At 49.1% G+C, this 57671-nt stretch carries 52 protein-coding genes, 1 pseudogene and 1 riboswitch (1 of these 54 running past the window's edge); of the genes and pseudogenes, 5 read left to right on the forward strand and 48 right to left on the reverse strand.

Annotated features, from left to right (window positions below; all coding sequences use genetic code 11):
* On the forward strand, positions 1-206 hold a 206-nt coding region (locus SGI97_08570), incomplete at its 5' end, for a hypothetical protein (GenBank protein MDZ4723939.1).
* A gap of 610 nt (positions 207-816) precedes the next feature.
* Here the strand turns inward: SGI97_08570 and SGI97_08575 are convergent.
* The 21 genes and pseudogenes from SGI97_08575 to SGI97_08675 all read right to left on the reverse strand — a co-directional run bounded on the left by SGI97_08575 (position 817) and on the right by SGI97_08675 (position 23003).
* Entirely contained in the window at positions 817-1227 is a 411-nt protein-coding gene (locus SGI97_08575) for a hypothetical protein (protein ID MDZ4723940.1), read from the reverse strand.
* A 162-nt stretch (positions 1228-1389) separates the two neighbouring features.
* Positions 1390-3441, reverse strand: coding sequence for a TonB-dependent receptor (locus SGI97_08580; protein MDZ4723941.1), 2052 nt, complete (start codon positions 3439-3441; stop codon positions 1390-1392).
* A gap of 71 nt (positions 3442-3512) precedes the next feature.
* A riboswitch (cobalamin riboswitch) is annotated at positions 3513-3702 on the reverse strand.
* Between the two features lie 50 nt (positions 3703-3752).
* Complete coding sequence (locus SGI97_08585) at positions 3753-4607, reverse strand: retropepsin-like aspartic protease (protein ID MDZ4723942.1); 855 nt, start codon at positions 4605-4607, stop codon at positions 3753-3755.
* Between the two features lie 331 nt (positions 4608-4938).
* The gene (locus SGI97_08590) at positions 4939-5625 is read right to left on the reverse strand and encodes a heme exporter protein CcmB (GenBank protein MDZ4723943.1); all 687 of its coding nucleotides are present in this window, start codon (positions 5623-5625) and stop codon (positions 4939-4941) included.
* Positions 5594-6208: an ABC transporter ATP-binding protein gene (locus SGI97_08595; GenBank protein ID MDZ4723944.1), complete on the reverse strand. Its 615-nt coding sequence runs from the start codon at positions 6206-6208 to the stop codon at positions 5594-5596. The genes SGI97_08590 and SGI97_08595 overlap by 32 nt, the downstream gene beginning before the upstream one ends.
* A gap of 104 nt (positions 6209-6312) precedes the next feature.
* Positions 6313-7035 (reverse strand): DUF1573 domain-containing protein, encoded by a 723-nt coding sequence (locus SGI97_08600; GenBank protein ID MDZ4723945.1) that lies wholly within the window; start codon positions 7033-7035, stop codon positions 6313-6315.
* A gap of 118 nt (positions 7036-7153) precedes the next feature.
* A complete protein-coding gene (lepB, locus tag SGI97_08605; protein MDZ4723946.1) occupies positions 7154-7921 on the reverse strand; it encodes a signal peptidase I in 768 nt (255 codons plus the stop codon).
* A gap of 82 nt (positions 7922-8003) precedes the next feature.
* Positions 8004-9071, reverse strand: coding sequence for an RIP metalloprotease RseP (gene rseP, locus SGI97_08610; GenBank protein ID MDZ4723947.1), 1068 nt, complete (start codon positions 9069-9071; stop codon positions 8004-8006).
* Positions 9065-10231 (reverse strand): 1-deoxy-D-xylulose-5-phosphate reductoisomerase, encoded by a 1167-nt coding sequence (gene dxr / locus SGI97_08615; GenBank protein MDZ4723948.1) that lies wholly within the window; start codon positions 10229-10231, stop codon positions 9065-9067. The genes rseP and dxr overlap by 7 nt, the downstream gene beginning before the upstream one ends.
* 136 nt (positions 10232-10367) lie before the next feature.
* Entirely contained in the window at positions 10368-11069 is a 702-nt protein-coding gene (locus tag SGI97_08620) for a peptidylprolyl isomerase (protein ID MDZ4723949.1), read from the reverse strand.
* A gap of 703 nt (positions 11070-11772) precedes the next feature.
* On the reverse strand, positions 11773-12699 hold the full coding sequence (locus tag SGI97_08625) for a hypothetical protein (GenBank protein MDZ4723950.1): 927 nt from the start codon (positions 12697-12699) through the stop codon (positions 11773-11775).
* Between the two features lie 3 nt (positions 12700-12702).
* Positions 12703-13401, reverse strand: coding sequence for a hypothetical protein (locus SGI97_08630; protein MDZ4723951.1), 699 nt, complete (start codon positions 13399-13401; stop codon positions 12703-12705).
* 72 nt (positions 13402-13473) lie between these two features.
* Entirely contained in the window at positions 13474-13860 is a 387-nt protein-coding gene (locus tag SGI97_08635; GenBank protein MDZ4723952.1) for a hypothetical protein, read from the reverse strand.
* A 68-nt stretch (positions 13861-13928) separates the two neighbouring features.
* On the reverse strand, positions 13929-14855 hold the full coding sequence (mdh, locus tag SGI97_08640; protein MDZ4723953.1) for a malate dehydrogenase: 927 nt from the start codon (positions 14853-14855) through the stop codon (positions 13929-13931).
* Positions 14856-14903: 48 nt separating this feature from the next.
* Complete coding sequence (gene ndk / locus SGI97_08645) at positions 14904-15302, reverse strand: nucleoside-diphosphate kinase (GenBank protein ID MDZ4723954.1); 399 nt, start codon at positions 15300-15302, stop codon at positions 14904-14906.
* Between the two features lie 252 nt (positions 15303-15554).
* Positions 15555-16418, reverse strand: a pseudogene (sucD, locus tag SGI97_08650) (succinate--CoA ligase subunit alpha).
* 37 nt (positions 16419-16455) lie between these two features.
* A complete protein-coding gene (gene sucC, locus SGI97_08655) occupies positions 16456-17595 on the reverse strand; it encodes an ADP-forming succinate--CoA ligase subunit beta (protein MDZ4723955.1) in 1140 nt (379 codons plus the stop codon).
* Positions 17592-18989, reverse strand: a complete 1398-nt coding sequence (locus SGI97_08660) for an HDIG domain-containing protein (GenBank protein ID MDZ4723956.1) — start codon at positions 18987-18989, stop codon at positions 17592-17594. Before SGI97_08660 ends, sucC begins: the two co-directional genes overlap by 4 nt.
* On the reverse strand, positions 18986-19948 hold the full coding sequence (gene arcC, locus SGI97_08665; protein MDZ4723957.1) for a carbamate kinase: 963 nt from the start codon (positions 19946-19948) through the stop codon (positions 18986-18988). The genes SGI97_08660 and arcC overlap by 4 nt, the downstream gene beginning before the upstream one ends.
* 39 nt (positions 19949-19987) lie before the next feature.
* Entirely contained in the window at positions 19988-21343 is a 1356-nt protein-coding gene (locus tag SGI97_08670) for a cyclic 2,3-diphosphoglycerate synthase (GenBank protein MDZ4723958.1), read from the reverse strand.
* Positions 21344-21509: 166 nt separating this feature from the next.
* Positions 21510-23003: an aldehyde dehydrogenase family protein gene (locus SGI97_08675; GenBank protein MDZ4723959.1), complete on the reverse strand. Its 1494-nt coding sequence runs from the start codon at positions 23001-23003 to the stop codon at positions 21510-21512.
* Positions 23004-23349: 346 nt separating this feature from the next.
* Between SGI97_08675 and SGI97_08680 the strand changes: the two genes are divergently transcribed.
* Positions 23350-23967 (forward strand): hypothetical protein, encoded by a 618-nt coding sequence (locus SGI97_08680; GenBank protein MDZ4723960.1) that lies wholly within the window; start codon positions 23350-23352, stop codon positions 23965-23967.
* A gap of 9 nt (positions 23968-23976) precedes the next feature.
* Here SGI97_08680 and tgt read toward each other — a convergent pair whose 3' ends face one another.
* The 19 genes from tgt to SGI97_08775 all read right to left on the reverse strand — a co-directional run bounded on the left by tgt (position 23977) and on the right by SGI97_08775 (position 45064).
* Positions 23977-25101, reverse strand: coding sequence for a tRNA guanosine(34) transglycosylase Tgt (gene tgt, locus SGI97_08685; protein MDZ4723961.1), 1125 nt, complete (start codon positions 25099-25101; stop codon positions 23977-23979).
* Between the two features lie 33 nt (positions 25102-25134).
* Positions 25135-26496 (reverse strand): DNA repair protein RadA, encoded by a 1362-nt coding sequence (gene radA / locus SGI97_08690; protein ID MDZ4723962.1) that lies wholly within the window; start codon positions 26494-26496, stop codon positions 25135-25137.
* Complete coding sequence (locus tag SGI97_08695; GenBank protein ID MDZ4723963.1) at positions 26496-27275, reverse strand: ABC transporter ATP-binding protein; 780 nt, start codon at positions 27273-27275, stop codon at positions 26496-26498. The genes radA and SGI97_08695 overlap by 1 nt, the downstream gene beginning before the upstream one ends.
* Before the next feature lie 19 nt (positions 27276-27294).
* Positions 27295-28080, reverse strand: a complete 786-nt coding sequence (locus tag SGI97_08700) for an ABC transporter permease (protein ID MDZ4723964.1) — start codon at positions 28078-28080, stop codon at positions 27295-27297.
* A gap of 3 nt (positions 28081-28083) precedes the next feature.
* Positions 28084-29514, reverse strand: a complete 1431-nt coding sequence (gene dnaB / locus SGI97_08705) for a replicative DNA helicase (GenBank protein MDZ4723965.1) — start codon at positions 29512-29514, stop codon at positions 28084-28086.
* A gap of 20 nt (positions 29515-29534) precedes the next feature.
* Positions 29535-30374 carry a uracil-DNA glycosylase gene (locus SGI97_08710; protein ID MDZ4723966.1) on the reverse strand — a complete coding sequence of 280 codons (840 nt, stop codon included), beginning with the start codon at positions 30372-30374 and terminating at the stop codon, positions 29535-29537.
* Between the two features lie 53 nt (positions 30375-30427).
* On the reverse strand, positions 30428-31633 hold the full coding sequence (coaBC, locus tag SGI97_08715) for a bifunctional phosphopantothenoylcysteine decarboxylase/phosphopantothenate--cysteine ligase CoaBC (GenBank protein ID MDZ4723967.1): 1206 nt from the start codon (positions 31631-31633) through the stop codon (positions 30428-30430).
* Between the two features lies 1 nt (position 31634).
* A complete protein-coding gene (locus tag SGI97_08720) occupies positions 31635-32111 on the reverse strand; it encodes a DUF494 family protein (GenBank protein ID MDZ4723968.1) in 477 nt (158 codons plus the stop codon).
* An 86-nt stretch (positions 32112-32197) separates the two neighbouring features.
* Complete coding sequence (locus SGI97_08725) at positions 32198-32845, reverse strand: YceI family protein (protein ID MDZ4723969.1); 648 nt, start codon at positions 32843-32845, stop codon at positions 32198-32200.
* Between the two features lie 16 nt (positions 32846-32861).
* Complete coding sequence (locus SGI97_08730; GenBank protein ID MDZ4723970.1) at positions 32862-33296, reverse strand: hypothetical protein; 435 nt, start codon at positions 33294-33296, stop codon at positions 32862-32864.
* Positions 33297-33315: 19 nt separating this feature from the next.
* Positions 33316-34347: a hypothetical protein gene (locus tag SGI97_08735; protein ID MDZ4723971.1), complete on the reverse strand. Its 1032-nt coding sequence runs from the start codon at positions 34345-34347 to the stop codon at positions 33316-33318.
* A gap of 191 nt (positions 34348-34538) precedes the next feature.
* A complete protein-coding gene (gene purH / locus SGI97_08740) occupies positions 34539-36137 on the reverse strand; it encodes a bifunctional phosphoribosylaminoimidazolecarboxamide formyltransferase/IMP cyclohydrolase (protein ID MDZ4723972.1) in 1599 nt (532 codons plus the stop codon).
* Complete coding sequence (locus SGI97_08745) at positions 36130-37647, reverse strand: phosphoribosylaminoimidazolesuccinocarboxamide synthase (protein MDZ4723973.1); 1518 nt, start codon at positions 37645-37647, stop codon at positions 36130-36132. Before SGI97_08745 ends, purH begins: the two co-directional genes overlap by 8 nt.
* A gap of 8 nt (positions 37648-37655) precedes the next feature.
* Complete coding sequence (gatB, locus tag SGI97_08750; GenBank protein MDZ4723974.1) at positions 37656-39104, reverse strand: Asp-tRNA(Asn)/Glu-tRNA(Gln) amidotransferase subunit GatB; 1449 nt, start codon at positions 39102-39104, stop codon at positions 37656-37658.
* 69 nt (positions 39105-39173) lie between these two features.
* Entirely contained in the window at positions 39174-40610 is a 1437-nt protein-coding gene (gene gatA, locus SGI97_08755) for an Asp-tRNA(Asn)/Glu-tRNA(Gln) amidotransferase subunit GatA (protein ID MDZ4723975.1), read from the reverse strand.
* 76 nt (positions 40611-40686) lie between these two features.
* Positions 40687-41832 carry an acyl-CoA dehydrogenase family protein gene (locus SGI97_08760; GenBank protein ID MDZ4723976.1) on the reverse strand — a complete coding sequence of 382 codons (1146 nt, stop codon included), beginning with the start codon at positions 41830-41832 and terminating at the stop codon, positions 40687-40689.
* 2 nt (positions 41833-41834) lie between these two features.
* Entirely contained in the window at positions 41835-42977 is a 1143-nt protein-coding gene (locus SGI97_08765) for an acyl-CoA dehydrogenase family protein (protein MDZ4723977.1), read from the reverse strand.
* A gap of 14 nt (positions 42978-42991) precedes the next feature.
* Entirely contained in the window at positions 42992-43843 is an 852-nt protein-coding gene (locus SGI97_08770; protein MDZ4723978.1) for a 3-hydroxybutyryl-CoA dehydrogenase, read from the reverse strand.
* 30 nt (positions 43844-43873) lie between these two features.
* Positions 43874-45064, reverse strand: a complete 1191-nt coding sequence (locus SGI97_08775; protein MDZ4723979.1) for an acetyl-CoA C-acetyltransferase — start codon at positions 45062-45064, stop codon at positions 43874-43876.
* A gap of 317 nt (positions 45065-45381) precedes the next feature.
* Between SGI97_08775 and SGI97_08780 the strand changes: the two genes are divergently transcribed.
* Both SGI97_08780 and SGI97_08785 read left to right on the forward strand, forming a co-directional pair.
* Positions 45382-45993, forward strand: coding sequence for an outer membrane beta-barrel protein (locus tag SGI97_08780; GenBank protein ID MDZ4723980.1), 612 nt, complete (start codon positions 45382-45384; stop codon positions 45991-45993).
* Between the two features lie 104 nt (positions 45994-46097).
* On the forward strand, positions 46098-46679 hold the full coding sequence (locus SGI97_08785) for a hypothetical protein (protein ID MDZ4723981.1): 582 nt from the start codon (positions 46098-46100) through the stop codon (positions 46677-46679).
* On the opposite strand, the gene SGI97_08790 is transcribed toward SGI97_08785, so the two are convergent.
* Genes SGI97_08790 through SGI97_08810 form a run of 5 tightly spaced genes read right to left on the reverse strand, consistent with a single transcriptional unit; the run spans position 46680 to position 52920 of the window.
* Positions 46680-47171 (reverse strand): biotin/lipoyl-containing protein, encoded by a 492-nt coding sequence (locus SGI97_08790; protein ID MDZ4723982.1) that lies wholly within the window; start codon positions 47169-47171, stop codon positions 46680-46682.
* On the reverse strand, positions 47161-48684 hold the full coding sequence (locus tag SGI97_08795; protein ID MDZ4723983.1) for an acetyl-CoA carboxylase biotin carboxylase subunit: 1524 nt from the start codon (positions 48682-48684) through the stop codon (positions 47161-47163). The genes SGI97_08790 and SGI97_08795 overlap by 11 nt, the downstream gene beginning before the upstream one ends.
* Positions 48685-48707: 23 nt before the next feature.
* The gene (locus SGI97_08800) at positions 48708-49496 is read right to left on the reverse strand and encodes an enoyl-CoA hydratase-related protein (protein MDZ4723984.1); all 789 of its coding nucleotides are present in this window, start codon (positions 49494-49496) and stop codon (positions 48708-48710) included.
* 9 nt (positions 49497-49505) lie between these two features.
* Complete coding sequence (locus tag SGI97_08805) at positions 49506-51113, reverse strand: carboxyl transferase domain-containing protein (GenBank protein ID MDZ4723985.1); 1608 nt, start codon at positions 51111-51113, stop codon at positions 49506-49508.
* A 13-nt stretch (positions 51114-51126) separates the two neighbouring features.
* On the reverse strand, positions 51127-52920 hold the full coding sequence (locus SGI97_08810) for an acyclic terpene utilization AtuA family protein (protein ID MDZ4723986.1): 1794 nt from the start codon (positions 52918-52920) through the stop codon (positions 51127-51129).
* A gap of 152 nt (positions 52921-53072) precedes the next feature.
* Here SGI97_08810 and SGI97_08815 point away from each other — a divergent pair, with 152 nt between their 5' ends.
* Positions 53073-53657: a hypothetical protein gene (locus SGI97_08815; GenBank protein ID MDZ4723987.1), complete on the forward strand. Its 585-nt coding sequence runs from the start codon at positions 53073-53075 to the stop codon at positions 53655-53657.
* Between the two features lie 515 nt (positions 53658-54172).
* Here SGI97_08815 and SGI97_08820 read toward each other — a convergent pair.
* From SGI97_08820 to SGI97_08830, 3 genes are all read right to left on the reverse strand, one after another.
* Positions 54173-55084: a DnaJ C-terminal domain-containing protein gene (locus SGI97_08820; GenBank protein MDZ4723988.1), complete on the reverse strand. Its 912-nt coding sequence runs from the start codon at positions 55082-55084 to the stop codon at positions 54173-54175.
* A gap of 110 nt (positions 55085-55194) precedes the next feature.
* Positions 55195-55647, reverse strand: coding sequence for an Hsp20/alpha crystallin family protein (locus tag SGI97_08825; protein ID MDZ4723989.1), 453 nt, complete (start codon positions 55645-55647; stop codon positions 55195-55197).
* A gap of 247 nt (positions 55648-55894) precedes the next feature.
* Positions 55895-57671, reverse strand: the 3' portion of a protein-coding gene (locus SGI97_08830; protein ID MDZ4723990.1) for a HEAT repeat domain-containing protein. The gene runs 431 nt beyond the window's last position; 1777 of the gene's 2208 nt are visible here — the last part of the coding sequence; its start codon lies beyond the right edge, outside the window; it ends in the stop codon at positions 55895-55897.

Genomic DNA, 57671 nt, shown 5'->3' on the forward strand with positions numbered 1-57671 from the left:
GCTCCTCGCAACGAATCATTGTAGTGTCATTCCAGTCCGCCACGCCTGCCCGCTGTGGCGGGGCGGAGAATCCATCTTCTATTCATTCGGGTATGCCACTGCTCATAGTGGGTTCTAATATGTGGTGCAGGCCAGAGATTTTCGAATCCGCCACAGCGGACGGCCTGCACGAAGACGAAGATGGTTCCCAGCGTGCGCTGGGATGACATTGTGAGGGATTGACATTGTGACGGGAATGATTATGTGGTGTCTGGCGTCTAATCTTGTACCACACTGCTTGCGGTGTGATCTTTATCTTGGCGAATATCGGACGTCAGTCCGCCGCGGCGGGACTGACCTACCAAATATTGTTAGTGTGGTGTCGGGCGCCCCATGCTGGGGATGCTATCCCTCGCCCGACACAAAGAAGACAGTCAGGCTTCCGCCTTCGGCGGACTGGAATGACATTGTGACGGGTTATCCGATATTCGTAGGTCAGTGACCCTTTGGGTCCTGACGTCTTCTTCTTTCGTTCGGGGCCCGCACCAAGTGACCATCAGATTATCCACGACAGGCGAACTTCGGAAGCCTCAGTGCTCACTCCTCGCTTTTCGCTCGAAGTGACCAAGACCCGACGGAACAGAAAAGAAGACAGTCAGGCGGGGGCGCCTGACTGCACGGTGGTATCCCGCTCCGCCGACGGTGGAAATCTTTTCGGCGGGTTCGCGGACGGGCCCGCCCTGCCACAGACTCCCCGCAACGACAGAGAAGAAAATCATCCACTCGCTGGCAGGCACAGGCGGACTTCAAAAGTCACAGCGCTCATCCCACCTGGCATCAAGGAGTCTTCACCTCAGGTAACCAATTTGCCTTGAGATAGGCCACGGCTTCGGCAAAAGTTCTAAACGTGTTGGAGACTTCTTGGGTACGGCCCTTTCGAAACATCTCATTGAGCTGCCTGAACGTGCTTGTGTTGTTCAGTACATAGAGGGACATCTGACAATTGTTTTCCTGCGACCAGATCATGTGTTTGCCAATGATACCGGTAACCTCATCGTACGACGTCTTCCAGTTGCTTAAATCAACGACTTTTGCCCAGGGACGATTAATAAGTTCCAGGCTGGACGACTTAAATTCTTCGTGATAGGCCCGGGCCGTTTCAGCCTTCCACATGCCGAATATTTTTACGTACACGACAGCTTTGTCGGCGTCGACATCTATAGTATAGTCAAAAGAGAAAGCGCTCATAATTAAATCTCACGTCACAACCATTTGGGTAAATGTAAACAATGTAAAGTATTTTTAACACGGGTAATATATGACAACAATGGTCAGAATGCATTAAAAAAAGGAAGATATATCTCAATCTTCCCTGTTTATCCGGTCATGGAGAATTGTTTTCTGATAAACCTAAAATAGCGTATAGCGCATCCTGACAAGAAATCTCCGTCCCGGTGTGGGATAATCTCCATCGGATAAAACGTAGCCGAATTGATCGGGCCGTTTTTTGTCAGTAAGATCATCTCCGGAAATATCAAAGCAAACTTTATTATGTATAGTTAGATTAATGGAGGCGCCAAGTTCATACACGTCCTGAATATATTTATGAGAGCCGTCGAAGAGCCTGATCGATCTTTCATCGGTGTATGTCAAATCAGCATTGACATTCAAAAGTTCAGTAATCACATTACTGACACCGAGCTTCCACTTTACATCCGGCACATAATTAGCCTTTTGATAGCCAGTTTCGTTTTTCACGGTCTGTTCAGCCGTCTGGAAAACTCCGCCGGCATTTATTTCAGTTCGTTTATTTGGAGTCCATCTCACTGACAGGTCTATCCCCGAGGAGCGGAAACGGTCTACGTTGAGGGGGACAGAACGGAATATCAGCGGGTCATAGCTGTATTGTATCAATGATTGGATCGCTTGATAAAACCCCGTCGTCGATATCCGCAGTGATGGATCCAGCAATTCATTGTCGAATGTCAAAATCGTGGTGTGCGAGACTTCCGCTTGCAGTCCGCTATTGCCGGCTGTATAGGCATCATCAACAAACTGATCGGCGATGCTCGGCAGTCGAAAAGCATATCCATGAGCCGCTTTGAGGAAGAGTCCTTTTGTGACGGTATAGATCAAGCCGGCATTATACGATGGCTGGGGACGGCGTCCGTCGACAAACTGACCCCGCCCGCTCAGGTCCAGGGTAATATCATCCCGTAACTCATAGCTGCCGCTTCCCCAGAGGTCAAATTGATCCTGACTTTTTGACCAAAACTGATACGTCTCAAATACGTACGGATTGAAATCCGACAATGGCCGCGATGTTGTTGTCGTGAGTGTAGCGTTCTCGCTTGTGGCGGCGAGCGAACCCGAGAGCCAATCGGTACCAAGGGCAAGCGACAGATTGTTGAATTGCCGCGCCGCTCGAGCGCTGAAGCCGGACGATAGTTTGTCATACAAACTCAATCCGCGAACATCTGCCGAATCGGTATCAAAGGCGCTATCCCCCGGTTCAGGCGTTTCATAGCTGTACGAATAATTGTATAAAGACCGGAAATCCAACCGCTTCTTCTCCCAGAACAAATCAATCTGCGCCTCGCCAATTGCGGGATTGGAATAGCGGTAATGAATATCGGTCGAGCCGTGTTCGTTTATCTGATGATCGAATAAACTGCTTGCCTCGCGGCTTCCGTAGATCGGGATAAAAGCTATGTCAGGCACCGGCCCCGGTGTGCCCAGGCTGTCTTGGAAATATCGCGCAGCGAAAGACATTTGGTGATGACCATTGTGTGAGAGATACTCTGTCCGTAGTCCGGCAATTTTTCTCTGGACCCCTGAGTTCGGCCTGCTGTTGTCGGCCAAAGAATATTCTCCGAAAGCGCTTACACCGACAACGCCAAGCCGTTTCGCGGCATCAATCCGATAATTTCGCAGACCAAAACTGCCTAACCCGCCACTTAACTCAAAGCGATCAACCAGCGCGCTTTTGGGAATAAGATGCACCACTCCGCCTATGGCGTCCGCGCCATAAAATGCCGACTGCGGCCCTTTGAGCAGTTCTATACGCCCGAACTCCTCGCTGCTAAAATCCGAGAGATTGAAGCCTCCCAGTGAATAGTCTTTAACCACTCGTCCATCATAGAGCAAAAGCAGATGCCGATTGAATGTCCCCCAACTTGAAAGCGTGGACACCGAGCCGAATCCGCTCGTTTGACGGATATCAATCCCGCCTATTCCATCGAGAGCCGGAGCCAAATCCGAATGTCTGGCAAGATGTCCCTCACTTACGGAAGTAACAGGCCAGAGGGATTTCTCGGGCGGTCGACCGAAGCGGTTTGCTGTGACTATTATGGAATCAGAAAGTGGTCGTGGATTCGTTGAATCCACTCCTGTCGTGTCCGCCAAAGATCCCTGAGCGCTTTGGAGCAGGACAAATGACGCTAAGAATAAAATGCGCCGCATGATGACCTCCATTGAGAGGCCGACGACGCAAATCTGGTCGCATGTCAAACAGCCCGCGCTGTCGGCATCGAGTGAGAGTTATTGATCCCGGCAGGTTTCCTGACTTGGGCGTCAAACCTCAACGAGCGCCTTCCCTGCCGCTATGGCAAGTGACATAATGCTCCCTGAGTAAGCCTATACAGTAGCGGGGCTGTGACGGATTCACACCGTCTTCCCTATTATCCGTCCAGAATGGACGGCACCGAAATATGTTGAAATGAAATTGCGGGAGATCGAAGATTAAGTCAAGCGGATTTTAGTCCGCAAATAACTTAATGATGGACGTAAATGGTCTTGCCGACGCAATCGATGGTGACCACATGCCCTTTAAGAAACGACGCGCCAAGGATTCCGGCAAGTTTGAGGTGTGACGATTGGAAGTTTTTGAGATCTGACACGACGACAGGCACATCGGTCGAAGCGGCATTCTTGCCAAGCGAGATTGATGAAACTGACTGCAGAGATTCGTCGTCATTTTTTAAGCCCAATTTAATCGCTGTCTCAGGTGAGATGAGGGTATATGATGAACAGAGGTCGACCATCATCTTGCCGGAGCAAGAATCATTGAGCCGGACATCCACAAGAATAAGATGATTGTGTTCTGTGAACGGAATTGCTGTATGACGCGAGTCATGGGTAAACGACGGTTTGCCCATGTGGAGGGCAATAGTGTTCTGGGTGTAATCAACCGTTATGCAATATTTTCTCAAGAGGTCATACCCGATCAAACCATCGGGGTGGTCTCCATCGCTAACATTCGCAAGGGCGTCAATATCAATCGCAAGGGCTGAAAGGTCGATGAGTCGTTCACTGCCGATGTCCAAAGACTGGATTTCCATTGGGGAGGCCGAGGTTCGTCCCGCAACTGAGACTATTGTACGAGGCGTTGGAGAATCGAAGTACGGAAGATTATTTCTCTCCGCAAAACCTTTGTCGATATAGAGCTGGTCGGCTCCGGTATCAAGACCAAAGCGGCCCGTCACCAGACCGTTGAGGATGACATCGACTTCGACAAGTCCCCGCGCATAGCTAAATGGGATAGCTTCGGGGAAAGTTTGTGACGCAGTCATCAATAGACAAGTGAGTAAATAAATAATGGAAACGGGACGGCGAGTAAGTTTTTCCATATTGATCAGTCGGTCAAAGACGGAGAGGGAAATATTTTATAGCGGTCGGATGTCGATCTGAGATACCCCTAACAAGGACATGTCGGGTTCGTCGATCAACCAGGGAGTTAGTCTTTCTTTTTCTCCAAGCGCTTTACCTGTTTATCAAGTCGCCACACAAATGCAAATAAGCCAAACCAGATAACCAGGGTTACAACAAGAGCTACATAGTTATCATCCATTATAATTAATTCCTGGAGTTAGATGTTCCTTAAATTGGGCAAATGGCCAAGAAAACCGCATGAGTATACATGCCGAAATATAACCAGTTCAAGCAATACTACAATGAAATTCATTCCTGCCAGACGAACCTGAACAGCATGATTGATGAAGTGACCATTACAACTATGAAAGAGAACAATACCTGCAGTTCACCGGCTACAAAGGCGAAGCCTTGATTGTCAAGGATCTTCCCCGTCGAGGCAACCAATGCCCAAAGAGGCACGATAAGTAGAGGAAATGCAATTACCGCAAAAAGGGCTCCGCGAGTTGCGGCTCGTGCGATGATAGCGGCCACAAGCGTCGTCGCCGCGCACAACGCCAAGATTCCAGCGAGCAATATGAGAACTAAGAGTCCGGGATTGCCAGTCGAGGCATCTGTGAAGATGAAAAATAGCGGAGTAACCACAAAACCTATTGTGGTCATAAGCAAAAGATTAAAACTGAGTTTACCAAGATACACGGCAAGCGGGTCGGCCACCAGCCTTAAGCCTAGCGCGGTGCCAGCTTCTTCCTCACGCACAAAGGACTGTGACATCCCGGCGATACAAGAGAAGAAAAGAATTATCCAATAAAGTGCCGCGAGTAATTTGGGCGGAAGTTCCGCCTGACCCACCGAAAACGACACCACAACCAACGTTGTCACGCCGAACATGAGAATTGTGCTCAGAGCAGAACGTGACCGCAATTCGAGCCGCACATCTTTTGCGAAAATGCTGAAAGCCCGGCTAAGTAAGCCGGATTTGTTTTGTGGCGGCACGTTCGTCCTCTTGTTCATTTGAAGCAATCACGACAATTCGTGTCTGCTTACTCTGTTCGATTATTCGATAGACCATCTCTTTGCCGCTGGCGTCGAGGTTCGAAGTGGGCTCGTCCAGAAACAGGAAGCCTGGTTTGCGCAACAAAGCGATGGCGAATTTGAGCCGCTGTTTCATGCCAGAAGAGTACTCGCCGACCAGATCAGAACCTCTTCCTTCAAGTCCGACCTGATTCAGAACCCGATTAATTTCCTGACCCTCGACTCGACCGCCCGACACTGTTATGAAAAAGTTTAAATTCTCCTCAGCGGTAAGCGCGTCATAGAGACTAAGGTAGGGGGCGACGAGTGCCGTCTGGGCTCGAAGTTCCTCATCGGCTAAGATATTGTCGTCTGAACTGAAAGTGACCGTTCCTGTAGCCGGGCGGAATTGACGAAGGAGTGTCATGAGAAGGGTAGTTTTGCCGGAGCCGTTTGGTCCGGTGATGATGAAGACTTGTCCGGTCGTAAGCTCGAAGGAAATATCCTGGAACACTTTTCGTACTCCAAAACGCTTGCTCAAATTATCTGCTCTCAATCGGTACATTATCTAAAGAAAAGCTTCCTTGAGTAAAAATGACAATAAAAAAAGAGCGGCTTGCCGCTCAGGCAACAACCGCTCTTGAGGTTCAAATGCTTTGTTCTGTGTTGCTACTTCTGTCCCAGTGGAGTCCCGCCAGTAGGTTTAACCTTATATAGTCGTGTGACGGGCAGTGTGAAACGTGAGCTTTCCGTATCATTTGTGGCAATGGTCAGGGATTCTTTGAATTCCGTCTCAATATTTTCCTTGCGGACAGTCACAATTCCATCCACAGTCGCACCGGCCTTGATAACCGAAGGAAGCTTGACAGTAAAGCTTTTGAAAGATGAATCGACCACAGACAAAGTCAGGTCTTGAGACGATGTATTTGTTATCTTAAATGTTCCCCTCCGTCGCGGCTTTTCATTGAATTGCGAGACATCGAGCGTCAATGGCGCCAGTTGTATCGGCTTGGTGGCAACTGAATCAACGAGCATTTCCGCGTAGATTTTGAGAAACTGTTTTTCCTCAGACGCGTTGGTTGTGATATAGGGACGCTTGGCCACCATCCCGTTCATGCGGCCGGTTGAGAAATTAATCTGCAGTCGGGCGCTATCCCCCGGGGCAATCAATGAATCGGTCAAAAGGGCTTTGGTACAACCGCAGCCGGGGACAACTTCTTTTATATGAAGAGCTTCGTCACCGACAGATTTTATCCAAAAGGCATGGGTCAGCACCGACTGCTGCGGAGTTTTGCCAAAATTAATCGTATCATCCGTGATTTTCACCTTCGGGCCGGCAAACCCCGATGCGGCCAAAAAGCTGATACTAACTGCGGCAATAAGTGATTTCACAACTATATCTCCTCAGAGTTGATGATTACATTTCGGTGGGAATATGTTTTATAGTACATGACATAATTTCTTGTTAAAACACTTCAAAAGGAATCGCTTTATGATGCATCAAGGCAGGTCAGTTGATGGGCTCGAATATCCTTTCCCAGCGTACTTTTTCAAAAAAGTGAATGACATTAAACACAAAAAGCCGCGGCACAGATAACGGATCAGACACCGAGACTCCGGGCGAGGGCTTGGCGTCCTCGTTCCAAGACCAGTGGATGACCATCGCTTCGCCCAGAATGTTCGCCTGCGGAACCGCCCGCCAGTATCTTGAGTCATACGAGTTATCCCGATTATCCCCCATCATAAAATAATGCTTTGGCGGCACAACATACGGCCCAAAATTATCCCGGCTGTTTTCATTGCCCATCCGACGTCCTTGGATAATCGCGCTGCCGTCAATATTGACATCGATAAACTTCGCATGTTCCGGATCGGTGAAACGGGCTCCATTCACAAATAATTCTTTGTCGCGGACTTCTACGGTATCACCGCCGACTGCGACACAGCGTTTGATATATTTGGTCACACCATCGCCGGGGAAAATAAAGATAACAACGTCCCCGGGCACAGGATTGCGAAGGGCGGGCAGACGCCAATCAACAAGCGGAACTTGTGCGCCATAAATAAATTTGTTTGCGAGGAGGAAATCGCCGACGAGCAGGGTGTCTTCCATAGACGCGGTCGGGATTTTATAGGCTTCAACTACCGACGTCTTGATGAGAAGAGCCAAAATAACTGCGATAACGATTTGTTTGATATTGTCCCAAACCGACTCTGCCGTACCCGGTTTGCGGGTTGTTGGTCGAGTACTGGCAGTTTCCGTTTTGACACTTTTCATGAATTACCTTTCAGTTATACCAGCCAAGGCCGGAATTGTTTCCCGTTGTTTTTGGGCTCTTGCTCTAAGCTCGTCAGGTGAATCACATGCCCGTCAGAAAACGCTTTATGTCATTATACGTGACAATCACGATAAGCCCAAGCAGAACAACCATGCCGATTTGTTGAGCCAACCCTCTGGCCTTCATAGAAAGCGGCGAGCCTTTGATTGCTTCGATACCTAAAAATACAAGATGGCCGCCATCGAGGACCGGAATGGGAAGAACATTCAGCACAGCCAGATTTACAGAGAGAAGAGCCATGAAAAAGAAGAGACTAGACGCCCCTTTTTTGGCCTCTTTGCCTGACTGCTGGGCAATGAAAACCGGGCCGCCTATCATGTTGGGCGAGACATCACCCGAGACAAGTTTCTTTATAAATTTTAAGGTCTCCCAGACAATTACATGTGCCGTAGCAAAACCTTCAGACACTGATGTTGCCAGCCCGTAGCTTTCATATCGTACAATTTTCTGTGAAACGCCAATAATGCCTACAGAATCGACGCCGCCTTGCATATTCGGCTGGGGATCTATTTTTGTTACAATCGATTTGGACAGGGTGTCGCTATTTCGGAGCCATGTAATCTGAACCGGTTCAGCAACTTTGGCGTTGACCAGAACCCGCATCGAATCAAAATTATTGACAGGTTTGTCGTCGATGGCAATTATTTCGTCGCCTTCCACAAGTCCCGCTCCTGCGGCAGGTCCGTCTTTGACGACTTCGCCGACAAGAACCCGCTCGGGATCAAAGATAGGTTTGCCGCCGAAATAGAAAATGCCGATCATGAGAACAATTGCCAGGAGATAATTCATGAACGGCCCGGCAATAATTACTGCCGCACGTTGCCCGACGGTTTTCGACATAAACTCGTCATTTGCGCCGGTGGCTTCTTCCTCGGGGCTTTCTCCGGCCATTTTTACAAACCCGCCGAGCGGAATGATACCTATACAGTAGGTGGTCTCGCCGACTTTCTTTGAGACGATATTGGGCGGGAATCCAAGCGAGAACTTCTCTACCCGAATCCCAATTCTTTTAGCAACAAGGAAATGCCCGAGCTCATGAATGAATACGAGAATACCAAGAACAAAAATAAATGCCAATGCCGTTACCATATAACTTTCTCCACTGCCTGTCGTGCCGTCTCTCGTGCTATACGATCCGCTTCGAGAATATCCTCAAGATTTGGATTACTTACCACAACTATTTTATCAACTGTTCGCTGAATCGTTTCTGCAATTTCGGTGAATTTGATTGAACGCTCCAAAAATGCCGCAACTGCTGTCTCATTGGCCGCGCTGTAAATAGCCGGGGCCGTCCCCCCTACTCGCGCCGCCTCGATTCCCATAGCCGCCGCAGGAAAGCGTTTATAATCCGGCGGCTCAAATGTAAGCGACAAACTCTTCTCCCAATTCATTGTACCGTAGTCAGAAACAACCCGCTCAGGCCAAAAAAGCGCGTACGTTATCGGCAGGCGCATATCCGGAATTGACATTTGGGCCATAACCGATGAATCAATAAACTCAACCATGGAATGAACGATTGATTGCGGGTGGATAGCAATAATAACTTTTTCAACCGGGATCGAGAACAAATTCACGGCTTCGATGACCTCAAGTCCCTTGTTTGCCAAAGTGGCGGAATCGATTGTTATTTTTGGTCCCATCTTCCATGTCGGATGCGAGAGCGCTTCTTCGACAGTAATGTCTTCGAACTGGTCTGCGGCCAATGTGCGGAATGGCCCGCCTGATGATGTCAGCACCAGCCTTTTCACACTCGCGATATCATTTCCCCGAAGAGCCTGCCAGATTGCCGAATGCTCGGAATCGATGGGAAGTATCTGCGCTTTTGTCTTTTCAAGTATAGGCCCAAAGAGCGGGCCGCCTGCCACCAGAGATTCCTTGTTCGCCAGTGCAAGCATTCGGCCGGACGAGACTGTCGCGAGCGAGGCTTTTAGCCCTGCCGAGCCGACAATTGCGTTGAGGACAATGTCTACATCCTCAAGCGATGCTAACCCAACCAGATCGTCTTCGCCAGAGAGCACACGAACCGGTTCATCTTTGAGAGCAGACGATACTTTTTTTGTCGCGATGGGGTCGACCAGACAGAGATATTCAGGGCGGAATACGCGGTACTGCTCGACTATCATTTCGGCATTCGAGTATGCCGCAAGAGCGCGCACGATAAATCTGCCCGGATGGGCCGAGATCACTTCAAGCGCCGATTTTCCGATTGAACCGGTTGAGCCGAGGACAACTATTTTGCGTGGATTCATAATTCGTTAAACGACAGTATTAAAGCTCGGTTCCACTCTTTCGGGCATTGTTGCGAATAATAGTAAAGGCGGCACGGTTTCCGCACCGCCTTTCTCATTTCGGTTATATCAGCAGTTTCGAAAAATTACGAAACGCTTACTTCTTGACTGGTTCCCCTTCGGCATCTGAAGCGTAGGCCCGAATAATCATTACCTTTTCGACCGGTTTGGATTTCTCACCGCCATTTCCGACAACGGTTTCGACCTTCTCAATCTTGTGAAGAACATCGTATCCTTTGATGAGATGCCCAAAGACGGTGTATTTCCCATCCAGGAAGGGGGTGCTGGTCAAGCAAATATAGAACTGACTCGAGGCAGAATTTGGGTCCGAAGAACGAGCGGCCGAAAGCGTTCCTTCAAGATGCGGCTCTTGTGAGAACTCGGCATTCAAATTATAGCCCGCCCCGCCTGTTCCGTTGCCAAGAGGGTCGCCGCCCTGAATCATGAAATTAGGCATGATTCTATGGAAGATTGTGCTGTCATAAAAGCCATCGAGGGTTCGCGCGAGAAACGAGTCAGCATGATTCGGGGCGAGGTCGCGGTAGAGTTCGACGGTCATGGAGCCGAAATTGGTTTCGAGCGTTACGAGGTTGTTTTTGGGGGTACGAATTGCGTGGCGTTTATCCGCCAGAGAGTCTGTCATAGTGCCTGTCTCCGCTTTTGCCGGCGTTGTCGCCGTTTTTGTGGTGGTGTTCGTGGTTATGGTGGATCCTTTTTGCGCTGTATCCGAGGCACAAGCCGTCATCACGACACTTAGACAAAAAACAGCCATAGTGGGGATTGTTACTTTTTTAAACATCTGGTTCCTTTCAGAGCCTTGGGATTGAGTTTTCAGGGCGTGAATATACTTTGGCGGAATTCTACTGTCAAGATTTATGGAAGTTCTTAGAAGAATTGGCCTTAAGCAAAAAAATCAAAGAAATTGCGATTAGTGCATTTTTTTGTTGAACTTTTACCCGCTTGTGTTGTTTAGTGTACAACACACGAAAGGAGGTGGTCTTATTCGTACAATTGAAGACTTTAGTGAGGTGACTGATATTTAGTCGCCGCCTCGACAAATTTGGTTGGGGTCTTTGACTAGATAAAACCCAACAGATTCACCGGTCTCGCTAAAAGAGTAGCGAGACTTCTTTTTTTGCCTTTTTTTAGATCTCTATGACTTCAGGCGCTCTCGCCCTGACTGTTCAATCAGAGTGTCGGTCCGCCGCGGCGGACCGACACCACAGGCATCCCCCCATCAGTGTCATTGCCTTCACAATGTCATTCCGGTGCAGGCCGGAATCCAGGGTAAATAGACGTGCAGGCCATCTTCGGACTGCACCACATATTAGAACCCACCGCAAGCAGTGTGGAGGTATGATCCGCTCATAAATAGTCTGGAATTAAATTAGTGCTGTCAGATATCGTCATATAAAAACCCACCCGTTGGGTGGGCTGCATAGAAACCTGTTCAATCAGAGTGTCGGGCATCCGCCGCGGCGGACCGACAGGAATATTTATAACTAAGGCTGGGGATGATAGCTATGATTCAAACCTCGCCCTCGGCCCGGCTTGAACGAACTTTTCTTGAATTCAGGGGATGGCGCGGCAACATTCTCAACCAGATGCATTTCAAAAATGACGCTGTCGGCCGGACGGGCATAGATGGTCAAACCGCGGTTGTCATACTCAAATACCCGTGCCGGCGGCGGTGAATTGTCCACGTAGGTAGTATCTGGCTGGCCAAGCGCATTTATCATCGTGGTATAACCAGATCCGATTCCAACTGAGTCCTCGAGTTTTCCGGTGTACACTGTGTTGACAATAACACCCTGAACCGGTTCGTCATCGTCGGCCTTTATATTTTGATTAGCATCGGTAATGATAACAACAATCCCCAAAGCCGCTTCGTAATTTGCGAACTGAATGTATTGGGTGGGATGTTCGTCATCGGAGGCTGGAGGACCATTGAATGCTTTCACATCCCGATAGAGGTCGGTGAAAAGCACATATTGCCCTTGACCATTGACTCCAGTGATAAGTATGTTCGCCCTGAGCCGGACATTGATAGTATCTTTATTTCTGAGAATACTACGGATTACCGCATGCCCAAGAACGCCGTCAAAGCTATAGCCCAATGTTGCCGTGCCAGACGAATCAGTCCTGAGAGAATCAGCCGTAAGTGTGCCATCCCCTTCAATTAGTAAAAAAAAGAGCCACTGATCGGGAAAGTTTGCGTTGCTGGCATTTTGAGCGGCAAACTTCAACTCCGGCGTAATACCTGATCCGCCCATAACGGCCTTGTACACAGTCCCATTTACCGCAACTATCTGGGTTGGCCCGGTAGACCCATTAGGCGGAGGTTTCGGGTCGTCCCCCCCGCATGAGGTAAGAGCGAGTGCGAACAGAGAAAATGTTAGCTTGAGCGTGTTAATATTCCGCGTCTCCAATATCTACGGTCTGAAATAGTACCGTATACCGCCGCCAATATTAAGAAATTTTGGGTGGTCGTTAAGTCCGGCGAAATGCCACTCATTAATAGACGACAGCGCGAGAAAATTCCCCGTGTTTGGATCTTCCCATACTTTTATATCTGCCCCGAAGTTAAATGTCAATCCAAGATTTGCATCTGACTCGGACTCGAATCCTTTGAGTGTTTGCGCTAACAGGCCAAAATCCACCCCCGCCCCTATATATGGAGCAAAGACCGATTGGACTGGTGAAAGTAGAAAATAATTAATGTCGAAGGTAAGGTCGTATTGATTAAATGACGGCGTACCGACTAAATAAGAGTAAATCACTGAGTCGCCAACATCGGGACCAGTTACATAAAATGTGTCGAGGGTATTGACTTTGGTATAGCGAAAGCCAACTGAGGTCAGCAGCCGGTCGCCCAAAAGCTTGCCGAATGAGAAGTTGAATGTAAACGAAGGATCAAAAACCTTATCGGCATCGAGCCTTACCCGGCGGTCGGTCACATCAGCAAAGTCAATAATCCCGAGGCGGCCATATCTGCCTGTCGGTTGCATGTACCCGCCGCTGAACTCGACTAAATTAAAGGCCCGGGCGACCCGGGTCACTGCTGAGATGTCAGCAACAGACACAAAACACAAAAGCGCTATTGTGGTGAACATTCGAAGATGGAATCGCATAAAGGGTCTCCTCAAGAGCTATTAGAGTCAGTCGTCCTGCTTAAACAACGGCGGAATCATTTTGTTCGTTTGTTAGGCCGATGGTTCTTTCCGGCGAACAATAACAAACGCTATCAGGGCGACAACAAAAAAGATGAGAAGCGCCCAGGCCATACCGCCAAGAGTGTCGATTATCGTCCGATAGATTTCTAACCCCCAATATTCGGCATTCAACACCGGTCTGTGCCAGTCCTCCTGCTCAGGACGTATAAAATCTTCGAGTTTCCATATTTTGACGCCCGATGACACGCCGACAACAAACAGCGCAAACGTCAGAAACTTCCGCCAGGCAATCGAAATATCTTCGCCAATGATTCGCGCAAAGATAGTATCAACCGGCTTGCGAAAAAAGAAGATGACCGAACTCGATACGGCAATTGCAATAAGCAGGGTCACCGCGAGAAGTGTGAGAAATTCCATCTACGTGTATCTCCCTTGCCAGCATCGACGGGCTTCAATGGCGGACGTCAATTTTGCCTGCAAGATTATTAGTACTTGAGAATCTTCAACTGTTCCGTATAAGTGTCCGCTGACTTCTTTAAAGCCGCCTGCTCATCCGCAGTCAGGCTCAATTCGATAATTTTTTCGATTCCCCTTGCGCCGAGGACTACGGGTACGCCGATGTATATATTATTTATTCCGTATTGTCCGGTCAGATGAGCGGACACGCAGACAACCCGTTTCTCATCACTGAAAATAGCTTTGCACATATCTACCGATGCCGCCGCTGGCGCATAAAACGCCGACCCAGTTTTGAGCAGCCGGCCAATTTCACCCCCTCCATCGGTAGCGCGGTCGCAGATGGCTTTAATTCTCTCAGCCGGAATCAACTCGGCAATTGGTATCCCGGAAACCGTCGAATAGCGCGGAAGCGGGACCATGGTGTCCCCGTGGCCGCCGAGCACAAGTGTTTGGGTGTCGGTCATCGCCACCCCGAGTTCCATCGCCACAAAGGCGCGGAAACGAATCGAGTCCAGGACACCGGCCTGCCCCATAACTCGATTGGAAGGAAACCCGGTCACCTTAAAAGCATGATAGGTCATCAGATCAAGCGGATTTGAAACGATTATAACAAAACTATCGGGCGCATATTGCTTGATATTCTTTGCAACCGATCCGACAATGTCGGCATTCATCGTCAACAAATCTTCGCGCGTCATGCCCGGCTTCCGAGGAAAACCGGCGGTCACTATGACAATCGAGACCCCCACTATATCGGCATAATTATTTGTGCCGGTCACGGTCGCATTGTATCCGCGCACAGGTCCGGCCTGAGTCAGATCAAGCGCCTTTCCTTGAGGTACACCCTCGGCAATATCGACCATGACAATGTCGGCAAAATTGGCTTCGGCAAGATACATAGCGCAACTCGCGCCGACATTCCCCGCGCCGATAACGGCAATTTTCTTATTCACACTATCTCCTCAAGACTATTCGAAATTTGTTTATACTCTGTTTCAGAATCAGGAAAAGAAGAAAGCTATTTCCTTTTTAGCGTTGTCGTCTGAGTCGGAGGCATGGACTGAATTCTTCTCAATATCGACACCTATCTCCTGACGAAGTGTCCCGCAAGCGGCTTTGGCGGGATTAGTCGCGCCGATGAGCGCGCGAAGGTCCTCGACTGCGTTTTCTTTCTCCAAAGCCATCGGAACTACCGGCCCTGAGGTCATGAACGCAACAAGCCCGCCGAGAAACGGTTTGCCTTCATGGACGGCATAGAATGTACGCGCCTGACTTGGGGTGAGCCGTATCATTTTCATCTCTGTAACTTTGAAACGGGCTTTTTCGAGACGATTGAGAACATGCCCGATAAGGTTGCGCTCGGTGGCATCAGGTTTTACAATTAACAGTGTTTTGCTCATGTAATAGACTCTCTATGTATGATAGAATTATTTCTTCTTTTGTCTCTTGACGTCTCGCTTGGCTGGTTTACTTTTCTTGGTCACAGTCTTCGAAACAGGCTTTTGTTTCGTCACAGTTCGGGAGGATAACATCGATTTTGAATTGGAGCCTTTTAATTTCGTGGTTATCTCTTTTGACTTCTTCGCCGCAGGTTTTGCCTTCTTAACAACAGCCGATTTCATTGAACGGGATTTATTTGAATTAAAAGTTCTTATTCGGTCTTTAAGCAGTGATGGAATCTCGGTCGGTGATCCGGCGACTGGTACGCCTACTTTATTGAGCGCTTCGATTTTCTCTTTTGCCGTTCCGCTTCCGCCAGCGATAATCGCGCCGGCATGCCCCATTCGTTTTCCGGGCGGAGCCGTTTGACCGGCGATAAATGACACAACCGGTTTTGACATATGTTTACGGATAAACTCTGCGGCCTCTTCCTCTTCGGAACCGCCGATTTCTCCAATGAGGACCACGGATTTGGTAGCGGGATCGGCTTCGAAAGCTTTCAGACAATCAATGAAGCCCGTGCCGTTTACCGGATCGCCTCCGATACCGATACAGGTCGATTGCCCCATACCGGCCTGGGTTAGCGCCCATAGCGCTTCGTAGGTGAGCGTTCCCGAGCGCGACACAAGTCCCACCCCGCCAGCCTTGACAATATTCCCGGGTAGAATTCCGACTTTGCACTGGCCGGGTGTGATAAGTCCGGGACAGTTGCCACCGATAAGCCGCGACCCATGTTTCTTTACATACGGCACGACTTTCATCATGTCATTTGCCGGAATGCCTTCGGTAATGCAGACAACAAGTGAGATCGACGAATCGACAGCCTCATAAATAGCATCGACTGCGAACGGCGGCGGAACATAGATGACCGAAGTGTTTGCTTTGGTTTTGGCTACCGCTTCCTCCATTGTGTTAAAAACCGGAATGCCGGCTACCGACGATCCGCCTTTGCCGGGCGTCACGCCTCCAACTACATTCGTACCATATTTTTTCATCTGCTCGGCGTGGAATGAGCCATCGCGGCCTGTTATCCCCTGTACAAGCAACCGGGTACTTTTATCGATAAATATAGCCATGTCGTTCAGTAGCCTTCGCTTTCAGTATACATAAAGTTCATGCCGCCACTCCAGCGAGTTCAATCGTTTTCTTGACGCCTTCGTCGAGCGTCTGGGCAGTAGTGAGATTGACCGAAGATAAAATCTTGCGTGCTTCGGCTTCGTTCGTCCCGGTGAGTCTCACCACAATCGGCAACTGCGGTTTGAGTTCCTCATAAGCCGTAATGAGTCCGCGAGCGACATCATCACAGCGGGTTATGCCGCCGAATATATTTATAAGAATTGCTTTCACTTTCGGGTCGGATAAAATAATCTGCATTGCAGACACGACTTTTTTTGGATTGGATGACCCGCCGATATCCAGAAAATTCGCCGGTTCGCCCCCATAGCGTTTGATAAGGTCCATCGTCGCCATCGCCAATCCCGCGCCGTTGACCATACAGCCGATATTTCCATCGAGCTTCACAAAAGATAAATCCGCTGCTCGCGCTTTGGTCTCGCTTGGATCCTCCGCATCTGGATCGCGCATCTCCGCAATCGCCTGCTGGCGGTAAAGGGCGTTATCGTCAATAACAAGTTTGGCATCAAGCGCGATAACTTTCCCGCCGGGAGTTGTTACCAACGGATTGATTTCAATAAGTGTGGCATCGGTCTGCCAGTACAAATCATAGAGCTTTTTTATGATCGATGCGGCTTGCTGGACATGTAAAATGTCGCGATACAATTTATAGGCAAGGTTGCGTGTTTGGTAAGGGCGAAGACCCTCGTTGGGGTCGACATAAAGTTTGTGGATTTTCTCCGGCGTCTTGGCCGCCACTTCTTCAATATCAATTCCCCCGGCGGCGGAGACCATGATGACCGGCTTCTTGCTGGCCCTATCCTGAATGATTCCAATATAGGCCTCGGAGAGAATATCTTCGGCGACTGTTACAAGCACTTTCTTCACCGGAAGGCCGTTGATTTCCATTCCCAAAATTGACTGAGCCAACACATGGGCTGATTCGGCATTCTCGGCATATTTGATGCCGCCAGCCTTGCCCCGTCCTCCGGTATGAACCTGCGCCTTGACCATCACTGGTTTATAAAATCGTTTTGCTATAGCGGTTGCATCGGCGGCATTGAAGGCAACTTCACCGAGCGGAACCGGAATTCCGGCGGCTGCAAAGAGCTCCTTGGCCTGATACTCATGGACTTTCATTGATCTTTTTCCTCTATATCTTTTCGAGCGTCATTGCTTGGTGGTTCGCTAAAATATTCTCGCGCGTACCGAGACAGAATCTCTTTTGTATTTTCTTCCGGCTCATCAAGCACCTTCTCCAGAAGAAAGTTGAGTATCTTTCCAACCATCGGGCCGGGAGGGATATCGAACATCTCCATGACGTCGGTTCCTGTGAGGGCAAGATCGCCCAATCCGAACGGCGGTTTCTTGGCAAGCTCTGCGCGGATATTGGCCTCGAAAATATCCACATCTTCGGTCTTTCCGCCCATCCCTTGCGCGACAACATCGGCGCGACGCAGGTTCAGCAGATCGAAAATCAGGTCGACTCCGACCCGTTTGACGAGTCGTCGCAAGCCTTTGTCGCTCACATCGGTGGTAAACATATGCCGTTCGACAAGCGTTGTCACCTCTTTGTTCAACTCTTTTGAGAAGCGAAGCCGATCCATGACATTTCGCGCTGTTTTCGCGCCGAGCGTTTCATGGCCATAGAATGTGCAGCCGTCATCGACCAGTCGTTTCGCTTGAGGCTTATTTATGTCATGAAAGAGAGCAGCTAATCGTAAACCAAGGCTCGGTTTGGCAGAATCGATACACTGCAATGTGTGCTCGAAGACATCATATTTGTGATACCCACCCGGCTGTGTGACACCCACACAAGCTTCAAGCTCCGGTAGAATATATTGTAGCAACCCACTGTTGCGCATAAGTCTAAAACCAATAGAAGGAGCTTCGGCCTGAACCAAAAGCTTAGTCAATTCGTCAGCAATTCGCTCAGCGGAGACCGATAAGATTAGCGCGGCATGGGTACGAAGTGCCTCGAAGGTACCGACCTCGATTTGGAAATTGAACCGCGCGGCAAATTGAATCGCGCGAAGCATTCTCAGCGGATCTTCTTCAAAAGAGCGGGGCGAAGTCATGCGCAGAATTTTATTTTCTAAATCAACCATCCCGCCAAACGGGTCGATCAGTTCATCGGTATCGAGCGCAAGAGCCATAGCATTAATAGTAAAATCGCGGCGAGCTAAATCGTCTTCAACTGGCAGTGATGGATTAAAATTCACATCAAAATCTTTATGCCCTATACCAGTTGAGTGTTCTTTTCTCGGCAGAGAAATATCGAATGTGTATGCGGTCTCGCGCCGAAACTCGGTGAATTTTATAACCCCAAAACTCCGCCCAACCAAATCAACGCGACCGTGCTCTTTGAGTATTCGGGTGAGTTCATCGTAGGGCACGCCAGTTACAAGATAGTCGCGGTCTTTTGTTGCATTGGCCTTACTCAAATAACGGTCACGCACAGCCCCGCCGACCTCGTAGACCCGTCCGCGGGCAAGGATGTTATCTATTGTATCGCGAGAGAGAGTGCACATCATACGGTCTGTCTGTTCGGGACAATTGTGGTTCCGGCTTCGCCGTTGATGGCGCGGCGGGCGTTTTGGAAAGAAGTAATGATAACACTTTCTCCGCCGCTCTCAAGAAACTTTATTGCGGCTTTAATTTTGGGTCCCATTGATCCGGCCGGAAAATGCCCTTGGTCGAAGTAGCCCTTAATCTCATCGAGGGTACAGAGGTCGAGTTCCTTCTGATCTGGTTTTCCATAATTGAGCGCGACTTTTTCAACCGCAGTCAAAATACACAATATCTCAGCGCCAATTTCTCGACCGAGCACAGCCGATGCGAGGTCTTTGTCAATGACGGCATCGAGGCCTTCAAGGTTACCGCTTGCATCGATATAGACCGGTACTCCCCCCCCGCCTCCTGCAATTACAATTGTGCCATCCTCGACCAGCGCCTTAATGGTGCCGCCTTCGACCGCACGGATCGGCATCGGCGATGGCACCACCCTGCGCCAGCCGCGGCTTCCGTCCTGTTTCATCGCCCAACCGCGGGACTGTTGAAGATCGCGCGCTTCAGATTCGCTGTAAAACTGACCGATATATTTGCTCGGGTTGTCAACAGCCGGATCATGTTCATCGACAATTATCTGGGTGATGATTGTCACCACCGGCCGGTCGATATTTTCTCTGCGAAGCCGGTTCTGAAGAGACTGTTCTATCATATATCCCATGCCGCCTTCGGTATCGGCCACGAGCACACCGAGAGGAAGGATAGGCGCTTTGCCGCGCGAAAGTTCGATACGAAGCAGCGCGTTGCCGACCTGAGGACCATTTCCGTGCGAAATGAGCAGATTATAGCCATCACGGGCAAGTTCAATAATCCCATCCAGCGATGAACGGGTATTGGCAAACTGATTGGTGATGGTATCTTCCTGACCCGGGAGGGAAATCGCATTTCCTCCGAGAGCAAGCACTGCTGTTTTCTTTCGTGTCATACGGCTTCGTTTGGTTTTTAATTCACCCACGAAAATCCTTTATTTCTTAGCCTGTCTCTTGCTCCGCGATCCATTCCCTCCAAGAAATTTTTCAAGCACCGTGTTCAGATTTGGTGTGCCGATTTCCTGGAGGTCATAATACACTCTCAATACCGGCTTCTTGATGTTAATGAGCTTGCTCAAATCAATTGGCGTCGCAATCAACACTAAATCGCACTTAGTTTTGTTGATGGTTTCTTCAAGGTCTTTCATCTGACTGTCTCCGTAGCCCATCGCCGGTAGGAGCGTTCCTATATTAGGATATTTCTCAAACGTGGCAGTAATCGATTTGACGGTGTATGGTCGTGGGTCAACAAGTCCTGCCGCGCCAAAACGTCTGGCCGCCACCACACCTGCGCCATAGACCATCTCACCATGAGTGAGAGTCGGGCCGTCTTCAACCACAAGAACCTGCTTGCCGCGAATCATCTCCGACCGGTCGACAGAAATCGGGGATGCGGCTTCGATTATGACTGCCTTCGGGTTGTATTTTAAAATGTTATTTCGAACGATTTGCACATTGTCAGGTGTGGCAGAATCTATCTTGTTGATAACACAGACATCAGCCATGAGCAGATTATTCTCGCCCGGATAATAGGTAAGTTCATGCCCCGGCCGGTGCGGATCTACAACTGTGATGTGCAAGTCCGGTTTGTAGAAAGGCATATCATTGTTGCCGCCGTCCCAGAGAATGATATCGGCCTCGCGTTCGGCTTCACGGATAATGACTTCGTAATCGACTCCGCAATAGACCGTCACACCGCTTGCGATATGCGGCTCAAACTCTTCGCGCTCTTCAATAGTGCAATTATACTTGTCCAAATCCTTCATGGTCGCAAAGCGCATGCAAACCTGCTTGGTAAGGTCACCGTAAGGCATAGGGTGGCGAATTGCCACAACCTTTTTGCCCATTGATTGCAGAACCTGCGCAACTTTACGCGTCGTCTGCGATTTCCCGCTTCCGGTACGCACCGCGCAGACAGCGACTACTGGTTTCTTTGATGTAATCATCGTCGGACGGCCACCCTCAAGGGCGAATCGCGCGCCGGCGGCCATTACATGGGCGGCCTTGTCCATGACGTACTGGTGCGAGACGTCGGAATATGAGAACACTACTTCTTCAACTTCGTGCTTCGCAATTAATGAGAGCAATTCTGACTCATCGTAAATGGAAATACCCTTCGGGTAAAGTTTACCAGCAAGCGCAGCCGGGTATTTGCGTCCGGTAATGTCCGGAATCTGGGTTGCTGTGAAAGCGACTACTTCAACGGTGTTGTTGTCGCGGTAAAGTGTGTTAAAGTTATGAAAGTCGCGTCCTGCGGCACCCATAATAATCATTTTTCTTCGATTGGCCATACTGTTTCCTGTATCAATTTTAGTGTTTATACCTATTTCAAAAACAATTCGTGGAGACACGAACGATAGTTAGATGGACGAGGATAGCCAGATATATGACACAAGGTAGCGAGGGGCAGTGTCAATGGTCATTTCCATTATATCCATTACAAATTCATCCATCGGACTACTGATTATCGATTTGCGCCCGCTGCATTGTTCCGCTAAAGTCGACATAGACTGATTTCCATTCGCTGTAAACATCGAGTGCGGCAGTCGAGGCCTCTCGGTGACCGTTGCCGGTATCCTTAATACCGCCAAACGGCAGATGCGTCTCGGCTCCAATGGTCGGCGCATTGATATAGAAAATACCGGTCTGTATATCACGCATTGCCTGATAAGCGCGGTTGACATCTTTTGTGTAAAGCGACCCGGATAAACCATAGACCGTATCATTGGCCAACGTCATCCCCTCGTCGAAATTGAGGAATGTGGCAACACTCAGCACCGGCCCAAAAATCTCCTCTTTCCAAATCCTCATTGATCTATCGACATCACCAAAAATAGTCGGCTGGACAAAGTAGCCTTTGTCATAATTACCACCGATCAAACGCTGCCCGCCGGTAAGAACCTTTGCGCCTTCGTTCTTGCCGATCTCGATATATTTCAGAACCGTTTCCATTTGTCCTTTGTTTATACATGGGCCCATTTGTGAAGACTCTTCCAGCCCATTGCCGACTTTTAGTCCCGATGCCCGTACTACTAATTTTTCCAGAAATTGCTTGGCAATCTTCTCATGTAACAGCAGTCTGCTGGTCGCTGTGCATCGCTGCCCCGTTGTGCCAAACGCTCCCCAGAGCGCGCCGTCGAGAGCCAATTCCATATCGGCATCATCCATTACGATCTGGGCATTTTTGCCACCCATTTCAAGACAGGTATGTTTGAACTTGGGCGCGCAGGCCATTGATACCTTTTGCCCGACAGCAGTCGAACCGGTGAACGAAACGACTTTGACCCGGTCATCGACTATGAACGAATCCCCAAGCGCGCTTCCGGATCCAGTCACCATATTCACCACACCGGGCGGGATCCCTTCTTCGAGACAGGCTTGGATGAGATTCACCACCGACATTGGGGTATCCGAAGCCGGCTTGATCACAAGTGTATTACCGCAGATAAGCGCTGGCATCATTTTCCATGAAGGAATGGCCATCGGGAAATTCCATGGAGTAATCAGTGAGCAAACGCCAATCGGCTGGCGGATAGTCATATTGAATTTGTTTTGCAGTTCTGAGGGTGTCGTCATGCCATACAGTCGGCGACCTTCGCCAGCCATATAGTAGGTCATGTCGATCGCTTCCTGAACATCGCCTCGTGTCTCTGGGAGCACTTTCCCCATTTCGCGGGTCATATCGTTTGAAAACTTCTCCTTGTTTGCCCAGAGCCGGGCGGCGACTCGATAGATCATCTCCCCCCTTTTGGGGGCTGGAATAAGTCTCCATGAGCGATAGGCATCGCTTGCGGCATTTATGGCCGAAGCTACATCATCCGGTGTAGATGACTGGAAAAGACCGATAATGTCATCGGTGTTGGCCGGATTCCGGTTCTCGAAAGTTTCGCCAGACTTTGAGGCAACCCATTCGCCATTTATGAAATTTTTGTATGTAGTTGCCTTATTCATAGTGCTCTGAACTTTCCGGATGCTGCATTCAGTTTATCGCTTCATTTTTGGGTCGTGAAATTATTCACACCGCTCCAATTAAGCCTATAATATAGAGTGGGACTGCTTTCATTGTCAATCTGTTTTGGGTGACTACCAAATCGACCAAAAGTATTCCTTTGTCTGTACATGATCCAAAGGATTACAGCCTGTCCCTAAAGAATGGATTAGTGACCACAAAGCCGGCGACGGGAATATGGCATGCCCGCGCAAATGTAGAAGAAGTAGAGAAAGGGCGCTTTCAGAGATTGTTTTTAACGAAATAGTATTTCCAACGTATATTAATTAAGAGAAAGAGATACCAGATATGTTAGCAGTACTTCTCACTTCATGGCTCCTGATGCCGATTGCACCGTTGAATCCAGTCGAGCAGGACACGCTTGCATCGGTCAATTTTCATATCACAGCCGGAATGAGCGGTACTAACGGAATCCTAACTGAGGGTCCCGAACTTTCCACCAAATACGAACTGCTTTTGGGACATCCTTATGTTATCCGCGCGGCTGCGGAGTACAAACTGGGCGAAGCCATTTCCCCCTTATATCCCAGAGGCAAGCTACAAACGATTACCTTTGCCTTCGAAGGCCTCTATTACCGCGGTACAACCGAACTCCTGGCCTACCTTGGCGGTGGTTTGATTTATGCCATTCATCACTTCTCACCCCGCGCCTCGACCTCTGATTCACTTTTTTCTACAGAACAAGTTACAGACATCGATGTCGGCCAGAAAGCTGGCTATCGCCTCGTGTTTGGATTGCGCTATCTCGCAAGATACTCCATTGAAATGCGAATCACTGAACTGCATCCGAGTTTTATTAAATCCTTCCGTCCTGATGAAAATTCGCTTGGCACACGGTCGACCGAAGTCCGCGCCAGCAGTATAGCGCTTTCTTTCGGCTACCTGATTCCAATACGAAGACGGTAGACATACTTGTCAGTCAGCGGCGGTATACCGTTGCAAGAATTCAGTCCTGAACGCAGCGAACCGATTTACCTCTATTGCGCCGCGAATTCCACGCATAAGATTTTGAAAAAAGTAGGTCGAGTGGTACGACGAGAGTACCATCGCTGTAATCTCGGACTGATTGAAAAGATGCCGCAAATACGCCCGGCTATATCGTTTGCAGACTTTGCAGTCGCAGTCTAAATCCAAAGGACGTTCATCGGCGGCAAACTCGGCGTTTCTATATACCAACGGCCCCTGTGACGTAAACACGCATCCGGTTCGCGCATTACGAGTTGGTAAAACGCAGTCAAACATATCAATCCCATACGAAACAGCCATGAGAATATCCTCGGGATAGCCGACACCCATTAGATAACGCGGTTTGTCTTTCGGCAAATACTGAATTGTGTGCGCGAGCATCTCTTCCATCTCCCCTTTTGATTCACCTACCGATAGACCGCCGACAGCATATCCCGGCAGGTCGAGCGCGACTATTTCTTCCGCTGATTGAGTACGCAAATCAGCAAAGACTGAGCCTTGGACAATGCCGAATAGATTCTGACGCGATTCGTGGTGGTAGTTTTGTTTGCGATGTTCTATTGCCCGCTTGGTCCATTGAGTTGTACGCACCGCGCCAGCCAAAGCCGCCTCGTGATCACACGGGTATGGGACGCACTGGTCAAATGCCATTATTATATCCGCGCCGAGTGCCCGTTGAATATCCATCACTTTTTCCGGTGTAAAGAGATGCCGCGAGCCGTCATGATGAGATTGAAACTCGACCCCGTCATCGGTAATTTTCGAGATATGACGCAAAGAAAATACCTGGTACCCCCCGCTGTCTGTCAGAGTTGGTTTGTGCCAGGAATTAAATTTCGCCAAACCGCCTAATTTTTGAATCAAATCTGCGCCGGGCCGCAAATAGAGATGATACGTGTTGCCCAAAATAATCTCCGCGCCGCATTCCTCAAGGTCAAGGCAGGTCAGCGCTTTGACGGCCGATGTCGTCCCGACTGGCATGAAGGCCGGAGTCTGGAATGTTCCATGTTCTGTTCGCATTTCTCCACGACGGGCAGATTGGTCTGTACTTTTTGGAAAATAGATTTGAGTCATGCAGAAGGTATATACACGAGAATAGAGATAAGCCTACGTCAATATCCTATCGAGGGCTGATTTGACTCCCCGCACACCAATCAATTCAATCGATGTTTCAGTTATTTGCTCGACGTTGCTCTGCGGGAGCACCACCGATGTAAAGCCGAGCTTTGCGGCCTCGGCAACACGCTTCTCGATAAGCGTCACAGCGCGAACCTCGCCGCTCAGTCCGACTTCGCCAACGACCAGCATCTTCGGATCGATGGTTTTATTGGTTAGCGATGACGCAATCGACGTCATCACGGCAAGATCGAGCGATGGCTCGGAAATACGAAGTCCTCCCGCGACTGAAACGAAGACATCGTTAGTGGCCATCGGATAGCCGCATCGCTTGTCCAGAATCGCCAGAAGGAGCGCGAGTTTTTTGTTATCTATGCCGCCAGCGACACGCTGGGGATTTCCGTAATTTGCCGGTGTGACCAAAGCCTGCACTTCAACCATAAGCGGTCGGTTTCCTTCGCAGATTCCGGTCACAACGGCCCCAGTACGAGGGCGGCTCATATCGCCTGAGAGAAAGAACGAAGACGGGTTGCTCACTTCAACCAACCCGCCCCCCTGCATTTGGAAAAGTCCAATCTCGGAAACCGAGCCGAAGCGGTTTTTTGTGGCGCGGAGTATTCTGTATAAATGTGTCTGGTCACCTTCAAAATAAATGACAGTGTCGACCATATGCTCCAGTACCTTCGGCCCCGCAACCAATCCCTCCTTGGTTACATGCCCCACCAGGAAAAGAGAAAAACCGGTCGATTTGGCCAGCATGATGAGCTGATTGGCTGCCTCTCGTACCTGGGCTACCGTCCCGGGCGGAGAATCAAATTGCCCGCTTGAGATGGTTTGGATGGAGTCTATCAAAACAACACCAAATGATTTTTCAGAAAGAACTCCGGTTATTTCTTCAAGCGAAGTAGCATTCAGAACGGTAATATCAGTTCCGGATATATTCAATCGGTTGGCGCGAAGTCTAATCTGCGGCAGTGATTCTTCGCCTGTGACATAGAGGACAGAAATTCCTGCCCGGGCATAGCCATCAGCGGATTGAAGCAGCAAGGTCGATTTACCTATCCCCGGATCCCCCCCGAGCAGAATTGTCATCCCGGGCAAGAGTTGTCCCCCAAGCACTCTGTCAAACTCTGCAATGCCTGATAAATAACCTGATTGCGGGTCGAAGGATATTTCCGAGAGCAGTTGCGTTTCCCGAGCGACAACCGCTCCGGCTTTGCGTTTGACCGGCACGCGCTCTTCTATGAGGCTGTTCCATGCGGCGCACTCACGGCATTGCCCTTGCCATTTGGAATGCTCCGCTCCACACTGCGAGCAGAAGTAGGCGATCTTTACTTTTTTGCCAACAATCATCATCGCACCTGTATTGGTCCATCGGAACGGCCGTAGACGAATTGTTTGAGAGCCGGGTTGTCGGTATTCCTGACTTCTTGCGGCGAGCCATCGAACTCAATTTTCCCCTGGTAGAGAAACACAATTCTATCGGCGATTTTGAGGGCTGATTTCATGTCATGGGTCACGGCTATCGAGGTAACCTTCAATTTTGTATTCACGTCAACAATCATATCATTAATCACTTCGGCTGTTATCGGATCAAGTCCCGTGGTCGGTTCATCATAGAGCAGGACTTCCGGCTCGGAGGCTATCGCTCGTGCCAATCCAATCCGTTTGCACATTCCGCCCGACAACTCAGACGGAAACTTTGTTCCAGTGTCAGCCAACCCGACCATTTCCAATTTTTCATGGACAATGAGCTTTATAGCCGCCTCAGAGTGCTTGCCTGATTCCCTAAGTCCAAGCCCGACATTTCGCTCGACACTCATGGAATCAAAGAGCGCCGATGATTGAAAGAGCATGCCAAAACGTTGTCTATATGCAACCAGATCGGGACCCTTTAACGTTTCAATGTCTACGCCGTCAAAAAGAATTCGTCCACTGTCGGGCGACATCAGCCTGATTAAATTTTTCAACAGTACCGATTTCCCGGTTCCGGATTGGCCGATAATGACAATCGACTCCCCCTTCTTGATCGTCAAATCGACTCCATCCAATACCGTATTGGCGCCAAAGCGTTTGGACACATTTTCTATCTGAATATAACGGTTGTGGCTTTCCTGTATATCACTTGTCATTGCAATCTCTCTGTTTGTCCTACAATCGAAAGAGGAGTACGGCGAAAACAAAGTTCATAACGAGAATCATTACCGATGAAAGAACGACAGACGTCGTTGTTGCATGGCCGACCCCCTCGGCGCCGCCACGAGCTTTCATCCCCTCGTAACAGCCAACTATTCCGATGACCAATCCAAAAACAACCGCTTTGATCATGCCGTTAGTGAAGTCGGTAAACTGGAATGAACTCCGAAATCCGTTGAGAAACGTATCGCCCGAAATATCCACTCCGACCACCGCCACAACCAACCCGCCGAATATCGCTATCACGTTTGCGAACAAAACCAAAAGTGGAACCATAATAACGCATGCAATAACTCTCGGCATCACTAAATAACGGTTTGGGTCGATTCCCATAGCATCAAGAGCGTCGATCTGTTCAGTAACTCGCATTGTCCCGAGTTCAGCGGCAATGCCCGCACCCACGCGTCCGGCTATGACCAAAGCCGTCAGCACCGGAGCGAGTTCTATAACCACTGCTTTCCCCACCGCCTGACCCAGAAGCCTCAGAGGTGCGCCAATAAATTGGAATTGGTAGGCCGCCTGCCAGGCCGCAACTGCGCCGACAAAAATCGCGATAACGATTACAAGGGGAATCGACCTGACCCCGATTGAGTGCAATTGCTCAAAAATCTCGCTTTGGGACTGAAAAATATGGCGTGTGGATGTTACCACACGGGCGAAAAGTATCGACATTCCGCCGACGCGATTGACGCCATCGATACATCGCCGGCCGATCCCCAGCAGGATATGGTCCATTGCCATGTTTTAGAACGGGGAATCTGGTTCGATTCGATCCACCCCGGGAGGCAGTTCTCGACGCGAGGTATCAAGATTTTCAAACCGGGTATATTCCTTGATAAAGCTCAAGTGCGCGGTTTCAGTCGGGCCATTGCGCTGTTTGGCCACTATAATCTCAGCTTTGCCTTCAATTTCACGGTATTTCGGATCATTGCGATCCATGTGTGACATGTAGTATTCCTCGCGATAAACAAAAATAACGACATCGGCATCCTGTTCAATGGCTCCCGATTCACGCAAATCAGATAACTGTGGACGTTTATTCGTTCCGCGCTGTTCGACCATGCGTGAAAGCTGTGAAATTGCGATAACCGGAACCTGGATTTCTTTGGCCAATGCTTTCATGCTTCTGGTAATTAGGGCAATTTCCTGCTGGCGGTTTTCCTGCCTGCCAGAGGCATGCATAAGTTGAATGTAATCAACAATAAACAGACCGATATTATGCTGCGCTTTGAGCCTCCGGGCCTTCGCGCGCATTTCAAGCGAAGACAACCCGGCTGAATCATCGATAAAGATTGGCGCGGCAGCCAGCACTCCCCCTTTGTGGGCCAGATTGCGATGTTCGGACTCGCTAATTTTATGCGAGCGAACTTTTTTCTGATTAATGCGTGCCCGGCCACAAAGCATACGGAGGACGAGTTGTTCGCGCGACATTTCTATCGAAAATATGCCAACACCTTTTTTCTGGTCGACCGCAACATGCTCAGCAATATTCATCGCGAGCGCTGTTTTGCCCATCGAGGGTCTCCCCGCAATAATCACCAGATCCCCGGCATGGAGCCCTTCGGTAATGGCATCCAGTTGCGTATACCCTGTACTCACACCGCCAATGATGGTGCCGTCGGCTGGCGGGTTATCTATCCGCTCGAAAATAGCATTGAATGGGCTTTCAATATGAACAAAACCCTGACGCTGTCTGCTTTCTGAAATTTGAAAGATATTGGCTTCGGCTGCATCGAGCAGGTCGTCGGCCGGACGCTCCATCGAATAGCAGCTTTTGACGATTTCATTTGAAGTTTGGATCAGTCTCCGGAGTACGGATTTCTCAAGCACAATACTGGCGTAATGCGCAACATTTGCAGTCGATGCTATCTGCTCGACCAGCTCGACCAAATAGACACGTCCGCCTATTTTCTCAAGCATCCCCTGGTTGAGCAGTTCGTTTGCGACAGTAGTTATATCACACGGCTCTGAATTATTGTTAAGGTTCAGCACCGCCCTGAATATCGTTTTGTGCTTGGGCGAGTAGAAATAGTTCTCCGTGTCGATAACTTCAAGAACATGATTTATCGCCTCGCTGTCTTTTAGAATCGAACCAAGAACAGCCTGCTCGGCATCGATCGACTGCGGCGGCAGGAGCGGATCATGGATTTTGTCAGTCGAAACAGAAAAGCTCATGTCTAATTCAAGCGGAAATCTTAAATCGTATCGTAACGGGCTTTCAACATCTGCATGTCGGCCCAAGTCTCTTTCTTATAAGCGGGAAATCGTAACAATGCCGCCGGATGATATGTGACAATCAATGGAACGCCGTGATAGTCATGCCATGTACTTCGTAACTTACCCAGCGGCGTATTCGTATGTAACAATGTCTGTCCGGCTATTCTGCCAAGGGCAAGAATCAGTTTTGGCTTGATAAGGCGTATCTGCTCGTGCAGATATGGCAGACATGATTTGACTTCGTCTGGCTGCGGATCACGATTGCCTGGGGGCCGGCTTTTGAGAATATTTGTTATGTAGACCTCGTCACGGGACAACTCAACCGCGGCCAGAATCTTATCCAGCAACTGTCCGGCCCGACCGACAAATGGCTTACCAGTGCGATCTTCTTCCGCGCCCGGGGCTTCGCCGATTATCAGAAGTCTTGCGTTGGGATTGCCCGAACCATAGACAAGTTTATTTCTTGTTGTCCAGAGCGGACAGAGCTGGCATTCGTCTATCGCGTTAAAATGCTGCTCAAGGGATTTGTAGACCGAATCCTGGGTCAATGGAGTAGAGGGCGCTGCCGCAGTTGTGGACATTTTTTGAGGAGATATTAGAGTGAGAGTTTTGGCGGGAGTTGTTTTTGATCGAAGCTCCACACCAAATACTTCCGACATGCTCACTTTTTTGCCCGATGGGGCCACACGCCGACTCAGAGGAAAGACCGAGTCGAGCATCTGCTGTCGTCCAATAACAACCTCGCTCACACCCATCTCCATCTGGTGTGTTAATGCCGATCTCAGCATTTCAAACGAACTATTAGATTTTTGACTCACTGGAACCCTCCCTCTCTCGATTATGTCTCGCATGCGGCGGCTCTCGCTGTAATCTACAGCAAACCGGCAACTACTTCAAGTAGTTTAATGGCGGCCTCGGTCTTTGTCATGAGGGGCCATTCATTGGTTTTACCATTCTGAGAGATGAGAGTCAATTTATTTGTGTGTACATCGAAACCCGCACCACTATCCGCCAGAGAATTAAGCACAATAAGGTCAAGTTGCTTGTTCTTGAGTTTAGCTCTTGCATTCTCTAAACCGTTCTCCGTTTCGAGCGCGAAGCCAATGAGACGCTGTGATTTACGTTTATCTTTGGAGAGTGATGCGAGTATGTCAGTGGCTGGGTCAAGTTCCAGCACCGAAGGCTTGTTTGTCTTTTTTATCTTTTGCGGGGAGATTGATGCCGGTATAAAATCCGCCGGCGCAGCCGCCATTATCAGGCAGTCGACTTCGCTAAACCTGCTCTTTATTGCCTCGTACATTTGCTGGGTAGATTCAATTCGGATGTGTTCGACATTTCGCGGAACCTCAAGATTCGTCGGGCCCGAAACCAGAATAGTGCGGGCATTGAGCTCCGCCGATGCGGCGGCAATCGCATACCCCATCCTTCCTGATGACCTATTTGAGATGAATCGAACCGGGTCTATCGCCTCGCGCGTTGGTCCGGCGGTCACCAAAATTGTCTTCCCAGTCAGCGCTTTTTTTTTTGCGCCGCTGTCGAAAAAGTTCTCGATGGCGCGAAAGATAACTTCAGGCTCAGCCATTCGGCCAACGCCGACAGAATCGCAGGCCATCTCCCCTTCTTCTGGATCGATAATATGAAAGCCGAGTTGTTTGAGGTATCCGAGATTACGCTGTGTGGTCGGATTTAGCCACATTTGCGGATTCATCGCCGGTGCAATCATAGTCGGGCGGGAGGTGGCGCACATCACTGTTGTCACGAAATCATCAGAGATTCCGGCAAATATTTTTCCCATAAAGTTGGCAGTGGCCGGAGCGATAACAATCAAGTCCGGCCATTCGGCCACATCGATATGCCGTGTAGAAACAAACTCTCCCTCAGGCCACAATCCGGTAATGACCGGGCGGTTTGAGACAGTTTCAAGAGTGAGCGGTGTGATGAATTTGCAGGCCGAGTCGGTCATCATCACGACAACTTCGGCCTTTTCTTTTGTAAGCAGGCGGACGAGATTGGGAACTTTGTAGCTGGCGATTCCACCGGTCAGGCCGACCATGATTTTTTTGCCCGCAAGGGACATGCTAATTTACTCTGGCCGATGAACCGCTGCTGAGCGGATCATCGAGATCACTGTCGCCGTCGTCAGAACTGAATTCATCGAATACTACACCCGATGCAAGCCACTTCATCTGATCGAGCGTGACCGGACGGGTGCCATAGACAAATGCTTTGTCGAGGATCATCTCGAACTGCAGAGGATCGATGATCCCGAAATTCATAAGATTTAGGAGAAAACCATGGGCTTCAATATCAACCTGTAAGCGTTCCTGCGCGGAGAGGATTCGCTGTGAGCTTTGCAAACGTGAGAATCCATCAAACAGGTTGCTGCCAGCAGACAACCTATCCGTGAACCAGCCGTATGCCCGCGTTATTTCGTCGTTGGTAAATCCAAGATCAAGTAAATCAGGCGAAATGTCGCTCAAATTTGCGACCTTCCCCTTATTTTCGCGCATACTGTCCATCAGCAAGAAGACTATTTCAAGAATTCGATTATCCATTAACGAATGCTCCTTACAGTAGTATTATCGTCAAGATACTCCCTTATAGCGAAGTAATCAAGATTGAAACTAAAACGGAAATTGGTTTATTTCTGTTCCGGCCAATTTGGCAAAGTGATGGTGATTGGGGCTAAGCTGTTGTAGCCAAAAAGGATAGCCTCGACATCGATAGTTTCTGCCAGCTTATAAAACAAAGCCTTTGGACGAGGAATTTTGAATTCATCGAGTTTCACTTTGAATGAAATACGGGCATTTATCGCTTTTCCACTCGCCGTCGGGTTTCCAGCGGGCATAACAGCGAGTATATCAGCCGAGATTTTTCTTTTGACGCCATGAATGTAGAAAAAACCCTCGGCAATCATTTTGTAGCTTTGATCCGGTTGCCATGTTGTCGGAAGGCTGTCGATTGAGAGAAGTTCAAAATAAGCGTGAGGATATTTGTCGGTATGTAAATGCCTCTCGCACATGTGCCCGTCGCGGGTCTCGATACCGGTTTTGAGTGTGCGAAGGTCCACCTGCAGGATACCGGAGACAGCGCTGTCGGCTCTGGCTGGGTCAAAGGTAAAGCTTCCTGAAATGTCGGCGGTCTTGCCCTCGATAAATTCAAGTTTCGCCGGAGAGCGAAAATACACCGAATCCTTTTTCGCAGAATTGTCGAGGGTGAAGGTCTCGGCCTGCACAGTTGAAAATGTCAGTAGAGCGCAAACTGATATGAAAAAATATATTCGCTTCATACGTTTCCTTTCGGCCTTAATTATCAAACGCGCCTTGATTTATCCAATCCCGAATGAGGGTGAGTTCAGCATTGGAAAGATATGGCCCGCCGAGCGGCATTCTTGTGTAACCAATGGGAGGGTTGCTTGTAGCCACAGTATAAAGCAAACTGCTGTCAGCCTTAGGCGGAGTGCTAACCAATGATCCCCCTCTTCCTCCCTTCGCATTTCTAACATCAGTATATGCAACCGAGCCAAGAGCAAGTCCGCCTTGGGATGATCCGGCTCCATGACACGATGCCGTCGCGCATCTGGTTTGAACGAGAGGTCTGATGCTCGCGGCGAAACTGACCCCGCCGCCATTGTTATTTCCGCCTGGGGGCGCCAAGGGAGACACGCCTTGATCTTCACAGCCGAGATATGAAAGTGAAAGGAGCCACAGAAGTAAGCTCGACCCGATAAAATGCCGCATGGACAACCTCTTAAAATTCCTAATAGCCGAAATAGATTTGCAGAAAGAAATCATCAGTATCCTTTAATGCGCCTTCCATATAACGCGTGAATGAAGGTCTTAGTTGCAGGAACGGGATGGGATATAATTCGAGAGAAAGCCGGATAAACTCCTCTGTGCCGGTTGTGAATGCTCGGTCGGGATCATAAAAATTATATTCGCCCACAAGATAAAGTCCGAATTCGATTCGCGCGTTGAAGGCGGCATAGGCCGCCATCGCTTCGTTTCCCCGGCCAATCAGTTTAAGTTCGCCGCTGGCTGTAAAGCGGCTATAGTTTAATGCACCAAAGACGGCCTTTGCATGGGGGAACGCGCCGTATCCATCCAACTCACGTTCGCTCACTCTCGCCGAAGCGCCAATGAGGTAGCCAAATGGATTGAGAAAACCGGCTTTGAAAGCATGAAAGCCAAAAATCGCCTGTTCATTCGGATTAAACGTCTCGGCGACAACATTCACGCCCTTGATATCAAGTCCCAAAGATAAACCATCGAGATAAAGAGAATGGTAATCGGTACGAAGTCCGAAAGCCGGAGAGAACTGGCCAGCCTTTAAGTAGTGCTTGTCATCGCCGATGTATAGGAGCGCGTAATGTTCAGTGATCCCTCCTCCGGCAATGCGAAGATGGTATAAAAGGTGGTCAAAGGGCTCAACAGTCGCATAGAAGTCATTTTGGATTCTAATAATTCTGCCGCCTTCATCCAGGACAAGATAGCGATTGTCAAATCCGATATAGACACTCTCACTGAGCCTGGGACTTTTGTAGTGCTTCTCCACGTATTTCTTGGTCTGGGGCAGGCAAAGCTCCTGAAAAGCGACCGCATAATTTCCAAATTCGGTCCTCGCCCCCCCCCCATTAGGATTAATATGACAGGATTTGCATGGTATTCCATGCTCTGCCGACAACCGCGGAAGCGAGAGGGCATTGACGCCCATGATGATAATCAACACCGCCGGCAGTGCGAAGAGTTTAGTGCATGATTCCAGATTGTGCTTCTTGTGCGTTCGTGACATACCGTATCCCTTACTTCCTGTGACCAATTGACGATGCGCCGAGTTGTTCTTTCCTTATCGAGATCCACGCCTCATGCCTTAGTAAAGACAGAGGCTGTCGATTTAGCTTTCGTACATAGAGGGCATAGTGTGTAACAAACACAGTGCCGAAGCAATAGTAATCTTGTCAACCGCACAAAAGCGCCGTGACGTCAATGTTTGAAGTGACGAATTGATGTGAAAACCATCGCCGCGCCAGCCTTATCTGCCGCCTCAATTACTGCGTCGTCCCCCTTTGAACCACCCGGTTGAATGATAGCAGTTACACCAGCCTCGAGAGCAACCTCAAGTCCGTCGGGCATAGGGAAAAAAGCATCGGAAGCCAAAACTGCGCCCCTCGCCCGGTCTCCGGCCCTTTTGACCGCCATAAACGAAGAATCCACCCGCGAAGTCTGGCCCATGCCGATTCCGACAGTCGCGCTATTTTTAGCCAGTACAATGGCATTGGATTTGGTCTGCTTTACCACTTTCCAGGCGAATAACAGCGAACGAAGTTCTTCTTCACTCGGCGAGCGTTTCGTCGCAACTTTGAGGGATGACTTGTCCAGTTGATGACAATCCTCGGTTTGGACGAGCAAGCCGCCATGAATCTGTCGGAAGAGCAAACGTGCCTTGTTTGTTGACTGATTTATCTCCGGCAATACCAGAAGACGACGGTTCTTTTTTTTCATAAGCAAAGCGAGCGATTCATCACTGTACGACGGCGCAACAATACATTCAATAAAATCTGTCTCATGGAGCAATTTGGCGCATTCAATATCCACATGACGATTCAGTCCGATTATAGAGCCAAAGGCCGACAACGGATCGCACTCATAGGCGCGCTGATAGGCATCGGCAATGGTGGTTGCTGCGGCCGCTCCGCACGGATTGCCGTGCTTGACAACACAAGCAAACGGCTCCGCGAACTCTTTCAGGAGGTCAAGACAGGCATCGAGATCGCCGTAATTATTATATGAGGGTTCCTTGCCGCTGAGGATCGTTGCATTTACCAAACTCAATCCATCGTTGTCGGCTTCGGCGTAGAGTGCGGCTTGCTGGTGCGGATTTTCGCCATATCTCAGTGTCGATTTGTGCTCAAAGCTGAGTTGAAAGCGCGGTGGCAGTTCTGACAACTTGTGTTTTGGCTCTTTTTGTCGCCCAGCAGGATCTGACGACCGTGAATAGTATGCCGAAATTGAGGCATCATAGGCCGCAGTCTTAGTGAAGGCTTTCAGAGAACAGCGGCGACGAAAGGCAAGTTCTGTCTGACCATTGTTGTCGCGCAATTGCTCGATGAGAGTCGAATAGTCCGATGGGTCCACGATTACCGTCACAAAATCAAAATTTTTTGCAGCAGAACGAATCATCGACGGCCCGCCGATATCAATGTTTTCAATCGCCTCTTCTTCAGTCACATTCGGATTCGCAATTGTCTTTTCAAACGGGTAGAGTGAAACTACAACCAAATCTATTGCCTTGGTGTCAAGCGCTTCAAGTTCGACAACATCTTTTGGAACATCGCGGCGAAACAGGATGCCGCCATGAATTTTGGGGTGCAGTGTTTTGACCCGTCCTTCCAGCACTTCAGGCGAACCGGTAAACGAGGAAACAGCGATGGCATGAATACCGGCTTCGCGAATCGTCCTCAGCGTGCCCCCGGTCGAGAGGATTTCAATGCCGAGCGTGTCAAGTTCACGGGCAAGCTCCACCAGCCCCAATTTGTCGGAAACCGAAATAAGTGCGCGTTTTATTCGTTTTGTCTCAAGCATTAACTTTCTTTCCTGTCAATAATTCCAACGCCCGTTCATATCTCTCGGCCGCCGCCTCGATGACTGCATCAGGAAGAGACGGGCCAGGTGGTTTTTTATTCCAGTCGAGGGTTTCCAGGTAATCGCGAATCGGCTGCTTGTCAAACGACGGCACCGAGCTTCCGACCCGGTAACTTTCGACTGGCCAGAACCGGCTGGAATCTGGTGTGAGCGCTTCATCGATAAGGATAAACTCTCCATTGCGAAAGCCAAACTCGAATTTTGTGTCGGCGATTATTATACCGCGCGAGAGGGCATACTCTGATGCTTTGGTATAAATCGCCAACGATTTTTCTTTGCACAACCCGGCGGTCTTTTCTCCGACAAGCGAGATCATCGTCTCAAAGCTGATATTCTCGTCATGACCGGAATCATTCTTTGACGATGGGCTGAATATCGGTTCGGGAAGTATTTCTGACTCTTGCATCGAAGGTGAGAAAGTAAAACCGTGCACATTATTCTTCCCATGCTTTCTTGCCTCCACGAGTTCTTTCCAGAGCGAGCCGGAGAGATAGCCGCGCACAATACATTCGACATCGACCCGATCGGCTTTGGCAACAATCATGGAACGCCCCTCAAGCTGCCCGCTGTATCTTTTGAGCGGCGCGGGGAAATCATTAATATCCGCGCTGACAACATGATTCGGGACTATATCTCGAAGAAAATCAAACCAGAAGAGCGAAATCTGCGTCAACAGTTTTCCCTTCACCGGTATTCCATTAGGCAGCACAACATCGAATGCCGAGATGCGGTCGGTCGCGACAAAAAGATAAGTCTCACCGAGGTCATAAATATCTCTGACCTTGCCTCTTCGGAAAAGCGGATACTCGCAGATATTAGTGTTTAAGAGAATTTGTCCATGACGAAACTGGTATTGTCCGGTGATAAGCTTCTGAATAACCAATGGATACAGACGATGCTCCTCTGCTTGCACTCGCGCCGCAAGGGTTTCCGGAGTGTCATTTTGCAGAACCGGCACTTTAACCTGCTCCAAGATCATTCCTTTGTCGTACTCTTCATCCACAAGATGAATTGTCGCTCCGGTTTCTTTATCGCCTGAAGCGAGCACGGCCTCGTGTACTTTTCGGCCATACATCCCTTTGCCGCCGTATTTGGGGAGAAGGGCCGGATGAATATTGACGATGCGGCCGGAATATTCGCGAACCACTGCTTTTGGCAATAGTTTCAAGAATCCAGCCAGCGCGATATGACTGATTTTGCTTTCATTGAGCCGCTTCAATAAAAGCTCCGCGATGTCAGCTTCGCTTTGTTGAGTATACTCTATTACACACATTGGGATATATGCCATTTTGGCCCGCTCCAATCCATAGGCATCTGCATTGTTTGAAATCACGAGCGATATCTGGCCGCTTAAACGTCTTTCAGACGATGCATCAATCAATGACTGCAAACCGCTCCCACTTCCCGAAATGAAAACAGCAATGCGAGCGTTCGATGACATATTTGGCATAGGAAAGTTCAACCTTCAAGCATTTTCTTCAGAAGGGTACTAACAACATTTGGATTTGCCCGGCCTCCGGTTGCTTTCATGGTCTGCCCGACAAAAAAACCAAAGAGCGCAGTCTTGCCTGCACGATAGCTGGTGACATTTGCCTGATTCTTATCAAAAATCTCAGTTATAACTTCTTCAAGCAAAGACTCATCCGAAATTTGCTCCAGCACCTTCTTTTGAATTATGGACGCAGGGCTTTTGCCGGAAATGTTCATCTCTTTAAAGACGGTCTTGGCGATTTTACCGGAAATCTTGCCTGACTTTACCAGGGTTAAGAGATCTGCAATTATTTCCGGTTCGATTGTGCAGGTTGCGATATCTTTTTTTTGCTGATTAATCACTCCAAGAAGCTCGGTCTGTATCCAGTTTGAGGCGGCGATACCGTCACCGAAACTCTCCATGACCTTTTCGTAATATTTCGCAAGCGCCCTCGTAGCGGTCAATACCTGCGCGTCGTATTCACGAATACCATATTGCGTGACAAATCGGGTGGCGCGAGCTTTGGGGAGTTCCGGAAGGCTGTCTCTCACCGAGTGTATCCATGAATCAGAAATCACAAGATTCACCAAGTCTGGCTCGGGGAAATAGCGATAGTCATGCGATTCTTCTTTGGTGCGCATCATCTCCGCGGCCTGTTTGGCCTCGTTCCAAAGCAACGTAGCCTGGATGACTTCGCCGCCGCTTTGTATGAGCGCAATCTGACGATTTATCTCATAGGTAATCGCCCGCTCAACACCTTTAAAGGAATTCATATTTTTGACTTCTGTCCGAGTACCGAATTTTTTCTGACCGACCGGACGGACAGAGACATTGGCATCGCATCGCAAATGCCCCTTTTCCATGTCCCCGGAACAGACTTCAAGATACTGCACAAGCTGTCGTAATGTTACAAGGTATGCATAGGCCTCTTCGGGACTTCGGATATCAGCTTCGGTCACGATCTCAATTAGCGGCGCGCCGCATCGGTTGAGATCAACTCTCGAGTAATTTTCGCCGGCTTCGGGATGAAGCAGTTTGCCGGCATCTTCTTCAAGATGGATTCGGATAAGCCGGCAGAGTTTTTCTTCGCCGGAATCCAGTCGATATGGTATCGAACCGCCTTCGCCAATAGGTTTGTCGAACTGGGAAATTTGGTAGCCCTTGGGAAGATCGGGATAGAAATAATTCTTACGGGCGAACACCGAGCGGTTGCTGACCTTTCCGCCGACTGCAAGAATCATCTTCATCGCATACTCGGCGGCCTTCTTATTGAGAACCGGAAGCGACCCCGGCAGGCCGAGACATATGGGACAAGTGTATGTATTCGGGGACGCGCCGTAGGCGGATTTACAGCCGCAGAAGACTTTAGTTTCCGTCAAAAGCTGAGCGTGAACTTCAAGGCCGATTACCGGCTCAAAACCATTATACTCTGCCACGTCTTCTTCCCTGATCAACTTCCTATGTATGTGTGAGCGTCCAAAGTCAGTCCTTGCCTATTTCCGGCTTTATTGAATATCCGCGACTATTTTTGAAACCTGAAACAACGCTGTTTCGTTCATATACCCTGCAATAAACTGAACACCAATCGGTCTCCCATCCCTTGAAACTCCAAACGGTACCGAGATCGCGGGTATTCCAGCAAGGTTGGCTGGTGCGGTGTAGACATCGCTCAGGTACATTGCCAGTGGATCGGAAATCTTTTCGCCGAGTTTGAAGGCCGGAGTTGGCGCTGTCGGCGAAATTATCATATCCACAGTTTTGAAAGCTTCTTCGTATTCCCGTCGCATAAGTTCGCGCACTTTCGAAGCCTTGATATAATAGGCGTCGTAGTAACCCGACGACAGCACGTATGTCCCAAGCATTATTCTCCGTTTCACTTCACGCCCAAATCCTTTTGCGCGAGTGTCGCCATACATTTGCGCTAAGGATTTGTCACGGCTCTCGCGAAGGCCGTATTTGACTCCATCAAACCGCGCAAGATTAGCCGACGCTTCGGCAGATGCCACAATATAATAGATCGGAATCGCCATCTGGGTCATGGGAAGCGAGATTTCGATAAATGAATGGCCTTCTTTTTTAAGAGAGTCAATTGCCCTCTGTACGACATCGCCGACTTCAGGCTCAAGTCCTTTAGCAAAATATTCTTTCGGAATCCCAAACCGAAACTTCTTCTCTGTCTTAAGCGCAGACGCGTAATTAGGATGATCAAAGGCGACCGAGGTCGAATCATTGCTGTCGCGTCCGCAGACCGCCGAATAAACAAGCGCAAGGTCCTCGATTGAATTTGCAAACGGACTTATCTGGTCGGTAGAGGAAGCGAATGCCACAAGTCCGTAACGCGATATACCGCCATACGAAGGCTTCAGGCCATAGACACCGCAAAAAGATGCCGGTTGTCGTACTGACCCGCCCGTCTCGGAACCGAATGCAAGCGGAACAATTCTTTGGGCCACTACCGCCGCTGAGCCGCCCGATGATCCGCCCGGCGCCAAATCATGTCGGACCGGATTTTTGACCGGACCGTAGTAAGAATTCTCATTGGATGATCCCATGGCGAACTCATCCATATTCGTCTTGCCGATTATAACCGCCCCGGCATCGACAAGCCGGGTAACAACCGTCGCATCATAGGGCGGAACATATTTATCGAGAATATGCGAGGCGCAGGTACAGGGATAATCGGTGTATGAAATATTATCTTTGATTGCGATTGGAACCCCCGCGAGGGGCAAATTGGAAGCCTTGCCGGATTTTACGACCTCATCGACCGCCTTTGCTTGCGCGAGCGCCTTCTCTTCACAGAGGGTAATGAAGGCGTTGAGCTCTTTCCCCTCGGTTCCGGCAAGCCGCAAGGCCTCTTTCGCTAAATCGACAGCCCGTAGTTTTCCGGAACGAACCTGCTCGGATATTTCTACGGCCGTTAGATTCTTATAGTCCGACATGCGGGAGAATATAGAACTCAAGGGATAAAGCGCAAGAAGAATAGATAAGTAAGAACTACTATGGTAGAAGAGACGCCTATTTTGTTTCAAGCGATTTGATTAAATCGCGCGCAATAACCAGCCGTTGAATTTCCGAAGTGCCTTCGCCGATTTCGCAGAGTTTGACATCACGCCACATTCTCTCTACAGGATATGGGCCAGTATAAAAGCCAATCCCACCAAGAATGGTCATGGCCGTCGCGCAGGCGCGCGTGCCGACTTCGGAAGCGAACAGTTTACACATAGCCGAATGGCGGCTAAAGGGGACACCAGCATCTTTCATGGCGGCCGTTTCGTAGATCATCAGACGCGCGGCCTCGAGTTCAGTTGCCATATCGGCCAGCTTGTGCGCAATCCCCTGAAAAGTAGCAATCGGTTTCCCGAATTGCATTCGTTCTGCGGCAAATTTGACCGCGCAATCAAAGGCCCCCTGTCCGAGACCAAGCGCCATTGCGCCAATGCTGATACGTCCGCCATCGAGTGTGATCAGCATCTGTTTGAAACCCATACCCACCTCGCCAAGTCGGTTCTCATCCGGAACTTTCATATCTGAAAAATGCAGGAATGCCGTATCCGAACCGCGAAGTCCCAATTTGTTCTCTTTTTTGCCGACAGCATATCCATCCCAGTCTTTCTCGAAGATAAAAGTGGTAATACGTTTGTCGGTCAGATCGCTCGATGTGCGTGCGGTGGCATTGACAGCGAATGCCTGCGGCGCCGAAGTTATCCAGCATTTCGAGCCATTGACCGTCCAACTGTCACCGTTTTTGACCGCCTGTGTGCGTGTGCCGCCGGCATCGGAGCCGGCATCGGGTTCGGTGAGTCCGAACGCAAGCAACTCCCCTTTTGCGGCGCGCGGAAGATACTTTTTTTTCTGCGCCTCTGAGCCAAACCGATAAATCGGAACTGTCCCAAGTGAGTTATGCGCCGCGACAATAATACCAGTAGAACCGCAGACCCGGCAAAGTTCCTCGACTGCAATGCAGTATGAAATGGTATCAATCGGACGTCCCCCGTACGCTTCCGGCACAAGCGCGCCCATGAGACCGAAATCAGTCAGCGGTTTTAGATGTTCGGTCGGGAATCTCTGTTCAAGGTCAAGCGTCAGCGCGAGAGGTTCAATGACATCTTGCGCAAACGCACGGACTCGCTCGCGGTATTCGGTGTGCTTTTTATCCAACACAATTAGTCCCTCAGTATATCGCGGGAAATAACCATCCGTTGAGCCTCTGATGTGCCTTCATAAAGCTCAGTCACACGCGCATCGCGGAAGTATCGCTCCACAGGATATTCTTTGATGTAGCCGTAGCCGCCATGAATCTGCAGGGCTTCGTTCGTTACAAAATTTGCGGACTGGGAGCAAAACAGTTTGGCCATTGAGGCTTCACGCTGAAATGGTTTGTTTTGGTCTTTCAGCAGTGCGGCTCTGTACGCTAAAAGCCGCCCGGCGTCTATTCTCATTGCCATATCGGCAATCTTGAATTGAATCGCCTGGAAATTTGCAATTGGCTGATCAAATTGTTTTCGCTGTTTAGAATATTTGATAGCTTCATCGAGCGCCGCCTGGGAAATACCAGTTGCTTGAAAAGCGACGCCGATCCGTCCTCCGTTGAGAATTTGCATGGCCTGTTTGAAACCGTTTTTGAGCGGCCCGATGAGATTTTCTTTCGGCACTTTAACATCGACAAAGTTTATTTCGCGGGTGTCAGAACTTTTGATTCCAAGCTTCCTCTCAGGCTTTCCGAGCGTTATGCCCGGGGCCGTTCTTTCGACAGCAAACAAAGAGATGCCGCGGTTGCCTTCTTCGGGATGGGTTTTAGCGAACACAACATATACTCCAGCATAGCCGCCATTGGTGACATAGCTCTTGTTGCCATTGATAACGTAATGGTCCCCTTTGTCGACAGCCGATGTTATAAGCGCGCCAGCATCGGTGCCAGAGTGCGGTTCAGTGAGACAATACGCGCCGATCAACTCACCTGTCGCCATTCGCGGCAAATATTTTTTCTTGAGGGCATCGCTTGCGAAGAATTTGAACGCATCAGCCACAAGCGTATTATGCACCGATATCATAATTCCAAAACCAGCCGAAGCCGCGCACAACTCCTCAAGCACGCCCATAAAGGCGGTTGTAGATAGCCCGAGTCCGCCGTATTCTTCGGGAATAGTAAACCCAAAATATCCAAGGTCAGCGCACTCTTTAATCAGATCACGCGGGGTCTCTTCGCTCTCATCCATTTCCATCGCAATCGGATAGATTCGTTTTATCGCTAAATCCCGGGCCATTTCTTTCAGCTCGGCGTCTTCCTGAGTCAAATTAAAATCCATCAGTGCGCTCCTTCTCAGTCATACGAATAGAATCCCCGACCGGATTTTCTTCCTAAATATCCCGCCTGCACCATTTTTCGCAGAAGCGGAGCCGGACGGTATTTCGGATCCCCAAGCCCGGCGTGCATAACCTCCAGAATCGCAAGACAAACATCGAGTCCAATAAAATCGGCCAGAGTCAGTGGTCCCATCGGATGTCCCATGCCAAGCTTCATCACATCATCAATCGCCTGAACTGTCCCGACACCTTCCATGTGAGCGAATATCGCCTCGTTTATCATCGGCAACAGTATCCTGTTTGCAATAAATCCAGGATAATCATTTACCTCAACCGGGGTTTTGCCCAGCTTTAACGCCAAGTCTTGCGTTACCTTGTACGTTTCATCGCTGGTTGCGAGGCCGCGAATTACCTCAACGAGCTTCATTATAGGCACTGGGTTCATAAAGTGCATGCCGATAAACCTGTCCGGACGTTTTGTAGAGGATGCGAGCTGTGTAATCGGTAGCGAGGATGTGTTACTGGCCAAAATTGTACTGTGCGGACAGACAGCATCAAGTTGAGCAAAAATCGATGACTTTACTTTTAGATCTTCAGTTACGGCTTCGATTACAATCTGAGAGCCTGCCGCGGATTTGATATCCGTTGATGTCTTGATTCGACCGAGTGTGGTGTTTTTGTCGGCATCGGTAATAGCCGCTTTCTTGATAAGCCGATCGAGCGAACCTGAAATGTTCGAAACGGCCTTATCCAAAAAATCCTGTTTGATATCAATGAGCGTGACATTATATCCATTTGAGGCAAAAACCTGAGAAATACCATTCCCCATCGTACCGGAGCCGATAATTGAGACGTTTTTAATTTCCATATTTCCTATCTCTGTCATTGCCCGTGAAAATTATACGCGCTCTATTGCCATCACGACAGCGTTCCCACCGCCAAGACACAACGTCGCCATGCCCGTCTTTAGTCCGCGATCTTTAAGCGCATAGATTAATGTAGTCACAATCCGCGATCCCGATGCGCCAATTGGATGCCCGAGAGCTACTGCGCCGCCATGGACATTGACACGCGACCAATCCCATTTAAGTTCGTTTCCATCGGCAAGAACCTGCGCCGCGAAAGCTTCGTTGGCTTCGATAAGGTCCCAGTGGTTTATATTGACATTCATCTTCTTCATAAGCTTCTGTACAGCGAAAATTGGCGCAAAGAAAAGATCTTCTGGCGCTGTTCCCGCAACAGCATAGTCGATGATTTTAGCCAGCGGTTTTAAACCTTTGTCTCGCATATATTTCTCGGAGACCACGACTGTCGCCGAAGAGCCATCGTTGAGACCCGGCGCATTGCCGGCCGTGACAGTTCCTTCCTTATCAAAGGCTGGTTTTAGTTTAGCCAGACCCTGGATGGAAATATCGGCCCGAGGCCCTTCGTCGATATTAAAAATAACCGGATCCCCTTTGCGCTGCGGAACGGCAATATCGAATATTTCTTCTTTGAACTTTCCGCTCTTTTGCGCCTCAAGCGCCTTCTTGTGCGAGTTGTAAGCAAATTCATCCTGCATCTCGCGGGTGAGGTTGGCCTTCTGACGGGTAAGTTCGGCGGCGTTCCCCATATGAAAATTATTGAAGCTATCCCATAGACCGTCGGTAATCATAATGTCATCAAGCTTCTGGTGACCAAAGCGTGTTCCGGTTTTCGCCCCGCGTAAAACATACGGTGTCTGCGACATCGATTCCATTCCGCCCGCAACAACAACGTTCTGGTCTCCAGCGCGAATAGATTGAGCGGCGAGCATTATCGCTTTCAGTCCTGAGCCACAGACTTTATTGATTGTCATGGCCGGGACTTCAGGCGGTACGCCGCCATGAATAGCGGCTTGCCGGGCTGGGGCCTGGCCCGTGCCCCCTTGGATTACATGGCCCATGATTACTTCATCTATATCCTTCGGATTAATCCCCGACCTTTCTAATACCTCTTTAATGGCAAAGGCTCCAAGCTGGGGAGCGGTAAAGCTGCCAATGCCTCCATGCAGCAAACCAATTGCGCTTCGCGTGGCCGCCACTATGTATGCAGCATTTCTCTCAGACATATATTCCTCCGTCAATGTGTATCGCTCTCTCTCCCATGAGCAAGCCGTATATATATGCATGTACAACAGGCAAATCAAGTGAATCGTTTCACAAAATAATAGCGGCGATCTCAGTGTTGTGTTAATTAATCAGACCTAGATCGAAACAAACGATTCGCAATTTTGTACAATCTATAGGCGATCAGTTAGAGCATTCACGCCTTGATTGATACTGCCGAAGCTCTCACACAAGGTATTCATAAGTGGATGAATGCCAAACGGCAAATCAAGGCCGCAATTATTGAATAACACACACGCAGACCATAAGGAGGTTTGTCATGAGGAAGACAATATTATCACTTTGTTGTCTCGGACTGTTTACTGTTTCGACGTATGCCCAGAATGAAGACGAATCACCCGTCTCTATCTATCTTGGTGGACTTATCGCTCTCCCGTCATCGGACGGATTTAGTCATTCTTATGATGAAGGTTACCATGCCTTTGCTGGAATCGGCGGTAATCTATCAGACGAATTTCACCTCATCGGTAAAGCGGAATATACCGAGTTTGACCTCGCCACATCTAATAGCGATCCATTTGACGGCAATGGCTTGTCTATCTGGTCGTTCGGCGGCGATCTTCGTTACGCCTTAGGCAGCGACAACACAGCTAAGCTCAGGCCATTTCTTCTTGGCGGTGTCGGAGTGGCTGTCGTTGATTTTGCCAATACTCATTCGAATGTCAACATTGATGTCGACAATAACAATAACCAATTTCCCCTGACTGACAGACCGAATGATGAAAAATTCTACTATAATGTTGGCGTAGGCATGGAACTGACTGCAAGTGAAAACTTTGGTCTTTTTATCCAAGGCCGGTATGTAAGCATTGCGACCACGGGTGAGAATATGTCTTATGTCCCCATTTCGCTTGGCTTACGAATCTTCTAAAAAAATAATTCACGTTCGCACATTAAATAACTGGGTCTACCGACCCGGTTATTTTTTTGACTATCCAAAGCAGCATTCATCTGTGTATACTATGCAGGAATAATATGAGAAAAGACTCGATATGTGCCATACTCTACTACCCACGCTCGCTGGCCTTTGTTGTCGTGTGCGGATTTTTTCCTACTAACGCCGCAGCGCAGTCGTTAAAGACAACCTCACTCTATTTTTCTGCGGGAACAGCATTTCCGCTCGGTGAATTTTCCAACCGGAGCAAAATCGGCTTTGAGGCAAATGCCGCCGCAGGGATCATACCCCTCGCTTCATCAGCGCCCGAGATGGAACTGGGTGTACATGCCACAGCCGGATATTATCCGGGAAGTCTCCAGACTAAAAACAATTTTACATTTCTCAGAATTGGCCCGGAGTTGAGACTCAGGATGAATACAAGACGGGAATCTCAGACGTATCTTTCAATGAACGGGGGCTATGCCTATACGAAACAATTGCCAAAAGGATCCGACCTGGGATTTGTCGAACATAATTATTTCGCGTCAGCTGCAATTGGTATTGAGACGATGCCTGAAGGCCAAAACGGATATTTTATCGAAGTGCGCCTGACCGATGTCGCCGGCTCTAAAATTAGAGATTTTCTGACATTTGGAATTTCAGTCGGCATCAGAATATGATTATTCAAGAGTCAACTCGATAATTGGCCGCTCGGTATCCACCTGGTCTCCTTCCTTAAAATGGATAGCCTTGACTTTCCCCGATGCCTTTGCATTGACCTGATTTTCCATCTTCATTGCTTCGACGATAACCATCGGCTGCTTCTCAACAACATCATTCCCCACTGAAACAAGAATCTTCACTATTTTGCCCGGCATGGGCGCGAATATCTTGTTTTTCTCAACGATGTGGTCCGAGGCGGCAGCGCCATTGCTGTCGTCGCTTGGATCATGAAGCTCATAGACGACGGAATCGATTTCAACGAGGAATATTCCTCTATTCAAAGCCACCGCCGCGCTTTTTCTCTGCCCGTCTATCAAGCAGATAAAAAGACCATTGCCGCTCGGAGTAATTGTTACCCTACTGTCCGCGATTGTAGAAACAATAGTATCTCCTTCACGCTCAAACTCCGTGGAGACAAGCTCACCACGTATAAGAAATTCATTCTTCATAAAGGATATCGCCTCCTATCTCCCAGTCACGGAAAGCCTGCCAAGGCTGAAGCGAATTCTGCTCAATGCTTGCGGAACGTGAAGAAGAACCTGCTGCTGAATGTGAGCTTGCTGATGCAATTAAAGCCGCGAGCGAATTGTCCGGAGACTTCGCAATCTGTCGTTCGGACATGTGGCTTTCAATAAAGTTGGTAAAAGTATTCCCTTTTTGAAACTCGGGATGATTGAGGACGTCGATCATAAATCGCTTAGAGGTTTTTACTCCGAGAATATGATAATTATTCAGCGCATCGATCATTTTCTCAATGGCAGACGTCCGATCAGGAGCATGAACGATGAGTTTCGCCATGATAGGATCATAGTCAATACCGACTGCCATCCCCTTCTCAATACCGGAATCCACTCGAACGCCTGGCCCACTCGGTTCAGAATAATGAAGAATTGTCCCGGTCGACGGTAAGAAATTATTGTTGCCGTCTTCGGCATAAATGCGGCATTCGATAGCATGACCGCGTTGACTGGCATTGATAATGTGTTCAGACAACGGCAGTCCCGCCGCAATTCTGATTTGTTCAATGACAAGATCAAGCCCGGTCACCATTTCGGTGATAGGGTGTTCGACTTGGATACGGGTGTTCATCTCAAGAAAATAATAGTGGCCTGATTGGTCTAAGAGAAATTCGACTGTGCCAGCGTTGGTGTATCCCGCCGCTTTGGCAACTTTAACAGCATCGGCGCCCATCTTTGCGCGGAGCGCGCTATCAAGGGCAACCGATGGCGTTTCTTCGATAATTTTCTGATGCCGTCGCTGAATCGAACATTCCCGTTCGAAGAGATGCACGCAGTTACCGTGGTTGTCTGCAATAATCTGGAACTCAATATGGCGCGGATTGGCAATATACTTTTCAAGATAGACCGAGTCATCTCCGAAGGCATTTTTCGCCTCACGTCTCGCGGCCTCGATGGCAGAAAGAAGCTGGGTTGGATCCGAAACAACCCGCATTCCCTTTCCCCCGCCGCCCGCCGCCGCTTTTATCATAACTGGATATCCGACCTTTTTGGCGGCCTGCTCAAATACTTTTATATCAATTTCGCTGCTCTGCATCCCGGGAGTCATCTGCACCCCGGCTTGCGCCATCTTCTTTCGTGACTCTACTTTGTTCCCCATCAATTGCATCGCTTCCGCTGTCGGCCCAATAAATATAATACCGGCATCTTTACAGGCTTTAGGAAAAAGCGGATTCTCCGCCAAAAAACCATATCCGGGATGAATCGCATCCGTGCCGCTGCTTTTTGCCGCAGAAATAAGCCTATCAATGTTTAGATATGACTCGCACGGCGATGCCGAACCGATATGCACAGATTCATCGGCGAAAAAGCGATGCCTGCTCTTGAGATCGGCATCGGAATAGACCGCGACAGATTTGATGCCGAGCGTCCGACAGGCGTGCATTACCCGTACGGCTATCTCGGATCGGTTTGCGATGAGTATCTTTTTAAACGGCATTGGCATGACAATTTTACATTAACTGGTCTTTATTCAGCCGACCATTTCGGTTTGCGCTTATTCAAGAATGCGTCCATACCTTCCTGACCCTCAGCGGAAATTCGCAATCGCGCAATTATCTCAGCAGTATACGGTTTGAATTCTTCAGGTGGCATAGCTGAAACTTCACTTATGAGTTTCTTGGCCATCGAAACCGCAGATGGTCCGGAACTGAGAATGGAGGCAATGAGTTTGTCGACTTCATTATCAAGATCGCCATCGGCTACTACGCTATTGACCAGGCCGACCTCTCTGGCGCGCACAGCATTCATCCGCTCGCCTGTTATGAAGAGTTCGCGCGCTTTCCCTTCCCCCATTTTTTTGATAACGTAGGGGCCTATGCAGGCTGGAACAACGCCAATTTTGACTTCGGAAAAAGAGAATACCGATGACTCAGAGGCGATAGCGATATCACACACCGCAACAAAACCCGTTCCTCCCCCTATAGCCGCGCCATTCACTCGCGCAATAATAGGACAACGAAAGGTATAGAATTGATAAAACAGATCGGCGAGTTTGTTCGACTCAGCAAGATTCTCCTCAAACGATTGCGAAACCACCGAGCGCATCCAGTTGAGATCGGCTCCGGCGCAAAATGATTTTCCTGCGCCAGTCAGAACGACCACCCGAATCGATGGGTCGATTTCAATTTCACTCAGTAAAGCAGATAGCTCCGAGATAACTGTCGCGTTAAATGCATTATGGATCTCAGGGCCATTGAAAGTAATTCGCCCAACGGCATTGTTTTTCTCGTAATTGATTGTGGACAATGATTTCATAGTGCGGGTCTACATCCGAAAGACGCCGAATTTAGTGTCCGGAATCGGGGCGTTCAGGGACATCGAAATCGCCAAAGCGAGCGCCTGGCGGGTGTCGGTCATCCCCATCATGCCATCGTCCCATAATCGCGCGCCGGAAAAGTAAGGTGAGGATTCGGCTTCGTATTTATCTATGATAGGCTGGCGTATGGCCGTGATTTCTTCGCTCGACAGTTTTTTGCCCTGCTCTTCAAGCTGATTGATTTTGACTGTCGCAAGAACATCTGCGGCCTGCTCTCCCCCCATGACACATATTTTTGCATTCGGCCACATCCACATCAGCCTCGGGAAATATCCTCGTCCGCACATGGCATAATTTCCTGCGCCGTAAGAACCGCCAACCACAAGAGTGAACTTGGGAACATCAGCATTGGCGACGGCATGCACCATTTTTGCTCCATCGCGGGCAATCCCACCAGCCTCGTACTGCCTGCCGACAATGAAACCGGAAATGTTTTGCAGAAAAATAAGCGGTATTTTGCGTTGAGCGCACAGTTCAACAAAGTGCGCCCCTTTCTGAGCCGATTCGGCAAAGAGCACCCCGTTATTTCCAATTATCCCAACCGGATAACCCATAATCCGCGCAAAACCAGTCACGAGTGTAATCCCGTACAATTCTTTGAATTCGTGAAAACGCGAACCGTCCACAACACGAGCGATAAGTTCGCGAATATCATACGGCTTGCGAAGGTCCGCTGAGACGACACCATACAATTCTTCTGGATCGTAAAACGGTTCTTCGACCTCAGACCGTTCGAGTGTGAATCCCGACGGGGCTGCGAGGTTTTCAATTATATTTCTGGCGATCTTAAGAGCATGTTCGTCGTTTTCAGCATAGTGGTCAGTCACGCCCGATTTTCTGCAATGAACATCGGCGCCTCCAAGTTCCTCGGCGGTGACAACCTCGCCAGTTGCAGCTTTGACCAATGGCGGCCCGCCTATAAAGATTGTCCCCTGTTTCCTGACAATCACCGACTCATCAGACATTGCGGGCAGATATGCTCCGCCCGCTGTGCATGAGCCCATTACGACAGAAATCTGCACAATTCCTTTTGCCGACATTCTTGCTTCGTTATAAAATATCCTCCCGAAATGATCTTTGTCAGGAAACGAGCCAGCCTGAAGCGGCAAAAATATCCCGCCTGAATCTACCAAATACACACACGGCAAATTATTGCTCTCCGCAACTTCCTGGGCACGGGCATGTTTGAGGACAGTCATTGGATAATATGTGCCCCCTTTGACCGTCGCATCGTTCGCTATGACCATTACCTGTCGGCCATGAACCGCCCCGATTCCTGTAATGATACCGGCCGACGGCGCGTCGTTGTCATACATATCATAGGCAGCGAGAGCGCCCAATTCAAGAAAAGGACTGTGCTTGTCAAGCAGACGGGTAATACGTTCACGCGGCAATAGTTTTCCCCGCTCTGTATGACGGAGGCGAGACTTCTCTGGCCCGCCGAGCTTTACCTGTTCAAGCCGTTCTTTGAACTGGCCGTGAAGGGCTTTGTTCTTCTGAACATTTTCCAAATACTGCGCGGATTTGGTATCTATTTTTGATTCGATTCTAAACATAATAGGTTGTTATCTATTTTTTAAGCAATGAGCTCGGAGCCTGCATTGGCATTTGAAGCAATGCCTGTGAAAGTGTTTTTCCCTGCGGATCTATCATAAGCGATCGCGTGCCGCCGCCTCCGAGAGTTTCTTCAAGAAGAAAGTTTAGCGCAAGAAGATTGTCCAGTTCATATCGTTTGACTTCACCCTTTACAATACCTTTGAAAAACCGTTTTACTGTAGAAACTGTGAGGTTTTTGTAAAGCCAGTCATATATTTCTGGCGAACGGGCGAGGACACCGATATTGCAGGTGTCTCCTTTATCCCCAGAACGGGCATAGGCAAGCTCCTGCAGGGTAATAGTTTTCAACTTTCCTTTTGGCATGATACCTAAACGACGAGCGAAATTTCCGGATTTCTTCTCTGATACGGGCATCACTGTGTCGTTACGCGCCAGGTTAAGTGTAGTATTTCTCTCGTTTTTCTGCTCATCGATAATAATTATTTCCGCCTTGGCTGAGTTGCGATGCATAAGCGCTGGCCAATATGCGACAACGGGTGTCGGTTTGGGGCGTCCCGCGCCGGTAACTGCCACCCCGGAAGGGCCGGATAAGATGAGCGATGGCAGCAAACGCCCGAACTCTTCCACCTTTTTTTGATCATTGTCACGTACCCCAAATCTCAGCAATGATTCATTTGGTTCATAATCAGACAGTTCTTTCGGCCAAATCGAGCCGGAGCCAATCAACTCGGTTCGGGTAGCCTCATACGTATGCCCCAAACGCTTCCAAAATATCTCAGACATAGTCTTGGCTTTTGCTTTAATATTGGGGCCCGAAAGCAGCAGTTCCCCCGATGCTTTCCAGCCGTCATCAAATGAAATAGATATTTTCAAATGCGTTGGAGCGGGTTTGCCGGTGATGCCAAACACCCGCACACGATCTTTGCCGGCTTGCTTGAGATGGATGCTGTCAAAACGGGCGATACCATCCGGGGCAATATAGTTGGCCGGATCACCCATTTCATAGACAAGCTGTTCTTTCACAGTATTCTCCGAAACAAGTCCGCCCGTGTTGGGATGTTTCGTCACAAAAAAGTCGCCGCTCGATTTCATCTCGATAATGGGATAGCCTATCGAATGGAAATTTTTGACATCTTTCCAGTCGGTAATATTTCCGCCTGTCGCCTGGCATCCGCATTCTATAATATGTCCCGCGACAATTCCCGAGGCGATTTTGTCCCAGTCGTCTATTGCCCATCCGAACTCATACATCATTGGCGCAAGCGTGATTCCGGTATCGGTCACCCGTCCGGTGACAATTATTTGACAGCCCGCTTCGAGGGCTTTGACAACCGGTTCGGCGCCGAAATAGATATTAGCCGATGTCACTTTTGGACGAACTTGATCGAACGGTTCGCCGGTTTCCATATTCGTGAATTTTTCGCCTGATGACATCAGCACATCAAGCTGGGGCATAACATCATCCCCGCGAATAACGCCTACTTTTATAGGAAGCTTCATTGTCTGTACTACTGCTGCAATCTGTTGCCCCAAACCGAGCGGGTTGATACCCCCGGCATTTGTAATAACCGTAACTTTCTTTTCGACTATTAGCGGCAGGCATTCCTTGATTTGGGTGAGAAAATCCGTCGCATAACCCAGCTCGGGGTTGCGCTGTCTCTGCTTTTGCAGAATGGACATTGTGATTTCGGCAAGAAAATCGAGGGTAATGTAGTCAAGCTGGCCGCCTGTCAACTGGCGTTTCAGCGCAGATAGGTCATCCCCCCAATATCCGCCCGCGTTGCCTATTCGAATGCTATCTTTCACTGACATCCCAACTTATATAATTTCCATGCTAAGCCGACAATATGCGGACTCAAGGCGGCAGAATATACGCCAAAGAAGTAAATGAGTAAAGAGAAGATTGCTCCGAGATTTATTTCAAGCATATCCCCACAAGTGCCGATACTCATTCTATTATGAAAATAATCCAACTCGCGCTCTTCATTCTCATTGTAACTGCTATCGCTGTGCAGGCATCGTCCAAGAACAATCAGACCGACTTTGACCTTGACAGCAATACCGCCTTCTACGAAGGGGAAACACACAATTACATCATTGAACCCCCTCACGGCTTTGTCATGAATACCATTGAGTCACGAGCTGAAGGGTATTCATTTGCATTCGTTCTAAATGGAGAAAGCTACGACAGCGCAAGCATGATGATCGGTGTGCATTTCTACAGAATACGGGGAATGTCTTTTGAGCGGGCATTGACGGTTGACACGATAAATCTCCGAACTTTTTTTGGAGCCGAGACAAAAATACAGTCCGTCGACAAAACACCCGGCGGGAATGGACAATTGCTTGTCACATTTTCAATCGGTGATACAAGTGTGGATAGGGCGCAGGTTTTGATCGCTTATTTTGACGGCAAGACGGAAATGATTATATTTGATCTTTTGGTGACGCCAAAAATTTCCCGTTCTGATGCTTTAAAAGTATTTCTTGGGGCAGTTAAGAATTTCCGAACTTTGGCACGCAAGGAACTGAGCAAGAAGTAGCAAGCAATTTTTGCAACACTTGTACATCTCCTTATAGCGGTACCCGAATCAAAGCCGACGCACCAATTCGTAATTGCGAGTTTCGCTTCTTGGCGAAACACAGCAATCTCATATTTTCCGATATTCGTAGGTCAGCCCGCCGCGGCGGGCTGACGTCTTTTATCAATAAGATCACACCGTCCCGACGAACGTCGGGAGTGGGGTACCCCAAATCAAAACAAGTATCACAACATGTCGTTGCGAGGAATGCCGTCTTCGGCACGACGCGGCAATCTCAGCTCTCACAATGCTATTATTCCAGTCCGCCGCTACGGAGAATCCATCTTCATCATTTCGTGCAGGCCGTCTCTGGCCTGCACCAACAGTGAGATCACACCGTCCGCCGCGGCGGAGTGGGTACAAGAATCAAAGCAGACATTATTGTGGCTGGTGTACGTCCCCGTGCACCAGTAAACTGCTCAGATACGTCATTGGGGGGAGTCCCACTTTCTTAAGCGGGACGACGCGTCAATCCCCTACTCTTCCCATTCCTCCAGCATCTTTTTCTGCTTCTCTGACAAAGTTCGCGGTAAGCTAACCCTTATCTCGACATACAAATCCCCCTGCGCGCCTCCAACTGTCAATCCCTGCCCCTTGAGGCGAAGTTGCGCTCCCGGCTGGGTGCCGGACGGGATATTTAGTGTGACAGTATTGGTCAAGGTCTTGATATTTTTCTTCGTCCCGAGCAGCGCTTCTTTGAGGCTGATTTCGGTGTGCGTGTAAATATCGTTTCCTTTTCGATCAAATAATGGGTCGGGCATAATCTGTACCGTGATAATTAAATCTCCGTGTTCACCACCAAATATATCAGGCGCGCCTTGTCCGGCCAAGCGAATCTTGGAGCCGTCTTCGATTCCGGTTGGAATGTTTACCGCAAGTTTCCTGCCGCCCATTATCTGAATGTATTTCTTTGCCCCAAGCGCGGCTTCGGTAAAAGTTACAGATATCGTTGCGCTCGAGTCGGCGCCTTTCGCGCGTGATTGTCTGCGTCGCGCTGATTCCTCAAATCCGGTGCGGCTGCGTCCGCCAAAGAGTGACGAGAGGATATCGTCGACATTGTCAAAACCCTCAAACCCGTCGACATTAGCAGTTGACCTCCCCCCCCGGGTGGTGTTGGTCCGCGAGTAATCAAAACCCTGTCCTGGCTGACGTCCGCCGGAATCCTCGTGGGCGCCGTAGCGGCGCATCATATCGTACTCTTTGCGCTTTGTATCGTCGGATAGCGTCTCGTACGCTTCGGAGAGTTCTTTAAATTTGGCTTCCGACTGCTTAGCCCCTTTGTTGCGGTCGGGGTGATGTTTCTTGGCAAGTTTACGAAACTGCTTTTTGATTTCGTCAGCCGTAGCATTTTCGCTCACTCCGAGAACTTTGTAAAAATCAGTCGTCACTTTTCATCAACTCCTTATGTAGCTTCTTATATACTACAAAGCTCGTCACAAAAAAAGGCCGGTCGTGTTGACCGGCCTTTCACACAACGCGCCACGACTTGCGCGTCGGTTTACGATACCTTAACCTGTATCTTCCGCGGTTTCACTTCTTCACGTTTTTCAAGCGAAATCTCGAGCAGGCCATTGCTATAATCGGCTGAGATTGTATCTCGATTAACTGATTCCGGAATGGTAAAGCTCCGGGCAAATTGCCCGTAACGAAGTTCTGTGCGAATCTGTTTTTCGTCTTCTCCAGCGATTTTCCGTTCTCTTTTGCCGGAAATTGTCAAAAGATCGTCTTTTACCTTAACTGTGACATCGTCTTTACTGATACCCGAAACTTCGAGAGTGAGGACAATTTTGTCCTTAGTTTCTGTAATATTGACTCGGGGCGAATACGTGGCGGCACTCTCTGCTCGAAAGACAGGGATACCGAGGACTTCGTCGAAAACACGATCCAGTTCACTCGAGAATCCACTGCGAGTGATTCCATTTCGATACGGGGCGCATGTTTGGTTAGACATTTCTTCTTCTCCTTTATTTTATTTTTCATTAGTGCCAATTCACTATGAGAAGGGTAATATCAATCAGCGTGCCAATCGATTTATCTCATTATTTGACAATACTTTAGAAGATTGATTGAAAATTATAAACGACCACGAAAGCCATTATGACAGTCCGGCAATGACATTATGGCACATGTCTGCTGCCATAAATACATACAGCTGTCATTTTGGCTGGTTGATGAGAATTAATGAAGAAAGTCTGAAGTTATCGTTTGGTAAGAACGTCGATGATAGCTTGACTTACGGCTGAATTGCGGAATAGAAGCTTCTGGGCGGTCGTAAGAGAGTTTTGATACTGCTTTATAGCCTCCAAAGCGTAATTATCCCCAATAGCTCCCAAAGCCTTTATTATGGCCGCTCGAAGGTCATCTTTAGATACATTTCCGGCCGCGAGCCGGCTGAATTCAGCTTGATCCGTGAGAAGTTTTCCAAGATAGGCTCGGGCTTCTTGGCCGCCTAATTTTCCAAGTACTGTCACGCCTTTCAGTGCGCCAGCGGAATTTCTGCTAAATAGGTCAATGAGAAGTGGAGCAGAATCCGAATTCCCGACCAGACCGACAGCGATAATAGCTGCGTCACGAATTTCCGGGGTTGTGTCATCGGCCATCAGGACCAACAAGTCTATTGCGTCTTCGCCGCCGATTTTTTCAAGCGCGCTTACGATTTCGCGTCGAACGCGGACATCAGTATCGCTTATCCGTAAGCGAAGCGGGGTTACTCCGGCATGGTCTCGAAGTGAGCCAAGGACGAATATTGAGTTGCGGACAACATACCATTTTCCATCGGGAAGTTCAAAGCGCAGGCAGTCCCGTTCAAACCAATGGTCGTCATTGAGAATTGCTGAAAAGACCGAGAGCGAAGCTTTACCGAGTTCCGCAAGAATCTTCAAGGCGTTCTGTCGTACCTGGCGGATTGGATGGGAAATAATCTGGGCGAGGCGGAAGGCGATTTGTTCGGAGCCAATGCCCACAAGTATTGTTCGCAGTTTATGGGAAAGGGCATGATCGGCTTTGACCAACTCAGCAACCAAAAACTCGATAGTCTCAATTGTATTAATATGTTCATAGGCCGCCTTGATGGTCATCGAATCGTACACAGTAACGCCATCAGAGACTTGTCTTCGATCAGCCATTGAAGAAACGAGCCGCGCCAACAGATCAAACTGAACCAGATGGCGGCATCTTTCAAAGAGTGTTGTTAAAAGCGAGGAAAACTCGAACGTCTCTTTTTTATCTTTCAGTGTTAAGCAAATCCGATTTATGAGCGATTCAAGAATTGCCTGATCGAACTCGGCGGACAGGGTCTGAATAGCGGCTGTAAGAAGTGCGAGGCCTTTTTGGCGATAGCCTGAGTCATTTACTGTGAGCATTCCGGCAAGCCGGTCGATTATTTGTTCGGCTTTATCGCGTTGACCGATTTTCAAAAGACGGTAAAAGGCCTCCGAGAATTGTTCAACTGATGACGAGGTAGCCTTCGAGGAAAAGTAGTCTTCGATCAGTTTGTCAACCCGAGCTGACAATTCTATTTTAATATGCCCGGTATCGAGGCACGGATCCGTTTGCTTTTTAGGGATATTACCGGCGCCATCGTGTTCGGTTTCCGGCAGAATAGCCATTCGCTGAGGATGATAGGCTATCAAAGCGCGAAGCGATTCAAAGAGGTCCTTGCGCGAGGCCTTAAGCGAGGTAGTCACATTGCCAGCCTCATCGTTTAAACTAACAAGAGCCTGGCGCAGCTGCTCGGCTTGAAGTTGGCCGACTTTCTCTGGCAGCAGATAGCTGACAATTTCACGGTTATAATCCACACCCAAATCATACAAGTCAGCCGGATCTGCAAGTCGTAATTTAGCTAACGAAATTGGATCAACGCCGAACTGGTCCAGAGCGAGACGCTTGACCGAGAAATCTCCGTCGACTTCGCCGCGGTACTGTTTTCGTTTGTCATACAAATCAAAGGCAAGAGCGCTGTTGACTTGGATTGTC

This window comes from Candidatus Zixiibacteriota bacterium, from assembly GCA_034439475.1.
Lineage (GTDB): Bacteria > Zixibacteria > MSB-5A5 > GN15 > FEB-12 > JAWXAN01.

What these genes read in the sequence shown, in the direction of transcription:
- SGI97_08575 (MDZ4723940.1), bottom strand. Translation starts at nt 1,227, where the DNA reads ATGAGCGCTTTCTCTTTTGACTATACTATAGATGTCGACGCCGACAAA.
- SGI97_08580 (MDZ4723941.1), bottom strand. Translation starts at nt 3,441, where the DNA reads ATGCGGCGCATTTTATTCTTAGCGTCATTTGTCCTGCTCCAAAGCGCT.
- SGI97_08585 (MDZ4723942.1), bottom strand. Translation starts at nt 4,607, where the DNA reads ATGGAAAAACTTACTCGCCGTCCCGTTTCCATTATTTATTTACTCACT.
- SGI97_08595 (MDZ4723944.1), bottom strand. Translation starts at nt 6,208, where the DNA reads ATGTACCGATTGAGAGCAGATAATTTGAGCAAGCGTTTTGGAGTACGA.
- lepB (MDZ4723946.1), bottom strand. Translation starts at nt 7,921, where the DNA reads ATGAAAAGTGTCAAAACGGAAACTGCCAGTACTCGACCAACAACCCGC.
- rseP (MDZ4723947.1), bottom strand. Translation starts at nt 9,071, where the DNA reads ATGGTAACGGCATTGGCATTTATTTTTGTTCTTGGTATTCTCGTATTC.
- dxr (MDZ4723948.1), bottom strand. Translation starts at nt 10,231, where the DNA reads ATGAATCCACGCAAAATAGTTGTCCTCGGCTCAACCGGTTCAATCGGA.
- SGI97_08620 (MDZ4723949.1), bottom strand. Translation starts at nt 11,069, where the DNA reads ATGTTTAAAAAAGTAACAATCCCCACTATGGCTGTTTTTTGTCTAAGT.
- SGI97_08630 (MDZ4723951.1), bottom strand. Translation starts at nt 13,401, where the DNA reads ATGCGATTCCATCTTCGAATGTTCACCACAATAGCGCTTTTGTGTTTT.
- SGI97_08635 (MDZ4723952.1), bottom strand. Translation starts at nt 13,860, where the DNA reads ATGGAATTTCTCACACTTCTCGCGGTGACCCTGCTTATTGCAATTGCC.
- ndk (MDZ4723954.1), bottom strand. Translation starts at nt 15,302, where the DNA reads ATGAGCAAAACACTGTTAATTGTAAAACCTGATGCCACCGAGCGCAAC.
- sucC (MDZ4723955.1), bottom strand. Translation starts at nt 17,595, where the DNA reads ATGAAAGTCCATGAGTATCAGGCCAAGGAGCTCTTTGCAGCCGCCGGA.
- SGI97_08660 (MDZ4723956.1), bottom strand. Translation starts at nt 18,989, where the DNA reads ATGATGTGCACTCTCTCTCGCGATACAATAGATAACATCCTTGCCCGC.
- arcC (MDZ4723957.1), bottom strand. Translation starts at nt 19,948, where the DNA reads ATGACACGAAAGAAAACAGCAGTGCTTGCTCTCGGAGGAAATGCGATT.
- SGI97_08670 (MDZ4723958.1), bottom strand. Translation starts at nt 21,343, where the DNA reads ATGGCCAATCGAAGAAAAATGATTATTATGGGTGCCGCAGGACGCGAC.
- SGI97_08675 (MDZ4723959.1), bottom strand. Translation starts at nt 23,003, where the DNA reads ATGAATAAGGCAACTACATACAAAAATTTCATAAATGGCGAATGGGTT.
- SGI97_08680 (MDZ4723960.1), top strand. Translation starts at nt 23,350, where the DNA reads ATGTTAGCAGTACTTCTCACTTCATGGCTCCTGATGCCGATTGCACCG.
- tgt (MDZ4723961.1), bottom strand. Translation starts at nt 25,101, where the DNA reads ATGACTCAAATCTATTTTCCAAAAAGTACAGACCAATCTGCCCGTCGT.
- radA (MDZ4723962.1), bottom strand. Translation starts at nt 26,496, where the DNA reads ATGATTGTTGGCAAAAAAGTAAAGATCGCCTACTTCTGCTCGCAGTGT.
- SGI97_08695 (MDZ4723963.1), bottom strand. Translation starts at nt 27,275, where the DNA reads ATGACAAGTGATATACAGGAAAGCCACAACCGTTATATTCAGATAGAA.
- SGI97_08700 (MDZ4723964.1), bottom strand. Translation starts at nt 28,080, where the DNA reads ATGGCAATGGACCATATCCTGCTGGGGATCGGCCGGCGATGTATCGAT.
- dnaB (MDZ4723965.1), bottom strand. Translation starts at nt 29,514, where the DNA reads ATGAGCTTTTCTGTTTCGACTGACAAAATCCATGATCCGCTCCTGCCG.
- coaBC (MDZ4723967.1), bottom strand. Translation starts at nt 31,633, where the DNA reads ATGTCCCTTGCGGGCAAAAAAATCATGGTCGGCCTGACCGGTGGAATC.
- SGI97_08720 (MDZ4723968.1), bottom strand. Translation starts at nt 32,111, where the DNA reads ATGGATAATCGAATTCTTGAAATAGTCTTCTTGCTGATGGACAGTATG.
- SGI97_08725 (MDZ4723969.1), bottom strand. Translation starts at nt 32,845, where the DNA reads ATGAAGCGAATATATTTTTTCATATCAGTTTGCGCTCTACTGACATTT.
- SGI97_08730 (MDZ4723970.1), bottom strand. Translation starts at nt 33,296, where the DNA reads ATGCGGCATTTTATCGGGTCGAGCTTACTTCTGTGGCTCCTTTCACTT.
- SGI97_08735 (MDZ4723971.1), bottom strand. Translation starts at nt 34,347, where the DNA reads ATGTCACGAACGCACAAGAAGCACAATCTGGAATCATGCACTAAACTC.
- purH (MDZ4723972.1), bottom strand. Translation starts at nt 36,137, where the DNA reads ATGCTTGAGACAAAACGAATAAAACGCGCACTTATTTCGGTTTCCGAC.
- SGI97_08745 (MDZ4723973.1), bottom strand. Translation starts at nt 37,647, where the DNA reads ATGCCAAATATGTCATCGAACGCTCGCATTGCTGTTTTCATTTCGGGA.
- gatA (MDZ4723975.1), bottom strand. Translation starts at nt 40,610, where the DNA reads ATGTCGGACTATAAGAATCTAACGGCCGTAGAAATATCCGAGCAGGTT.
- SGI97_08765 (MDZ4723977.1), bottom strand. Translation starts at nt 42,977, where the DNA reads ATGGATTTTAATTTGACTCAGGAAGACGCCGAGCTGAAAGAAATGGCC.
- SGI97_08770 (MDZ4723978.1), bottom strand. Translation starts at nt 43,843, where the DNA reads ATGGAAATTAAAAACGTCTCAATTATCGGCTCCGGTACGATGGGGAAT.
- SGI97_08775 (MDZ4723979.1), bottom strand. Translation starts at nt 45,064, where the DNA reads ATGTCTGAGAGAAATGCTGCATACATAGTGGCGGCCACGCGAAGCGCA.
- SGI97_08780 (MDZ4723980.1), top strand. Translation starts at nt 45,382, where the DNA reads ATGAGGAAGACAATATTATCACTTTGTTGTCTCGGACTGTTTACTGTT.
- SGI97_08785 (MDZ4723981.1), top strand. Translation starts at nt 46,098, where the DNA reads ATGAGAAAAGACTCGATATGTGCCATACTCTACTACCCACGCTCGCTG.
- SGI97_08790 (MDZ4723982.1), bottom strand. Translation starts at nt 47,171, where the DNA reads ATGAAGAATGAATTTCTTATACGTGGTGAGCTTGTCTCCACGGAGTTT.
- SGI97_08795 (MDZ4723983.1), bottom strand. Translation starts at nt 48,684, where the DNA reads ATGCCAATGCCGTTTAAAAAGATACTCATCGCAAACCGATCCGAGATA.
- SGI97_08800 (MDZ4723984.1), bottom strand. Translation starts at nt 49,496, where the DNA reads ATGAAATCATTGTCCACAATCAATTACGAGAAAAACAATGCCGTTGGG.
- SGI97_08805 (MDZ4723985.1), bottom strand. Translation starts at nt 51,113, where the DNA reads ATGTTTAGAATCGAATCAAAAATAGATACCAAATCCGCGCAGTATTTG.
- SGI97_08815 (MDZ4723987.1), top strand. Translation starts at nt 53,073, where the DNA reads ATGAAAATAATCCAACTCGCGCTCTTCATTCTCATTGTAACTGCTATC.
- SGI97_08825 (MDZ4723989.1), bottom strand. Translation starts at nt 55,647, where the DNA reads ATGTCTAACCAAACATGCGCCCCGTATCGAAATGGAATCACTCGCAGT.